This is a genomic window from Microbacterium sp. NPDC077184 (genome assembly GCF_040687055.1).
GTDB lineage: Bacteria > Actinomycetota > Actinomycetes > Actinomycetales > Microbacteriaceae > Microbacterium.
Genome location: NZ_JBFBMM010000001.1, coordinates 458,294 through 513,575, shown reverse-complemented (window position 1 = coordinate 513,575; position 55,282 = coordinate 458,294). Strand labels below are relative to the sequence as shown.

The 55,282-nt window shown below is 71.8% G+C and carries 59 protein-coding genes (2 of these 59 cut by a window edge); 23 read left to right on the top strand and 36 right to left on the bottom strand.

The features are described from left to right. The 13 genes from AB0O93_RS02400 to AB0O93_RS02340 all read right to left on the bottom strand — a co-directional run. Positions 1–97, bottom strand: partial view of a glycosyl hydrolase family 8 gene (locus tag AB0O93_RS02400; protein ID WP_363340146.1) — the 5' portion only. It extends 1,076 nt beyond the left edge of the window; 97 of the gene's 1,173 nt are visible here — the first part of the coding sequence; the start codon lies at positions 95–97; its stop codon lies beyond the left edge, outside the window. Next, the gene (locus AB0O93_RS02395; RefSeq protein ID WP_363340144.1) at positions 97–930 is read right to left on the bottom strand and encodes a DUF4397 domain-containing protein; all 834 of its coding nucleotides are present in this window, start codon (positions 928–930) and stop codon (positions 97–99) included. Before AB0O93_RS02395 ends, AB0O93_RS02400 begins: the two co-directional genes overlap by 1 nt. Positions 931–993: 63 nt before the next feature. After that, positions 994–2,997 (bottom strand): glycosyltransferase family 39 protein, encoded by a 2,004-nt coding sequence (locus AB0O93_RS02390; protein WP_363340142.1) that lies wholly within the window; start codon positions 2,995–2,997, stop codon positions 994–996. Beyond that, on the bottom strand, positions 2,994–4,466 hold the full coding sequence (locus AB0O93_RS02385) for a glycosyltransferase (protein WP_363340140.1): 1,473 nt from the start codon (positions 4,464–4,466) through the stop codon (positions 2,994–2,996). The genes AB0O93_RS02390 and AB0O93_RS02385 overlap by 4 nt, the downstream gene beginning before the upstream one ends. Before the next feature lie 4 nt (positions 4,467–4,470). Further along, entirely contained in the window at positions 4,471–4,962 is a 492-nt protein-coding gene (locus AB0O93_RS02380) for a GtrA family protein (RefSeq protein WP_363340138.1), read from the bottom strand. A 112-nt stretch (positions 4,963–5,074) separates the two neighbouring features. Then, positions 5,075–5,827: an ATP-binding cassette domain-containing protein gene (locus AB0O93_RS02375; RefSeq protein WP_363340136.1), complete on the bottom strand. Its 753-nt coding sequence runs from the start codon at positions 5,825–5,827 to the stop codon at positions 5,075–5,077. A gap of 1 nt (position 5,828) precedes the next feature. Then, a complete protein-coding gene (locus tag AB0O93_RS02370) occupies positions 5,829–6,815 on the bottom strand; it encodes an iron chelate uptake ABC transporter family permease subunit (protein ID WP_363340134.1) in 987 nt (328 codons plus the stop codon). Then, positions 6,812–7,762 (bottom strand): iron chelate uptake ABC transporter family permease subunit, encoded by a 951-nt coding sequence (locus AB0O93_RS02365; RefSeq protein ID WP_363340132.1) that lies wholly within the window; start codon positions 7,760–7,762, stop codon positions 6,812–6,814. The genes AB0O93_RS02370 and AB0O93_RS02365 overlap by 4 nt, the downstream gene beginning before the upstream one ends. Positions 7,763–7,820: 58 nt before the next feature. Next, positions 7,821–8,867, bottom strand: a complete 1,047-nt coding sequence (locus tag AB0O93_RS02360; protein ID WP_363340130.1) for an ABC transporter substrate-binding protein — start codon at positions 8,865–8,867, stop codon at positions 7,821–7,823. Between the two features lie 96 nt (positions 8,868–8,963). After that, complete coding sequence (locus AB0O93_RS02355; protein WP_363340128.1) at positions 8,964–9,317, bottom strand: hypothetical protein; 354 nt, start codon at positions 9,315–9,317, stop codon at positions 8,964–8,966. Between the two features lie 143 nt (positions 9,318–9,460). Next, the gene (locus AB0O93_RS02350; RefSeq protein ID WP_363340126.1) at positions 9,461–10,063 is read right to left on the bottom strand and encodes a hypothetical protein; all 603 of its coding nucleotides are present in this window, start codon (positions 10,061–10,063) and stop codon (positions 9,461–9,463) included. Between the two features lie 173 nt (positions 10,064–10,236). Then, entirely contained in the window at positions 10,237–10,632 is a 396-nt protein-coding gene (locus AB0O93_RS02345) for a bleomycin resistance protein (protein WP_363340124.1), read from the bottom strand. Between the two features lie 74 nt (positions 10,633–10,706). Continuing rightward, positions 10,707–11,009, bottom strand: coding sequence for a hypothetical protein (locus AB0O93_RS02340; RefSeq protein ID WP_363340122.1), 303 nt, complete (start codon positions 11,007–11,009; stop codon positions 10,707–10,709). 79 nt (positions 11,010–11,088) lie between these two features. Between AB0O93_RS02340 and AB0O93_RS02335 the strand changes: the two genes are divergently transcribed. Beyond that, positions 11,089–11,784, top strand: coding sequence for a hypothetical protein (locus AB0O93_RS02335; protein WP_363340120.1), 696 nt, complete (start codon positions 11,089–11,091; stop codon positions 11,782–11,784). 111 nt (positions 11,785–11,895) lie between these two features. Beyond that, positions 11,896–13,128, top strand: coding sequence for an NAD(P)/FAD-dependent oxidoreductase (locus AB0O93_RS02330; protein ID WP_363340118.1), 1,233 nt, complete (start codon positions 11,896–11,898; stop codon positions 13,126–13,128). A gap of 23 nt (positions 13,129–13,151) precedes the next feature. Here AB0O93_RS02330 and AB0O93_RS02325 read toward each other — a convergent pair whose 3' ends face one another. Beyond that, the gene (locus tag AB0O93_RS02325) at positions 13,152–14,042 is read right to left on the bottom strand and encodes a transglutaminase family protein (RefSeq protein ID WP_363340116.1); all 891 of its coding nucleotides are present in this window, start codon (positions 14,040–14,042) and stop codon (positions 13,152–13,154) included. Then, positions 14,039–16,579, bottom strand: a complete 2,541-nt coding sequence (locus tag AB0O93_RS02320; RefSeq protein WP_363340114.1) for a circularly permuted type 2 ATP-grasp protein — start codon at positions 16,577–16,579, stop codon at positions 14,039–14,041. The genes AB0O93_RS02325 and AB0O93_RS02320 overlap by 4 nt, the downstream gene beginning before the upstream one ends. A 268-nt stretch (positions 16,580–16,847) precedes the next feature. On the opposite strand from AB0O93_RS02320, the gene AB0O93_RS02315 reads away from it, so the two are divergent. The 5 genes from AB0O93_RS02315 to AB0O93_RS02295 all read left to right on the top strand — a co-directional run bounded on the left by AB0O93_RS02315 (position 16,848) and on the right by AB0O93_RS02295 (position 20,980). Next, positions 16,848–17,306 (top strand): hypothetical protein, encoded by a 459-nt coding sequence (locus AB0O93_RS02315; protein WP_363340112.1) that lies wholly within the window; start codon positions 16,848–16,850, stop codon positions 17,304–17,306. A gap of 71 nt (positions 17,307–17,377) precedes the next feature. Beyond that, entirely contained in the window at positions 17,378–19,174 is a 1,797-nt protein-coding gene (locus AB0O93_RS02310; RefSeq protein WP_363340110.1) for a TIGR03767 family metallophosphoesterase, read from the top strand. Between the two features lie 14 nt (positions 19,175–19,188). Beyond that, a complete protein-coding gene (locus tag AB0O93_RS02305; RefSeq protein WP_363340108.1) occupies positions 19,189–19,533 on the top strand; it encodes a hypothetical protein in 345 nt (114 codons plus the stop codon). After that, the gene (locus tag AB0O93_RS02300) at positions 19,530–20,123 is read left to right on the top strand and encodes a hypothetical protein (protein WP_363340106.1); all 594 of its coding nucleotides are present in this window, start codon (positions 19,530–19,532) and stop codon (positions 20,121–20,123) included. The genes AB0O93_RS02305 and AB0O93_RS02300 overlap by 4 nt, the downstream gene beginning before the upstream one ends. After that, a complete protein-coding gene (locus AB0O93_RS02295) occupies positions 20,120–20,980 on the top strand; it encodes a PhzF family phenazine biosynthesis protein (protein WP_363340104.1) in 861 nt (286 codons plus the stop codon). Before AB0O93_RS02300 ends, AB0O93_RS02295 begins: the two co-directional genes overlap by 4 nt. 17 nt (positions 20,981–20,997) lie before the next feature. Here AB0O93_RS02295 and AB0O93_RS02290 read toward each other — a convergent pair whose 3' ends face one another. From AB0O93_RS02290 to AB0O93_RS02270, 5 genes are all read right to left on the bottom strand, one after another. Further along, positions 20,998–21,696 (bottom strand): hypothetical protein, encoded by a 699-nt coding sequence (locus AB0O93_RS02290; RefSeq protein ID WP_363340102.1) that lies wholly within the window; start codon positions 21,694–21,696, stop codon positions 20,998–21,000. 85 nt (positions 21,697–21,781) lie between these two features. Beyond that, positions 21,782–22,504 carry a CoA pyrophosphatase gene (locus AB0O93_RS02285; protein ID WP_363340100.1) on the bottom strand — a complete coding sequence of 241 codons (723 nt, stop codon included), beginning with the start codon at positions 22,502–22,504 and terminating at the stop codon, positions 21,782–21,784. Positions 22,505–22,557: 53 nt separating this feature from the next. Next, complete coding sequence (locus tag AB0O93_RS02280) at positions 22,558–24,240, bottom strand: AarF/UbiB family protein (protein ID WP_363340098.1); 1,683 nt, start codon at positions 24,238–24,240, stop codon at positions 22,558–22,560. Between the two features lie 50 nt (positions 24,241–24,290). Further along, positions 24,291–24,860 carry a PadR family transcriptional regulator gene (locus AB0O93_RS02275; RefSeq protein WP_053548050.1) on the bottom strand — a complete coding sequence of 190 codons (570 nt, stop codon included), beginning with the start codon at positions 24,858–24,860 and terminating at the stop codon, positions 24,291–24,293. 106 nt (positions 24,861–24,966) lie between these two features. Beyond that, entirely contained in the window at positions 24,967–25,710 is a 744-nt protein-coding gene (locus tag AB0O93_RS02270; protein ID WP_363340096.1) for a DsbA family protein, read from the bottom strand. Positions 25,711–25,922: 212 nt separating this feature from the next. Here AB0O93_RS02270 and msrA point away from each other — a divergent pair, with 212 nt between their 5' ends. Beyond that, positions 25,923–26,477 carry a peptide-methionine (S)-S-oxide reductase MsrA gene (gene msrA / locus AB0O93_RS02265; protein ID WP_363340094.1) on the top strand — a complete coding sequence of 185 codons (555 nt, stop codon included), beginning with the start codon at positions 25,923–25,925 and terminating at the stop codon, positions 26,475–26,477. 53 nt (positions 26,478–26,530) lie between these two features. Here msrA and AB0O93_RS02260 read toward each other — a convergent pair whose 3' ends face one another. Genes AB0O93_RS02260 through AB0O93_RS02250 form a run of 3 tightly spaced genes read right to left on the bottom strand, consistent with a single transcriptional unit; the run spans position 26,531 to position 29,234 of the window. Next, positions 26,531–27,034 (bottom strand): DUF427 domain-containing protein, encoded by a 504-nt coding sequence (locus tag AB0O93_RS02260; protein WP_363340092.1) that lies wholly within the window; start codon positions 27,032–27,034, stop codon positions 26,531–26,533. A 28-nt stretch (positions 27,035–27,062) separates the two neighbouring features. Next, positions 27,063–28,493: an NAD(P)/FAD-dependent oxidoreductase gene (locus tag AB0O93_RS02255; RefSeq protein WP_363340090.1), complete on the bottom strand. Its 1,431-nt coding sequence runs from the start codon at positions 28,491–28,493 to the stop codon at positions 27,063–27,065. Positions 28,494–28,502: 9 nt separating this feature from the next. Continuing rightward, positions 28,503–29,234, bottom strand: a complete 732-nt coding sequence (locus tag AB0O93_RS02250) for a Pr6Pr family membrane protein (RefSeq protein ID WP_363340088.1) — start codon at positions 29,232–29,234, stop codon at positions 28,503–28,505. Between the two features lie 85 nt (positions 29,235–29,319). Between AB0O93_RS02250 and AB0O93_RS02245 the strand changes: the two genes are divergently transcribed. After that, positions 29,320–30,363 (top strand): LLM class flavin-dependent oxidoreductase, encoded by a 1,044-nt coding sequence (locus AB0O93_RS02245; RefSeq protein ID WP_363340086.1) that lies wholly within the window; start codon positions 29,320–29,322, stop codon positions 30,361–30,363. A 35-nt stretch (positions 30,364–30,398) separates the two neighbouring features. Here the strand turns inward: AB0O93_RS02245 and AB0O93_RS02240 are convergent, their stop codons facing one another. From AB0O93_RS02240 to AB0O93_RS02230, 3 genes are read right to left on the bottom strand one after another with little or no spacing between them, the layout of a single operon-like run. Next, on the bottom strand, positions 30,399–31,817 hold the full coding sequence (locus tag AB0O93_RS02240; RefSeq protein WP_363340084.1) for an MBL fold metallo-hydrolase: 1,419 nt from the start codon (positions 31,815–31,817) through the stop codon (positions 30,399–30,401). Positions 31,818–31,829: 12 nt separating this feature from the next. Beyond that, positions 31,830–32,198, bottom strand: coding sequence for a thioredoxin domain-containing protein (locus AB0O93_RS02235; protein ID WP_363340082.1), 369 nt, complete (start codon positions 32,196–32,198; stop codon positions 31,830–31,832). Between the two features lie 6 nt (positions 32,199–32,204). Beyond that, entirely contained in the window at positions 32,205–32,390 is a 186-nt protein-coding gene (locus AB0O93_RS02230) for a hypothetical protein (RefSeq protein ID WP_363340080.1), read from the bottom strand. 219 nt (positions 32,391–32,609) lie between these two features. Between AB0O93_RS02230 and AB0O93_RS02225 the strand changes: the two genes are divergently transcribed. Continuing rightward, positions 32,610–33,998: a DUF222 domain-containing protein gene (locus AB0O93_RS02225; RefSeq protein WP_363340077.1), complete on the top strand. Its 1,389-nt coding sequence runs from the start codon at positions 32,610–32,612 to the stop codon at positions 33,996–33,998. A gap of 104 nt (positions 33,999–34,102) precedes the next feature. On the opposite strand, the gene AB0O93_RS02220 is transcribed toward AB0O93_RS02225, so the two are convergent. Beyond that, positions 34,103–34,585 (bottom strand): hypothetical protein, encoded by a 483-nt coding sequence (locus tag AB0O93_RS02220; protein WP_363340075.1) that lies wholly within the window; start codon positions 34,583–34,585, stop codon positions 34,103–34,105. Between the two features lie 126 nt (positions 34,586–34,711). On the opposite strand from AB0O93_RS02220, the gene AB0O93_RS02215 reads away from it, so the two are divergent. Then, positions 34,712–35,377, top strand: a complete 666-nt coding sequence (locus tag AB0O93_RS02215; RefSeq protein ID WP_363340073.1) for a peptidase M23 — start codon at positions 34,712–34,714, stop codon at positions 35,375–35,377. An 11-nt stretch (positions 35,378–35,388) separates the two neighbouring features. Here AB0O93_RS02215 and AB0O93_RS02210 read toward each other — a convergent pair whose 3' ends face one another. After that, on the bottom strand, positions 35,389–35,964 hold the full coding sequence (locus AB0O93_RS02210) for a ribonuclease H (protein ID WP_363340071.1): 576 nt from the start codon (positions 35,962–35,964) through the stop codon (positions 35,389–35,391). A 52-nt stretch (positions 35,965–36,016) separates the two neighbouring features. Between AB0O93_RS02210 and AB0O93_RS02205 the strand changes: the two genes are divergently transcribed. The 3 genes from AB0O93_RS02205 (at position 36,017) to AB0O93_RS02195 (ending at position 38,056) form a co-directional block, all read left to right on the top strand. Continuing rightward, positions 36,017–36,406 carry a DUF3054 domain-containing protein gene (locus AB0O93_RS02205; protein ID WP_363340069.1) on the top strand — a complete coding sequence of 130 codons (390 nt, stop codon included), beginning with the start codon at positions 36,017–36,019 and terminating at the stop codon, positions 36,404–36,406. Between the two features lie 29 nt (positions 36,407–36,435). Beyond that, positions 36,436–37,383 carry an aldo/keto reductase gene (locus AB0O93_RS02200; RefSeq protein WP_363340067.1) on the top strand — a complete coding sequence of 316 codons (948 nt, stop codon included), beginning with the start codon at positions 36,436–36,438 and terminating at the stop codon, positions 37,381–37,383. Between the two features lie 61 nt (positions 37,384–37,444). After that, entirely contained in the window at positions 37,445–38,056 is a 612-nt protein-coding gene (locus tag AB0O93_RS02195) for an LON peptidase substrate-binding domain-containing protein (RefSeq protein ID WP_363340064.1), read from the top strand. Between the two features lie 40 nt (positions 38,057–38,096). On the opposite strand, the gene AB0O93_RS02190 is transcribed toward AB0O93_RS02195, so the two are convergent. Then, complete coding sequence (locus tag AB0O93_RS02190; RefSeq protein WP_363340062.1) at positions 38,097–38,858, bottom strand: hypothetical protein; 762 nt, start codon at positions 38,856–38,858, stop codon at positions 38,097–38,099. Between the two features lie 128 nt (positions 38,859–38,986). Here AB0O93_RS02190 and AB0O93_RS02185 point away from each other — a divergent pair, with 128 nt between their 5' ends. Beyond that, positions 38,987–39,163, top strand: coding sequence for a CsbD family protein (locus AB0O93_RS02185; protein WP_363340060.1), 177 nt, complete (start codon positions 38,987–38,989; stop codon positions 39,161–39,163). Positions 39,164–39,275: 112 nt separating this feature from the next. Then, the gene (locus tag AB0O93_RS02180) at positions 39,276–39,986 is read left to right on the top strand and encodes a helix-turn-helix domain-containing protein (RefSeq protein WP_363340058.1); all 711 of its coding nucleotides are present in this window, start codon (positions 39,276–39,278) and stop codon (positions 39,984–39,986) included. Here AB0O93_RS02180 and fdhD read toward each other — a convergent pair. Together fdhD and moaA are read right to left on the bottom strand one after the other, a co-directional pair. Beyond that, complete coding sequence (gene fdhD, locus AB0O93_RS02175) at positions 39,944–40,810, bottom strand: formate dehydrogenase accessory sulfurtransferase FdhD (protein ID WP_363340056.1); 867 nt, start codon at positions 40,808–40,810, stop codon at positions 39,944–39,946. The genes AB0O93_RS02180 and fdhD overlap by 43 nt on opposite strands. 14 nt (positions 40,811–40,824) lie before the next feature. After that, on the bottom strand, positions 40,825–41,877 hold the full coding sequence (moaA, locus tag AB0O93_RS02170) for a GTP 3',8-cyclase MoaA (RefSeq protein WP_363340980.1): 1,053 nt from the start codon (positions 41,875–41,877) through the stop codon (positions 40,825–40,827). Between the two features lie 221 nt (positions 41,878–42,098). Here moaA and AB0O93_RS02165 point away from each other — a divergent pair, with 221 nt between their 5' ends. Genes AB0O93_RS02165 through cydC form a run of 4 tightly spaced genes read left to right on the top strand, consistent with a single transcriptional unit; the run spans position 42,099 to position 48,015 of the window. Then, complete coding sequence (locus AB0O93_RS02165) at positions 42,099–43,526, top strand: cytochrome ubiquinol oxidase subunit I (protein WP_363340978.1); 1,428 nt, start codon at positions 42,099–42,101, stop codon at positions 43,524–43,526. A 16-nt stretch (positions 43,527–43,542) separates the two neighbouring features. After that, positions 43,543–44,574, top strand: a complete 1,032-nt coding sequence (gene cydB / locus AB0O93_RS02160) for a cytochrome d ubiquinol oxidase subunit II (protein ID WP_363340054.1) — start codon at positions 43,543–43,545, stop codon at positions 44,572–44,574. A gap of 28 nt (positions 44,575–44,602) precedes the next feature. After that, positions 44,603–46,321, top strand: a complete 1,719-nt coding sequence (gene cydD, locus AB0O93_RS02155; protein ID WP_363340052.1) for a thiol reductant ABC exporter subunit CydD — start codon at positions 44,603–44,605, stop codon at positions 46,319–46,321. Beyond that, positions 46,318–48,015 carry a thiol reductant ABC exporter subunit CydC gene (gene cydC, locus AB0O93_RS02150; protein ID WP_363340050.1) on the top strand — a complete coding sequence of 566 codons (1,698 nt, stop codon included), beginning with the start codon at positions 46,318–46,320 and terminating at the stop codon, positions 48,013–48,015. Before cydD ends, cydC begins: the two co-directional genes overlap by 4 nt. Here cydC and AB0O93_RS02145 read toward each other — a convergent pair. Genes AB0O93_RS02145 through AB0O93_RS02125 form a run of 5 tightly spaced genes read right to left on the bottom strand, consistent with a single transcriptional unit; the run spans position 48,005 to position 52,467 of the window. Continuing rightward, a complete protein-coding gene (locus AB0O93_RS02145; protein WP_363340048.1) occupies positions 48,005–49,567 on the bottom strand; it encodes an SDR family oxidoreductase in 1,563 nt (520 codons plus the stop codon). The two genes, cydC and AB0O93_RS02145, sit on opposite strands and share 11 nt — an antisense overlap. A 9-nt stretch (positions 49,568–49,576) precedes the next feature. Next, positions 49,577–50,476 carry an ATP-binding cassette domain-containing protein gene (locus AB0O93_RS02140; RefSeq protein ID WP_363340046.1) on the bottom strand — a complete coding sequence of 300 codons (900 nt, stop codon included), beginning with the start codon at positions 50,474–50,476 and terminating at the stop codon, positions 49,577–49,579. Beyond that, on the bottom strand, positions 50,443–51,279 hold the full coding sequence (locus tag AB0O93_RS02135; RefSeq protein WP_363340976.1) for an ABC transporter permease: 837 nt from the start codon (positions 51,277–51,279) through the stop codon (positions 50,443–50,445). The genes AB0O93_RS02140 and AB0O93_RS02135 overlap by 34 nt, the downstream gene beginning before the upstream one ends. Next, on the bottom strand, positions 51,270–52,073 hold the full coding sequence (gene modA, locus AB0O93_RS02130; protein ID WP_363340044.1) for a molybdate ABC transporter substrate-binding protein: 804 nt from the start codon (positions 52,071–52,073) through the stop codon (positions 51,270–51,272). The genes AB0O93_RS02135 and modA overlap by 10 nt, the downstream gene beginning before the upstream one ends. Before the next feature lies 1 nt (position 52,074). Next, entirely contained in the window at positions 52,075–52,467 is a 393-nt protein-coding gene (locus tag AB0O93_RS02125) for a TOBE domain-containing protein (RefSeq protein WP_236967503.1), read from the bottom strand. Between the two features lie 99 nt (positions 52,468–52,566). On the opposite strand from AB0O93_RS02125, the gene AB0O93_RS02120 reads away from it, so the two are divergent. The 3 genes in view from AB0O93_RS02120 to moaC are tightly spaced (each overlapping or abutting the next) and all read left to right on the top strand, a layout consistent with a single transcriptional unit that may run on beyond the window. Next, entirely contained in the window at positions 52,567–53,724 is a 1,158-nt protein-coding gene (locus tag AB0O93_RS02120; protein WP_363340043.1) for a HesA/MoeB/ThiF family protein, read from the top strand. Next, positions 53,721–54,953: a gephyrin-like molybdotransferase Glp gene (gene glp / locus AB0O93_RS02115; RefSeq protein WP_363340041.1), complete on the top strand. Its 1,233-nt coding sequence runs from the start codon at positions 53,721–53,723 to the stop codon at positions 54,951–54,953. Before AB0O93_RS02120 ends, glp begins: the two co-directional genes overlap by 4 nt. Further along, positions 54,950–55,282 carry the 5' portion of a cyclic pyranopterin monophosphate synthase MoaC gene (gene moaC, locus AB0O93_RS02110; protein WP_363340039.1) on the top strand. It continues 144 nt past the right edge of the window, so the window shows 333 of its 477 coding nt (coding positions 1–333); the start codon lies at positions 54,950–54,952; its stop codon lies beyond the right edge, outside the window. Before glp ends, moaC begins: the two co-directional genes overlap by 4 nt.

Genomic DNA, 55,282 nt, shown 5'->3' with positions numbered 1-55,282 from the left:
CGCGGAGGCCACCGCCGCTGCCGACGGCGAGCACGGCGATCGTGGCGACGACCGCCACCGCCGACACGGCGACGACGGCGAGGGTGGCCCGGCGCATCAGACGGCCTTCGCCACGGGGAAGCCTGCGCCGAGCGCGAACGCCGGGGCGGGTGCCGAGAACAGCGCGGCGAGTCCACCACCACCGGTCTGCACCCCGCCGACGGGGATGTCACCGACCGCGGACGAGTCGAGGACCGGCATGAGGGTCAGGCCTCCGTCGGCGGTGTCGAGGACGAACAGCGTCGTGACGCTCCCCGCTCCGACCTCCACGTCGGCCATGCCCGAGGCCTCGGCGCCGTCGAGGGTCAGCTCCCACGCACCCGCGGGGATCTCGGCGTAGCCGGTGGCCGTCCCCGTCCGCGCGTCGCGCGCGATCGGCTCACCCGTGGTGGTCTCCACGTCGACGGTCGGCGTCAGGGTCGACGCCTGGATCAGCCGGATCCGGGCGTTGCCCGCGGCGGGGGTGGAGAGGTCGTCGGCGAAGGCCTTGATCTGCAGATCGTCGGACGGACCGTAGGCCGCGACCGTGGCGGCCTCGCCGTCCGAGACGGTCACGGTCGACGACAGGACCGGAACCGTGGTCTCGTCGGCGCCGGCGGGGACCATGCTCACCGCGTACGAGCCGGCCGGAAGCTCGGTGTAGTCGGAGACGTCGCCGTACCCGACGGATTCGAGCTCGAACTCCGTCGACCCGCCGGCGAGCGCCGACACGCGCACGTCGACCGACTTCGTGTCGGGCGACAGGTGACCGAGCCGCAGCCATCCGGCGCCGTCCGCCTCGGCGGTCACCGCCTGGGCGGGTGCGGCGAGGGCGAGTGAGGCGACGACGGCGGCTGCGGCGGACAGGGCGATCACGCGCGCGGAGCGGCGGGGGGAACGGGACTTCGTCATGGGATTCTCCTTCTTCGGGTGGAGGGACATCGGTGTACGGGTGGGGGATTCGATTCGACGGGGTCAGGCGATCAGCGGTACAAGGGCGAACGGGAACCGGAGCACCAGCGCGTCACCGGCGACCTCGACCTCGGTCGGGGCGAAACGCCCCTCGAGACCGTCGAGGAGCAGCTGCGCCTCCGCGCTCGGGCGCCCGTCGACGACGGCGGCGGAGCCTGCGACCGCGGACAGGGCGACCTGACGGATGCCGGTGCCCACGGCGTCTTCCCCCTCGCCGTCGACGGCGGGAAGACCCGCGACAGCCACCTCTCCCCCGCCCGCGAGCGAGCCGAGGAGCGCCGAGATGCGGGCGTCGACCGCACCGGAGCGGAGGAGATCGCGATCGGCGTCGGAGAGCGCGACCCGGGGGTTCTCGGCGACCTGCGCACCCAGCGCGGTGTTGGTCTGCGCGGCGGCGTCGACGGAGGCGGTCGCCGCCTCCGGTCCATCCAGGACGACGCGCCGCACCTCGACCGCCTGCGGGCCGGAGCCGAACGCCGCGACGACGACGGAGTTGTCGATCGCCTGCTTCACCTGCGGGAAGCTCGAGGGGAACGTCCGCATCGAGTCGGTGGTGATGATGTAGTCGGCGTCGCGCCACCCGTTGGGCGACTGCGCCGCCACGGCCGGGTCGGTGTCGAGCTTGTAGTACCAGACGACGTTCTCGCGCTCCCACCCGGCCTGTACGAGATCGACCCACATGGCGTCGTCGACGATCAGACGGTCCTCCCGCGCGACGTTCTCGCCGAGCCACGTCTGCGCGTCCCGCATCGGCTCGTCGAGGTCGGACAGGACGAAACCGCGCAGCTGGGCGAACCACAGCGGTCCCGCGGCGATCGCGGCGGCGGCGGACGCGGCGACGACCGCTCCGGCCAAGATCCGGCGACCCCGCGGCATCCGGTCGCGGGTCTTCCTCGACAGGGTGCGCACGGCCCGCTCGACGACGCCGGCGATCAGCAGCGCGCCGAAGGGGATCAGCATGATCACGTAGGGAACCGGGAGGTAGCCGCCCGGGCGGAGCATGAAAGCGGTGAGGGCGAGCACGAGGACCGCATAGGGCCGCAGGCGCCGCTGAGTGAGCGCGAGGGCCGCGGCCACCAGCGCGGTGACGATGAACACCGGGTCCAGCTGCCACCACATCCCGAGGGTCCGCGCCGACAGCGACCCGGCGTCGAAGAGGGATCCGCTGGCGTCGCGGTTCACGAGCTGGAAGAGCACGCCGTCCATGAGGCTCACGCGCTCCGGTGACGAGAAGAGCTCGCCCTTGATCGCTGCGAGCAGCAGGTAGCTCCCGCCGATGAGGACCAGGATGCTGGCGGCCACCGAGACGGTGTAGCGGCGGGTGCTGCGGTGCGACGTGCGCAGCATCACCCAGGCGAGGAACGGCAGCGCGAGGAGGAAGGTCTCCTTCGTCAGCACGGCGACGCCGAAGGCGACCGCGGCACCGGCGAAGGCCGCGAGCTGCGCGCGACGCTCGCTGGCGAGCAGGAACGCCAGCAGCAGCCACGGCACCGCGATGTTGTCGAGGTACACCGTGCGGTGGAACTGGAGAGCCAGCGGTGACAGCGAGAACACGACGGCGGCCATCGACGCGGCGGCACGGGAGAGTCCCACCCGGCGCGCGAGGAGCCAGAGGAGCAGCGCGGCGATCAGCGAAGCGACGATGACGGCCTCGCGACCGGCGAGCACCGCGATGTCCCACCGCGCGAACGCGCCGGTGAGCTGGGCGTACCCGGCGATCTGCAACCAGCCGAGCGGCGGGTGGTCGTACCAGTAGGTGTAGTGGGCGAGCTCGCCGAAGTTCAGCACGGCCCATGCCTGCGCGGTGTAGGTGCCCTCATCGTCGATGCGCTGGGGAGCGCCGCCGATGTTGATGAAGGACACCGCCGCGGCGATGAGGAGGACGGGGGTCAGCCAGGCGATGTCGGCACGGTGCCGGACGAGCCACAGCGAGACGGCATCCGCGGACGAGCGCACGCCGTCGGCGATTGCCGGAACACCGAAGCGACGGGGGGCGATGACGGTCATCGGTCGACCCCCGCTCCGACGAGCTCGCTTTCGGCGGGTGCGGCGACGGTGGACGTCGCAGTCGAGTCGCCGCTGTCGTCTCGGTGCGCGCCGGTGTGGGCGGTCTTCTCCCAGCTGTTGTCGCCGCGCAGCTCGCGCACGACCGCGCGCATCGCGGCGAGCGCCAGGAAGACCTGGAACGGGATGGTGCCGAGGATCAGACGCGTGTAGTCGCGGACGCGGACCTTCTGCCCATAGGCCCGACCGAACTCGTTGAGGCCGGCGATCTCGACCGCCACCGTCACGAGGGTCGGCGCGAGCGGGATGAAGGTGAGGAGCGCCACGACGGTCGGGACCTTGGCGAAGAGGATGAGGAGCACCGAGAGCGGGATGAGGAGTCCGGTGGCCGCCTGCAGGAACGGCATCGCCAGCAGGTACCGTGCGAACATCCGCTGACGGGCGGTGGGGAGCTTCCGCCACTCGCCCTTCTTCAGCACCTGGAGGAAGCCCTGGTTCCAGCGGGTCCGCTGCTTGTAGAGCGACCCGAGCGACCCCGGGGTCTCCTCGCGGGTGACGTACTCGGGGCTGTAGGCCACGACGACCTTGGCGCCCTGGCTGGAAAGGCGCACCCCCAGCTCGCAGTCCTCGGCGAGGCACTCGGCATCCCAGCCGTCGTTGCGCAGCAGCGCGTCTCGACGCACGAAGACGGTGTTGCCGCCGAGCGGGATGAAGCGGGATTCGGCGTGGAAGTGCAGGCGCGACCGGAACCAGAAGTAGTACTCCAGGACGTTGCGCAGCGACCACCAGGAGGTCTGGAAGTTCATCAGCTGCACGCCGCCCTGCACGACCTCGGCGCCGGTCTCGCTGAAGCGCGAATCGATGTGACGGAGGAGCTCGGGGTGCACCTCGTCCTCGGCGTCGAAGACGCCGACGATGTCGCCCGTCGCGAACGGCAGTGCGCGGTTGAGGGCCTTCGGCTTGTTCTTCGGCACACTGTCGTCGACGACGACCTCGATGCGGTGCGGATGCCGATCGGCGGCGGCGCGGACGACCGCCTCCGTGCCGGGGTCGTCGTGCCCGACGATCGCGATAATCTGCACATGCGGATGGGTCTGCTCGGCGAGGCGGTCGAGGGTCTGCCCCATCACCTCCTCCTCGTGACGTCCGGGGACGAGGAGGGTGAAGGTGTGCGCCGGCGGAAGCGGATCGTCCGAGAAGCCGGTGCCCCGGAGGGTGCCGGTCGTACGCCAGGCGTAGAGCATCCACCACAGCGTCGTCACGGCGACGACCGTGAGCCCGACGGCGAGGGCCAGGAGCGTCGACCATCCCACCACGGCGAGCCAGTCGACGGCGGCCGCGGTGTCGGCGGGGGCGATATCCACGGGCGTGCCGCGGTTCGGCGACGGGAGCGCGGGGGCCTCGTCGGGTGCGGGCGGGAGGAGGGGATCGGCGGGCAGCGGCCCGGAGAGGGCGAGCGGGAAGGAAGACACGGGTTTACTCCTTCGAGGCGGACACGGACGGACGGAAGACGATGAGGCGGTACGCGGCGTAGCGGAACGCCGTGCCGAGGGCGAGGCCGACGACGTTGCCGGCGATGTTGTCGGCGAGCGTGGAGGTGAACCCCAGCACCTCGTGGGAGACGAACAGGCACACGGCCGCGATCGCCAGGCCGCCGGCGTTGGCGACGACGAAGAGGATGAGCTCGCTCAGCGGCGCGCGGCCGCCGCGGGCACGGAAGGTGAGGGTGCGGTGACCTATCCAGGCGACCATCGTGGCGACCGAGACCGACACGACCTTCGCGGCGATCACGCCGTCGGGGAGGACGGTGGCCCGCAGCAGGTTGTAGCCGCCGACGTCCACGACGAAGGCGAGGAGGCCGACGAGGCCGAAGACGCTCACCTCGGGAAGGAGTGCACGCACCCGCGCGCCCGCCCCGCGGAGGGCGTGGCCGAGGTGCTGCAGACGGGGGGATGCGGCGATGGTCACGGGCAAGGTTCGGGGCGACCCCCGGAACCGGTTTGGCGATGCCCGTCTCTCCCAGGCCTCTTTCAGGTACCGGTCACATGCCGTTCATGAGGGCGCACTGACCGCGCGTGAGTCACTCCCAGAGGACCACGCGGCGTCCCTCGACGTCGATCACGCGCGCGGGCGTCTCGTAGAGCGCGGAGAGCTTCTCCCCCGTCACCACCTCCGCGACGGGGCCGTGGTGCACGACCCGCCCGTCGCGCATCGCGATGATGTCATCGGCGAACTGAGCCGCGACATTGATGTCGTGGAGCACGACCACGACGGTGAGCCCCCGCTCCGCGGCGAGCTCCCGCACGAGGCGGAGGAGGCCGACGGCGTGCCGGGGATCGAGGTTGTTCAGCGGTTCGTCCAGGAGCAGGTGGGGGGTGTCCTGCGCGATCGCCATCGCCACGAACGCGCGCTGACGCTGTCCGCCGGACAGCTCGTCGAGGAATCGCGTGCGCACCGCCTCCAGGTCGAGGAGCGCGATCGCCCGCTCGACGTGCGCGCGGTCCTCGGCGGTGCGTCCCGAGCCACCGTGAGGGAAGCGACCGTAGGCGACGAGGTCCTCGACGCTGAGGCGGATCGCCAGGTGGTTGTCCTGGCGGAGGATCGCCAGGAGCCGGGCGATCTCGCGGGTCCGGGTGCGGGCGATATCGCGCCCGTCGACGGTGATCGCCCCGGCATCCGTTCCCACTAGGCGTCCGATGGCGGCGAGGAGGGTCGATTTCCCGGCACCGTTCGGGCCGATGATGGCCGTCACCCCCGGACGGATGTCGAGGGTGACGTCGTCGACGGCGACGAGCGCGCCGTGGGTCTTGGTGACGGCATCGATCGTGATCATGTCAGCGGGCCCTTCCGGTGAGGACGAGGAGGAGGAAGAAGAGTCCGCCGGCGAACTCGATCACCACGGGGAGCTCGGTGGCGAAGCCGAGGACGTGCTGGAGCAGCAGCTGCCCTCCGACGAGGGTGAGCACTCCGATCAGGACGGCGGCGGGGATGCTGAGGACGTGCCGGTGCCCGACGAGGCTGTAGGCGAGGTTCGCCACGAGAAGTCCGAGAAAGGCGACGGGGCCGACGAGTGCCGTGGAGGCGGCGACCAGCGCGGAGACCACGAGGATCACGTGCACCGAAGTCGCCCGGTGATCGACGCCGAGGGAGATCGCCCGGGATTCTCCGAGCGACATCACGTCGAGGGCTCGGCGGATCGGCCAGAGCGACGCGATCGCGACGGCGATGACGATGCCGGCGGGAAGCAGGAGCTCGCGGTCGATCGAGGTGAAACTCGCGAAGAGCAGGTTCTGGACGATGGCGAACGTGTCGGGGTCGAGTAGCCGCTGGAGGAAGGCCGTGACCGACCGGAAGAGGACGCCGAGGACGAGGCCCGCGAGCACGATCACGTGCAGGTCGAGCCGGAGGCGGACGAACAGCCACAGGTAGAGGGCGGTCACCGCCCCCGCCATGAGCACGAGCTGGACGCTCCAGGACGCCAGCGGCGGGGCCGCGACGAGCAGCGCCGGCCCGATCGCGAACGCGGTCACGACCTGGATGGCCATGTAGACCGCGTCGAAGCCCATGATCCCCGGGGTGAGGATGCGGTTGGCGGTGATCGTCTGGAACAGCACGGTCGAGACCCCGACGGCCGCCGCGGCGAGGATCATGCCGATCACCGTGCGGGAGCGGAGACCCACGACGTACTCCCACGCCGCCGGCAGATCGACGAGGAGGTACAGGGCCACCGCGGTCAGCGCGAGGAGCGCGAGGAGGGTCAGACGGAGCCGCGGCGAGCGCAGCGGCGCGAGGACGCGCGCGCGTGGGACGAGAGCGGTCATGCGTCCACCCGCGCTCTGCGCTGCCGCGCGGTCGGCCGGCGGACGGCGTCGGTGGGACGGGCGGTGCGCAGGAGGATCCAGAGGAAGACCACCCCGCCGATCACGCCCATCACGACCGAGATCGGAAGCTCGAAGGGGAAGCGCACGAGGCGACCGATGATGTCGCTGAGGAGCACGAGCGCGGCGCCGAGGAGCGCGACGAGCGGCACGGCGCGACGCATGTTGTCGCCGATGAGGCGGCTGACGACGTTCGGGGCGATGAGGCCGAGGAAGGGGATCGCGCCGGTGACGACCATCATCACGCCCGTGACGACCGCGATGATGCCCACCCCGAGCGTGCGGACACCCCGGGTGTCGAGCCCGAGTCCACGCGCGGCGTCATCGCCGAGGCCGGCGACGGTGAACCGATCGGCGGCGATCCACGCCACCAGCGCCGCCGCCGCGGCGAGGTAGAGCATCTCGTAGCGCCCGCGGAGGATGCCGGAGAAGTCGCCGATCCCCCAGCTCAGCAGCTCCTGCAGGGCATCCGTGCGATAGGCGAAGAACGTCGTGACCGCCCCGATCACCCCGCCGTAGAGGATGCCGACGATCGGCACGAGGACACTCGAGCGCGACGGGATGCGGCGGACGAGCGCGAGGAAGCCGAAGACGCCCGCGAGGGCGCCGAGGGTCGCCGCGATCGCCTTGAGCCACAGCGGCAGGCCGGGGGTCGTCAGGAGGACGATCAGGAGGGCGAGGCTCGCGGCATCCGTCGCTCCCGTCGTTCCGGGCTCGACGAAGCGGTTCCGGGTCAGCAGCTGCATGATCAGCCCGGTGATCGCGAACGCGGCACCGGCGAGGATCAGCGCGACGGTGCGCGGGAGGCGACTGGCGAAGAGGACGAAGCCGTCGAGGCGGGCCACCCCGATGAACAGCGACATCGTCGCGAGGGCGGTGACGATCACCACCCCCGCGACGATGAGCGCGGTGGGAGAGACGCGTTTCAGGGCTCGGCGCTCCCGCGGATCACGCGGCGAGCGCGTCGTCGATCGTCGTCAGGACGTTCTCGATGGCGGTGAGGCCGTTGATGACGATGTAGAGCTCGCTCGCCGGCAGGAGGATGAGGTGGTCCTCGGCGCCCGCGGTGGTGCGCTGGACGAGCTCGTTGTCGAGCGTCTCGGCCGCGCTGGAGCCTTCACCGGTGGCCGCGCCGCGATCGAACGCGATGATCCAGTCGGGGTTCGCCTCGAGGAGGAATTCGTTGGTGACGGTGTCGCCGTGCGGCGAGGCTTCGGCGCCCGGGAGCTCGAGGGCGGGGACGGCGGGGGTGAAGCCGAGGGTGTCGAAGAAGTAGCCGAAGCGCGAGCCCTCGCCGAAGGCGCCGTACTCGCCGCCCGAGACCGACAGGACGAGCGCGGTCGCATCGACCCGGCCCTCGATCGCCGCTTCGAGCTCTTCGATCCGCGCGGTCGCCGCCTCGACGGCCTCCTCGGCGCCGAAGATCTCGCCGAGCTGCGCGGCACGGCGCAGGCCCGCGGCGGGGTCGAAGGTGCCCCCGTAGGTGCCGGTGAGGTCGATCGTGGTGGCGATCTCGGCGAGCGCGTCGTACTGACCCGTGCTGCGGGCCGCGGTGACGATGAGGTCCGGCTCCAGCCCCGCAACGGCTTCGAAGTCCGGCTCGAAGAGCGTCCCCACCTTCGGCAGGTCGGCGTACTCCGAGAGGTAGTCCGGCAGGGCGATGTCGGGGATGCCGACGACGGCGTCGCCCGCGCCGATGGCGTCGAGGGTGTCCAGCGTCGCGATGTCGAAGGTCACGACCGCGTCGGGGGACGCGGCGACCTCCACCGCTTCGCGGGGGATCTCGGTGTCCTCTTCGAAGTACGTCTCGCCGCCTTCCTCGAGCTGCATGAGCGTGGGGCGGGCGTCCTCCACGACGATCGTGGCGACGTCGGCGGATGCCTCGGGGGCGGCGTCGGCGGACGGCGAGGCGCATCCGGTGACGACGAGCGCGAGGGCGGCGAGCGACGCGGCGGGGAGGAGCAGACGAGGGCGGGAAGAAAGGCGGACGTTCATGAAGGTAAGGCTAACCTAAACCACTCTCGCGGCTGGCAAACCGGTAACGCATCCCGGGCGCGTCGCGGGGTCGTCGCGGGGCTCGGGCGCCGCGGGTCAGGCGTCGGGGAACATCCCGTGCACCGACCAGCCCGCGCCGTCGCGGAGCAGGGCGATGACGGCTCGCGCCTGCGCGCGGGCGACGGACTCGTCGGCGGCGTGAACGTCGATCGCGAGCGGCGGGGCCTCGCCGAACTTGGGGATCTCGATCTCCGCCCACGCCCCGTCGGCGAGCGGCACGCGGGGGGAGGCGGTCCGCTCCCCCACGATCCGGGCGTCGGTGAGCACCGACAGGGTCTGGAGGGCGTCGACCTTGGTCACGGCATCCGACACGACGACGGTCGCGACCGCTGTGACGGGGGCGACGAGCTCCGGGTCGGGCGAGGGCGAGGCGGGTGCGGTCGGGTCCACGGCGTTCTCCGCTCGTTCGGGTTCGGTGGGGTCGGGCGACCCGTGCCGTCAGCGTACCGACGCTCCGCGCGGCGAGGGCCGAATAGGCGATGCACGCAGGCAGAGCCGGTTCGTACGCGCCGAACAACCCCGCCTCGCGGGTTCTATTGGCCCAGGTTGTCCCGCATGTCCTGGTAGGACCCCGTATCGAGCACCTCGCCGCTCACGTTGTCGACGAACTCGACGATGACGTCGATGTCGTCCGGAGCAACACTGCTGAACTGTTGGTACAGGGCGCCCTGGATGTAGAAGCCGAGGGCGAGCAAGCTCTCCAGCGCGCCATACCGGGCGGCGTCGACGGAGACCCGGAAGGAGGTCATCGAGTCGTTGAACTCGACCCCGGTGACTGAGTTCGATTCGTCGGCAATGACCTCATCGGCGGCATCCTGAGCGGATGAGCGCATACTCGCGAGCATCTCGTCTCGTTGCGGCTTCGTCATCGTGTAGACCACGGAGTCACCATCGACGACCGCGGCGATCCCGTTCTCGCTCGCGCCGGCCACGATCTGCTCGTCAGTGAGCGCGCCGCTCTGATCCAAAAGCGACCTGGCGATCCGCACGTCGACAGTCACCAGCTGTTCTTCGACCTCGATCGCGGCAGGCGACGCAGAGGTACTGCCCGCCGGGTCCTCGCCGCCGCCCGAGCAGCCGCTCAGGACAAGTGCTGTGCCCACAATGCACGCACCCAGCGCGCCACGAATCTTCACGATGCGTTCCCCCCCCAGAATCCCGTCGGTCGTCCGACCCCGTCGATCCTAGAGAGCGCCGGGGACATCCGGTCCACGTTAGAGCTGTGCGCCACCGTGGCGTGTGGCGTGGAGGCACCGCGGCATTCGATGACCATCCGTGTACGGGCAGCGCCCGCGAGCAGCGCGATGGCTCAACGTTCGTTGAGGTCGATCTTGCGTTCCTCGATCAGCGTGAGGAGGTTGCCGTCGGGGTCGACGAGGTGCCCCGCCCGAAGTCCCCATGGTTGGCGGCTCACCTCGTGGAAGCGGGGGAATCCCCGGTCTGTGATCGTGATCCCCCCTGCGACGATCGCCGCCGCGAGTTCATCCACGTCCCCGACCCGGATCGTGCAGCGCGCTGCGGTCCGCGTGGGGTCCAGATCGGCCCACAAGAAGAACTCGAGCTGCACCGAGCCGCGGTGAAGAATCATCCAACCGTCGTCACGAAACACCGTGATGAACCCGAGGCGTGCGTAGAACGCCTCGGTGCTCTCGAGATTCCTCGACGGCAGATTCGGGACGGCGCGGTCGGTGGGAGTGGCGGACACAGTCGTAGCCTGCCGCGGAGGGCCGCTATCCGCTACTGGTCGGGGCGACTCGTGGACGGAGTCCGTATACGGGCCTACGGCCTGTCCGGGTCATAGGCCGCGAAATCACTCTTGACCGTGATGCTCGGCCCGAGCTCACGCTGAAGATCGCGAACGAGAGCATGGCCCTCAGCAATCCATGCGCGGCCGACCTCAGCGTCTGGCCACTTGAACTCGAGAACGGGATCGAGAACAACTTGCCAAAGCTGGTTCCACACGCGAAACCGCTCACGCAGCTGTGGAGAGATGTCATTCGACCGAGGGACAACCTCGCGCCCACCCCACTCGGGAAAGACGAGCAGCGCACGCATTCTTACGTCGGGTTCGGCGTCATCCACTTGATGAGGCTAGGGAATGCGATCTGTCGCCGCCGTTTGCGTGCTCATCCTCGCGGGTGGGTTCCTCGCCGGCTGCGCGGTGCTCGGCGGGAAGCCGTCCCCGGTGACGTCGGCGACAAGTCCGTCGGGCGATGTCGTCACGACCGACTGGTCAGATTTCCCTGCTCATGCCGGCGTTGCCGGCGAACCCCTGCTCGAGTATCCCGACCAATCGGAACTGCCCGATCGCGCGCGCGAGATCGTGGCGAGGATCAGCGAGGCTATCGAACGCGAGTCCGGGCTGACACTGACCCCTCTCGAGCCGGAGGCCGAGTGGTTCGACGACACGAACTGGCATCCGCGAGAGAGCAACGGATACGGCGGACAGTCCATGCTGACGACCGTCAACTGCTGCGAGCTGCAGTCGGTGTCAACACCCGATCCGCGCGAATGGCGGGCCGTGCTGGATGCGGCGAGTGACGCCGCCATCGCGGTCGGGCTGGACGGTTTCGTCCTTGATGAGCACACCATCGACTGCAACGGCGACGACGATTGCTGGCTCTGGACAGCCACCGCCACCGACGGCGTGCAGTGGGTGAACCTCGCCGTCCAGGACGGCTCCCGCGACCTCAGCGGCGAAGCATCACGTGATGCCGCGGAGTTCGGTTGGCCGCTAGCCAGCATCGCCATCGGCTACGGCGCCACGGTTGTTGAGTCGGGCCGGCACGACGACTACGTCGAAGCGATGCGGCCGTTCGTCGGTCAGAACCGTCCTCCCGCGACAACGTCCGACTGACTACGGCGCCAGCGCGCCCCGGCGTCCTTCTCACCCTCGGCGGCAGTGTCACCTAGGAGGAGACCCCCGGGTTTCGATCAGCCAAGGGGCGAGGGCTCCTATGCTCGCATCATGCGTGCACACGACGTGGTCGTCATCGGGGCGGGGCTCGCCGGACTGCGTTGCGCGCTCGAGCTCGCCCGCGCCGGCCGCGAGGTCGTCGTGCTCGAGGCCGGCGACACCGTCGGCGGGCGGCAGCGCACCGACGAGGTCGACGGGTTCCTCCTCGACCGCGGGTTCCAGGTGCTCAATCCTGCGTACCCGGCCCTCCGCGGTGTGGTCGACCTCGACGACCTGGATATGCGCTCGTTCCCGGTCGGCGCCCGCGTCCGCCGCACGGACGGTGTCGCGACGCTCGCGCATCCGCTGCGGCATCCGCAGCATCTCGCGGCGACCCTCTCGAGCGGACTTCTCTCGGTGGCGGAGATCACCGCGCTGGTGCGCTGGCTCGCCCCGGCGCGGACGGCGCGCGCCTTCGCGGACGCCGCCGACGACGAGCTCTTCGCGGGATGGGATGCCGCGGGGGTGCGCGGCCCGCTCCGCCGGGAGGTGCTCGAGCCGTTCCTCGCCGGGGTCATCGCCGACGACGACGGACGCACGAGTCAGAACTACGTCCGGCTCCTCCTCCGCCTGTTCGCCCTCGGCCGGCCGGGGCTCCCCGCGGGTGGCATCGCGGCCCTTCCGGCGCAGATCGCCGACACCGCCCGGCGCGCCGGCGCCGACATCCGGCTCTCGCACGCGGTGCGGCGGCTCCGCCGACACCGCGGCGTGTGGGAGCTGCAGGTCGCGGGCGCCGACGTCGTGCGCGCACAGGAGGTCGTCGTCGCCGTCGACCCCGTTGCCATCGAGGCGTTCACCGGGCTCCCCTCCCCGGCCGTGCGCGGGCTGCAGACGTGGTGGTTCGCCGCCGCCGAGGCCCCGGCATCCGCTCTCCTGTCGGTCGACGGCACGCGGTCGGGCCCGCTCGTCAACACGGTCGTGATGTCGCGGACCGCCACCTCGTACTCTCCCCCGGGCCGGCACCTGATCGCCGCGACGAGTCTGTACGGCGCGCGTCCCGCGGCCACCGAGGGTGAGGTGCGCGCCCACCTGCGACACATCTGGGGGCCTGTTGCTGAGGGCTGGGACCTCCTCCGCCGCGACGACATCGCCGCCGCGTTGCCGGCCCTGCCTCCGCCGATGCGACGCACGGCCCCCTCGCGCATCGGCGCCGGGCTGCACGTCGCCGGCGATCACCGCGAGACCCCCTCGATCCAGGGGGCGCTGATGTCCGGGGTCCGGGCCGCGCGCGGCATCCTCGGCTGAGGACGCGCACACGGAACCTCGACTCAGACGACGGCGCTCTCGAGCGGTGCGACGTCGACGGCGACGCGGAGGGTCGAGCGCTTCGCCTCGGTGAAGATGACACCCTTGACCGGCGCGACGTCGCCGTAGTCCCGGCCCCACGCGGTCGTGACATGGCGGTCGCCGACGACCTGGTCGTTCGTGGGGTCGACCGCGAGCCACTCCCCCGACAGCGGCAGCCAGACCGCGAGCCATGCGTGCGAGGCGTCCGCGCCGAAGACGCGCTCCTTGCCGGGCGGGGGCTGCGTGGCGAGGTAGCCGCTGACGTAGCGGGCGGCGAGGCCGTGGCTGCGCAGGCACGCCAGGGCGAGGTGCGCGAAGTCCTGGCACACGCCCGCGCGGGCGGCGAGCACGTCACCGACGGTACTCGTGACGGTCGTGGCCTTCCCGTCGTAGCGGAAGTCGCGGAAGATCCGGTGGGTGAGGTCGACCACGGCGTCGCCGATCGCGCGTCCGGGGAGGAAGGATGCCGCGGCGTACTTCCGCGCCGCCGCCGCGTGCTGCGCCTTCGGCGACTCGACGACGAACTCCGCCGCCGCCCATGCGTCGGGGAGGTCGCGGTGCACCAGCGGGCGCGCCGCCTCCCAGGACTGCGCGAGGGCGGCGGGGTCGTAGGCCGGCGCGAGGACCGTGACCACGCTCTCGGCGTTCACTCCCAGCCGACGGTGCGCCTCGGTCACGTGGTAGTAGGTCGAGAGGTTGCCGTAGCCGTCGACGTCGTCGGTGGTGTCGGCGGGCACGGGCTCGATCTCGACCCCGCGGGAGTGCACCTGCTGCCAAGGTAGCTCGCGCGGGACGACGTGGGCGATGCCGAAGCTGTCGCTGACGTCGGCGTCGTATTCGTACGACGTCCGGTGGATCACGCGGTACCTCACGGTCCCACCCCCACGAGCTCGGTCGTCGACAGGGCCGACAGGGCCTGCGGCTGCGGCCCGGCGGAGAAGTGGAGGAGCGCGATCGCCTCGCTGATCTGATGCAGCTGCGCGCGGGTCTCCGAGAGGAAGCGGTCCAGCTCCTCGCGGCGGTCGCCCTCCACCCGCGCGAGCGCGACGACGTCGGTGGTGGCCAGGGTCTGCTCGAGCTCCTCGATCATCCGCTCCGGGCGCGTCGAGCCGGTGGAGGCCGAGAGGCTGCCGATGTGCTCGCGCACCCGCGCGAAGGCGAAGGCGAGCGAGCGCGGGTTCTCCCCGTCCGCGATGAGGAGCTCGAGCACCCCCGCCTCGGCGAGATCGCCGCGGTAGCGACGGCGGTGGGTGACCGCGCTCTCGGCGGCGAGGAGGACGCCGCCCATGACGGCGCGGTCCACACCCCGGCGGGCCGCGGTCGTGGTGACGGTGGCGTCGAGCAGAACGCACAGCTGCACCGCCCGCTCGAGATAGCGGCCGGCCTCGATCGCGTGCCAACCGTCATCGCGGATCATGCTCGCCGTCACTCCCTGGAGCGACAGGATGCCGGTGAGCATGCGTCCCGCCGACTCCGCGATCTGCCGTGCCCGCGGCGTCGCGCGCAGGCTCGCCGCGGCGCGGTCGGTCACGGCGAACGCGCGCCACGTGTCGCCGGAGAGCTGGTCGCGGACCCCCTCGAGGGCCTCGCGGAGGTGACCGAGCGAGTGGGCGGCACTCCCCGGGCGATCGGCATCCGTCAGCAGCGAGCGGAGCTCGGCGGTCGGGTCGTCGTGGCGGTGTCCGCACAGACGCTGCAGGGCCGCGATGAGGGCCGAGAGCGCCGCCGCCCCATCCCGCGACGATCCGAAGTCGAGCTGCTCGGCGTAGCTCCGGGCGGTGAGGACCAGGCGCACCAGGTCCTCGGCGCGCTCGGAATAGCGGCCGGCCCAGTACATGTCCTCGACCGCGCGAGGCGAGAGCATCGGCGCTGAGCGTCCGACGGGGAGGAAAGAGGGGGCGGCCACGCCCTGGTCGGGATCGTCCTCGGCGGCCTTCAGCACCCAGACGTCCTTCGTCACCGGCGCCTGGGTCGGGTCGCCGCCCACGTGCGTGGCGAGCCCGCCGACGAGCGCGCGGTAGGCGCCGCCGTCGCGCACGGTGAACGCGCGGAGGGTCACGGGGAGCGCCCCGATCGCGGTCTCGATCGCCCCGCTCTCGTCTGGCGCCCATCCCGGCGCGTGCGACAGGGGCAGGCGCTGCTGGCCGACGTAGCGGTACGGGGTCTCGAGGATGCGGCGGCGGAGGTCGGCGGGATCGACGCCGTCGAACTCGCTCGCGCGCCCGTCGATGGTGCGGACGATGACGGAGTCGGGATCCTCGGCGAGGGCGGTGAGGACGGCGTCCCGCCCGTCCTGGTGGCCGCACCACCACGTCGGCACCGACGGCAGGCGCAGCTGCTCGCCGAGGAGCCGCTCGCACAGGACGGGGAGGAAGGGCATGAGGCCCGGGTTCTCGAGCACGCCGGCACCGAGGCCGTTGACCAGGCGCACGGTGCCGCGGCGAACCGCCTCGGTCAGGCCGGCGACTCCGAGGCGGCTCCCGGCGCGCAGCTCCAGCGGATCGCACCAGTCGGCGTCGACGCGGCGGAGGATGACGTCCACCCGCTCGTGCGGCGCGTTGGTCGGGAACCCCGCGGGCTTCATCCACACCGCGCCGCCGCGCACGACGAGGTCTTCCCCCTGCACGAGCGGGAACCCGAGGAGGTTGGCGAGGAAGGCCTGGTCGAAGGCGGTTTCGGAATAGGTTCCGGGGGTCAGGACCACGATGCGGGGGTCGGTGACGCCGGCGGGGGCCGCCTGGAGGAGAGCCGCGCGGACGCTGCCGAAGTAGGGCTCGAGCCGGTGCAGCCCGGCGCCCTGATAGAGCTCGGGGAGGACGCTGGAGAGGACGCGCCGGTTCTCCAGCGCGTAGCCGAGACCCGCGGGGGCCTGCACCCGGTCGGCGAGGACGTGCCACTCCCCCGTCGCGTCGCGTCCGAGATCGGTACCGGTGAGGATCAGGGGGTGGGCATCGGCCGCGGAAGCGCGGGCGAGGGGGCGGGTGAATCCCGCGTGCGCGAAGACCGTCTCGGCCGGGATGAGCCCCTCGCTGAGGGTCCGCTGCGCGCCGTAGAGGTCGCCGAGGAGGGCGCCCAGGAGCTCGGCCCGCTGCGCGAGGCCGACGTCGAGCCGGGCCCAGGTGGCGGCATCCATCACCAGGGGCAGGGGATCCAGTCGCCACGGGACCGAGCCGCGGACGGAGTGCTCGTACCCGACCCCGTCGTCGGCGAGAAGGGTCGCGATCTCGGCGTCGACGCGCGCGAGGTCGAGGGCGGTGAGGTCGGCGGCGGCGGCCATGCCCTTCCACGCCGCGCGGAGGGTGCCGTCGGGGGCGACGACCTCGTCGAACCGCACGCTCGGGCCGGTGTCGGCGCCGAAGGCGAGGGTCGGCTGCGCCTGCGCCGCGGCGTACTCGCGCAGGAGGCTCACGCGCGGCATCCGTTCGAGGGGGCGCGCCGTGCGGTCGTGCGACGCGCGGGGGCGGAACGCGCGAGGGAACCACGCGCGGCAGTGCGCCGGCCGGTCGGGAACTGCGGCATGGGACCACTTTGGCACGCCCTGGGGGTGTCCTCCGACCGACGAACCCGGTTCACTTGTCTCGTGGTGCGGGTGTGCGGATGCCGCACCCGCAAGAGAAGACCGGTGAACCGGGACGCGCGGCGACGGGGTCGGCGCGATCACGACGAGGAGGACCACGATGGGCGAGAAGGACGACGAGAAGAACGCGGACGGAACGTGGAGCGACGCCGAGCGCGCCGCGATGGCGCAGCGCGCGGCGGAGCTGCGCGAGGCGCGGGCGGGCGGCACCGGTTCGGCGAAGAAGAAGCGCGAGGCGCAGGCGTGCGTCGACGCCATCGCCGGGCTGACCGGCCGCGACCGCGCGATCGCCGAGCGGCTTCACGAGATCGTCCGCGACGAGGCCCCGCACCTCGACCCGAAGACCTGGTACGGCTTCCCCTCGTACGCCCGCGACGGCAAGGTCGTCGTCTTCTACCAGCCGGCCTCGAAGTTCGACACGCGATACGGATCGATCGGCTTCAACGAGGAGGCCCTCCTCGACGACGGCGTCTTCTGGCCGACCTCCTTCGCCGTGCTGGAGGTCACCGGCGAGGTGGAGCAGACCCTCCGCGACCTGGTCCGCCGCGCCGCCGGCTGATCCTCTCCCCGCTGGGCGACCGGGTCTGCCATGATGTGTGACATCCTGCTCCGCCTGCCCGAAAGGCGCCGATGGGTTCACTCTCGCGACGTCAGTTCCTCACCCGTGCCGCCGTCCTCGCCGCCGCGCTCGGCGTCGATGTCGACGACCTCGCCCGGGTACTCGCGACCGCCCCAGCCGGCGTCGCCGACATCCCCTCGACGCTGCAGCAGACGATCCTCTACGGCGGCGTGCAGAAAGGCAGCTACCGGCGCCTCGTCGCCGGCCCCGGCGAACCGTACATCCCGCGCCTCGACGTCCTGAAGCGGACCCCGGATGCTGGCCGCACGGCGCGTCGGCGCTCGCTCCTCTATCTCGGCCACCTCTCGGACCTCCACGTCATCGACGCGCAGTCGCCCGGGCGGATCGAGCCGATGATCGTGCAGGACCACTCGGCGTGGGGGTCGGCGTTCCACCCGCACGACCCGCTCAGCCCGCACACCACGGCCGCGATGGTGCAGGCCTTCGCCGACGCCCGGTACAGCCCGCTGACCAGCGCACCGATGGGGGCCGCGGTCGTCACCGGCGACAGCGCCGACATGCACTCGCACCTCGAGCTGCGCTGGTACATCGACCTCATGGACGGCGTCGCGGTCGACCCGGCATCCTCGGGGCGCGAGTATCAGGGCGTGCAGGCGTGGGCGGATGCCGAGTGGGCGTACCGCCCGGGCGACCCCACCGGCGGCGCGTTCGGCGATTACGGCTTCCCGACGCTTCCGACGCTCCTCGCCGACGCGATCGCCGCGCCCGTCCGCTCCCCTGGGCTACCGGCGCCGTGGTACGCCGTGTACGGCAACCACGACACGCTCCTCCTCGGCACGTTCGAGCTCAGCCCGTCGCTCCACGCCCTCGCCGTGGGCGGCCAGAAGGCGTACACGCTGGCCGCGACGGCATCCTCTTTCCTCGGCGGGTGGGGTGCGAGCACGAGCGCGATCCAGCAGGCGGTGGATGCCGCGGGTCTCGCCTTCGGTCGTCCCGGGTTCCGGGCGGTCACGGCGAACCCCGAGCGCCGCATCTTCGAGACCCGGGAGTTCATGGCGGAGCACTTCGTCACCGAGCCCGAACCCGGCCCGGTCGGCCACGGCTTCACGCGCGACAACCTCCGCACCGGCGAGACGTGGTGGAAGGCCGACCTCAGCCCGCATGTGCGCGCGCTCGGACTCGACACGTGCAACGCCGTGGCGGGTCCGGACGGGGCGCTCCCCGACGTGCAGTTCCAGTGGCTCCGCGACGAGCTCGCGCGCGCCGAGGCCGAGCAGAAGCTCGTCGTGGTCCTCAGCCATCACAACAGCCTCACGATGGAGAACACCGCGCAGCGACCCGGTCAGGACGAGATCCTCCGCCATGGCCAGGAGGTCATCGACCTGCTGCTGGAGTTCCCGGTCGCCGTCGCATGGCTCAACGGGCATACGCACCTGAACCAGATCCTCGCCCACCCCCGCCCCCCGGGTGCCGGCGACCGCGGCGGGTTCTGGGAGATCACGACCGCCTCCTGCATCGACTTCCCGCACCAGCAGCAGGTGATCGAGATCGTCGACAACCGCGACGGCACCCTGTCGCTGTTCACCACGGTGCTCGACCACGCCTCCCCGGCGACGCCGGGCTCGTCCGGCAGCACGGCCGATCTCGCCTCCCAGGCGCGGGAGCTCGCCGCCAACGCCTGGGCGGAGACGCCGATCATGCGCCGCGGGTCCCCGCTCGACCGGAACACCGAACTGCTCCTCCCCGCCCCCTTCGACCTGGAGACGATCACGGATGCCGCCCTCGAGGCCCAGCGCATGACCGAGCGTTCCCGCATCCTCGCCCACGAGCGGAGGGCGGCCTCGTGACCTGGGGTGTGCGGATGCGCCGCGTCACCGTCGCTCTGGGTGCGGCATCCGTCGCGCTCGCGCTCGGCGGATGCTCGCAGGTCGCCGCGATCGCGCCGGTCGGCGGCGACCGATTGGCCGAGGTGCGATACGCCGCGAACGACGTGCTGCTCGAAGAGGGGATCGAGATCCTCACGGCGCCCGTCTGCACGAGCCCGGACGAGATCGCGGTGACGTGCGAGGGCGAGACGATGGACGGCGATCCCATCCGGGTGGAGTCGACCGCCGACGCGCAGGACGACGTCGTCGTCACCGTCGGCGATCGCACTCTTTACGACGGGTCGCTCCTCGCCGTGCTCGATCGGGGGTCCAGCGGATGAGCACGCGGTCCCTCGGCGGGGTGGTCCTCGGTGTGGCCGTCGTCCTCGGCGCGCTCGCGCAGGGCTTCAGCGCCGCACCCGGTCTCGGCCGGATGCCGTTCCCGGCCTTTATCGCCGTCGCCGCGGCATCCGCTCTGGTCCTCGCGCTGCAGCTCGCCGCGACCGCGTGGGCGGCGCGGCGGATCGTCGCCCTGGACGCCCGCGCGCACGCCGGACTCGCCCTCGCCTGGGCCGCGGTGCTCGTGCTCATCGGGGCGGTTCTTTCGGCACTGTTCGCCCCGGCGGGGCTGCTCGCCGCGATCGCCGCGACCTTCGTCCTGCCGGCGGCCGCCGCCGGGCGCGCGGGGGCGCTCACGGGCTTCGGCGTCGTGCGGCGGCGTCCGTGGCGCGCGCTGCTGCTGATGCTCGGCGTGGTCGTCCTGGGCGGGGTGAGCCTCGTCGTCTCGATCGCCACCGGGCTGTTCCTCACGGGGGTCGTCGGCGGCATCGTGGCGTGGCTGTGGTTCGGTATCGTCATCGCTTGGCTGCTCCTCTGGGGCACGCGCCTCGCTGTGCGCGCGTCCGCGACCCTGCCTACGCTGGCGGGATGAGCGAGCCCCGAGTCCTCCGCTACGCCGCGTTCGCGTCGTCCCCCGACGGCGGCAACCCCGCAGGGGTCGTCCTCGACGCGCGCGGGCTCTCCCCCGAGACGATGCAGCGCATCGCGGCCGAGGTCGACGATGCCGAGACCGCGGTCGTCACCGGGACGACGGATGCGGGAGCCCGCGCGATCCGGTACTTCTCGCCGATCGCGGAGGTGCCCTTCTGCGGCCACGCGACCATCGCGACCGCCGTGGCGCTCGCCGAGCACGGCGATGCGCTCGGTCCGCTTCCGACGACGATTCGCTTTTCCACGCCGGTCGGCGAGATCCCGATCACGGTGACGCACGAGCCCGACGGTCTGCGCGCAGCCTTCACGAGCAGGGCGCCGGTGGTCACGCCGCTCCCCCAGGCGGACCTCGACGCGATCCTCGACCTGATCGGCCTCGCGGCCGACGATCTGGATGCCGACCTCCCGCCGCGGATCGCCGACGCCGGCAACCCGCATCCGCTCCTCGTGATCGCCGATCGCGAGGTCTTCGACCGGTTCACGTTCGACCCGGTCGCAGCGCGCACCCTGATGGATGCGCGCGGGTGGCCGGCGACGATCACCGTCGTGCACCGGGTCGGCGACGCCGCGTTCTCCGCGCGGAACATCTTCCCGGTCGGCCGCATCACCGAGGACCCCGCCACGGGCTCCGCCGCCGCAGCCCTGGGCGGCTACCTGCGGGAGCTCGGCGCCGTGCCCGTCCCGTCCCGGGTCGAGGTTCACCAGGGCGCACACGTCGGCCGCCCCGGGCTCCTCAGCGTCGACATCCCCGCATCCGGGGGAATCATCGTCTCCGGCACCGCCGTCCCGATCCCCTGAACCTCTCGCCGCACTCCCTACCTCCGGGAGATGTAGACGCCGGTCGCGTCGCTCAACCACTCGAGCGCGAACGAGCCGCGCGGAAGCGAGTACTTCACGGTCGTGGTCGTCGCGCGCTCGACGCCGACCTTCACCGTCGCTGAGACACCGGCCTCCTTCGCCTCGAACCCGAGGGTGAAGGTGGAGCCGCGCGCAGTCTCGACGGCGTCGGTGTCGGTGAGCACGCCGTCGGCGTCGTTGTCGATCGTCTGCGAGGTCGATCCCGCCGTGGAAAGTCGCGACGTGTCCACGCGCACGTCGTAGCGGCCGTCCGGCGGAATGCCGGGTGTCACGACCGTGATCGTCCCACCGGGTCGATCCGGATCCGCGAAAATCTGCCACGCGACGGGCACCTCGATGAACCGGGTCTTCGTCTCCCCCGGCTTCAACTCCAGCTGCGTCGACCGCTTCACCGTGATCTTGGCGGTCCGCCCCGCTCCGGCACTGAAGATCTTCAGCTCGAACCCCGACGACGACGTGGCGCTGCTCTCGCGAGTCAGAGTCACCGCAGCCCCCTTCACCGCCGGGAGGCTGCCACTCAGCAGCGGCACGCGGACCACGCTCTCACCGCTCGCGATCGCCTCCGCGGCGTACGAATCGACCTCGTCCGCCGGTCCGGATTCCGACCCGGTGTCTTCGAACTCCACCTCGACGTAGTCGACCGCGTCGTCGCCCATGACCGCTCCCCTCGACACCCGCAGGTTAGCGGCGGCACCCGTCCGCACGGAACCCCTCCGCACGGACGCGCTCGGCCGGACGCGCTCAGCCGGACGCGTCGGGCCGAAGCACCAGCGGCAGCTCGCGCTGGTCGTCCCAGGGCTCGGTCCAGCCCAGCCGGTCGAAGAGGGCGTCGAGCAGCATGCCGGTGAATCCCCACACGAGGCGCTCGCGTCCGGCACCGGGCAGCAGGAATGCAGGTCCCCGCCACTCCTGGCCGTCGCGCCGGATCACGGTGACCCCGCGATGCGCCGGGTCCAGCAGGTCGGCGACCGGTGCGCGGAAGACCTCCGCCGACTCCGCCTCGTCCATCACGCCCACGGGCGACGGATGCCGCCACCACGCCAGCACCGGCGTCACGACGTGCCGCGAGTAGGCCAACGGCACCGGCGGCAGAGCGCCGAGCACCTCCACCCCGGCGACGTCGAGGCCGGTCTCCTCGCGCGCCTCGCGGAGAGCGGCGGCGACCGGGCCGTCGTCTCCGGCATCCTGTCGTCCGCCGGGGAAGGCGATCTGCCCGGGGTGCGAGCGCAGCGTCTCGGCCCGCGACAGCAGCAGCACATCGAGGTCGCGCGAGACGGCGGCGTCGGCTGCCGCGTGATCGCTCATCACGGCGTCGAGCACTCCGAACAGCATCAGCACGGATGCCGGTCGCGGATCCGGCACCGACGGGAGGTCGACCAGCGCCGCGTCGAGCGACCCGCCTCTCGCACCGGCGGCCAGCGCCGCCAGCTCGGCCCGCGCGGGCGAAAGCGATTCGGACGGCATCCGCTCAGCGTACGCCGCACCACTCATGCCGACCGCCCCGCGCCGCACACCGCTCACTCGAGGCCGCGGCTGCGCGCCGCAAGCCCCGCGAACGTCGCGTGCAGGAGCGGCGGCACGGAAGCGAGCACGATGATCGTGCCCCACACCACGTCGTCCGCGCGGAGGACGAGGCCCCCGATGAACAGGCCCACGAAGACGACCGCCGACACCACGCGACGGACGGCCCGCTCGACGGCGCCGACGCGACGGTCGAGCCGCGGCGTCTCGAACGACAACCGACCCTCCTGCGCCCGGTCGACGAGGTCGTCGATACGGCGAGGCAGTCGCGCGGCGATCCGCACCGAAGTCACCGCATCCTGCGCGAAGCCCTGCACGACGTTGCCGCGCTCTTCGCGCAGCAGCTGCGCGGCGTACGGCTCGACGGAATCCCAGATGTTGAAGTCGGGGTCCAGCGCACTGCACATCCCCGATACGAGCGAGAGCGCGCGGATGATGAGGAGGAAGTTCTCCGGCAGCTGGAACGGCAGCGACCGCACCACCTCGCCGAACTCGATCGCGAAGCGTCGGAGCTCCCGTTCGTCGACCTCGGCGAGCTCGGACACGCCCATCCCGCCGAAGCGCGCGAACAGGGTGCTCATGGCCCGTTCGAGCTCGGCGGTCTCCGCCGACGGCAACAACACGCCCACGTCGCGGATGCTGTCGACCAGACCGCGCCCGTCGCGCGAGGCCACCGCGATCAGGAGGCGTCGGAGCCCGCGCCGCAGCGTCGGGGGCACCTGGCCCATCATCCCGAAGTCGATGAAGGTGAGTTCCCATTCGCCGTCGGCGAGGGGGGTGACGAAGATGTTGCCGGGGTGTGGATCGGCGTGGAAGAACCCGTTGCCGAAGAGCTGGTCGAACATGACCGCGGCGAAGCGCTCGGCGACCTCGGTCGGGTCGATTCCGGCGGCGCGGAGCCCGTCGAGGTCGTTGATCTTGATCGCCGTGACGTCCTGCAGGGTCAGCACGCGGCGCGTCGAGCGCTCCCACGCCACCTCGGGAAGTCCGACGCGGGCGTCGCCGGCGAACATCTCGCCGAAGCGCTCCCCGTTCTGCGCCTCGTGGAGGTAGTCGATCTCCTCCTCGCTCGTGACGGCGAACTCCTCGACGATCGTCGGCAGGTCGACGTGATCCGACACGAACCGGACGCGGTCGAGCCATCCGGCGACCTTCCGGAGCGCCGCGAGATCGACCGCGACGATCTGCTCGATCCCGGGACGCTGAACCTTCACCACGACCGCGTCGAGCCCGGTCTGCGCCGCATCCTCCGGCGCGAGTCGCGCCCGATACGCCTGACCGAGGGATGCCGCGGCCACGGGGTTCGGGTCGAACGCGGCGTACGCGCGCTCGAGGCTGACGCCGAGCTCGGCTTCGGCGAGTGCGCGGATCTGCGCGAACGGCACCGGGGGCACCTCGTCCTGCAGCCCTTCGAGCTCCTTGGTGATCTCCGGCGGGAGCACGTCCAGGCGGGAGGACATGAACTGCCCGACCTTGATCATGAGCCCGCCGAGATCGACGGCGAGACCGTGGAAGCGACGCGCGATCCGCTGCATGCGACGCGCACGGGTGCGCGTGGCGATCGCGGAGAGACCGAAGCGCGGCAGGAACAGCTCGTACCACCACGACTGCACCATGTAGCGCAGCGCGAACCGCAGGATGCGGCGGTAGCGGGCGCGCATGTCGGCGGCGTCGGGCATCAGGCCTCCCTGATCCCGACGCGGGCGCCCGGGCGCCGGCGGCACCCGGCTCAGTCCTGAGCGAGGATCGAATAGAGCTTACGGCGCGCGTCCTCCAGGACGGCGACGGCCTCCGCCTGCTGGGCGGCGGTACCCGATCGGCCGACCTGCGCGGCGGCCTGGGCGAGCTCGAGGCCGGCCTTGGGGAGGGCGGTGAGGTCCTTGCGCTCGCGCGAACCCGACTCCCACGGCGCGGAGCGGTCGGCCGACTCGGCCTCGAGCCGACCGGCATCCGTCAGCGCATAGGTCTTGCGTCCGCCGGACTCCTCGGCGACGACGAGTCCCTCATCGGTGAGGAGCTGCAGGGTCGGGTAGACCGAACCGGCGCTCGGCTTCCACGACCCGTGGCTGCGCTCCTCGATCTCGCGGATGATCTGGTAGCCGTGCATCGGGGCTTCGGCGAGCAGGGCGAGCACGGCCGCGCGGACATCGCCGCGACCCATGCGCGACGAACCGCCGCCGACACGCTGCTCGAAGGCCGAGCGGAGCTGGTCCATCGCCTCCCAGAGCTGACCTCCGGGCTGCATCGGACCGAATCCGCGCGAACCACCGAATCCTGCACCCATGAACGAATCACTCATGACGACCTCCTGGCGTGAGACGGATGCCGAACGACACCCCGACGACACATAACGATATATCGCTGAGTTGTCGTGGGGGCGGTTCCCCCGGACTCGGAGGGAACGCTCAGCCGGCGTTCTGGGCGACGAGGTCCCGCAGCTGCGTCGCGTCCACCCGACCGATGTCCTCGCCGTTGATCCGCACCGTGGGGGTGGAGGTGATGCCGGCGTCGCGGGCCGCGCCGGCGTTCTGCGCGACCCAGTCGCCGTATCGGGCCTGCCCGATGCACTCGAGGGCCCCCTCGTCGGTGACCCCGGCGGTCTCCAGGTATGACTCCAGCTGCTCGGCCGAGTACTCGTCCTCGGCGTTCTCGCGGATGGCGAAGAGGGTCGCGTGGACGGTGAAGAACACGTCCGGCTGCTCGGTAGCCACACACGCCGCGGCGCTTCCGGCGACCGCGCTGTAGTCCGAGATGAAGTCCAGCAGGTGGTACTCCACTGCGAGCGAGCCGGCGCCCACCAGCTCCTGCACCGTGGGTCCGATCTGGGTCTCGTACTCGCGACAGTGCCCGCAGGCGAAGTCCTCCCAGATCGCCATCGTGGTGGCCGCCTCGGGCGCACCGACGCGGATGCGGTCACCGCTGACCTCCACGACCACCGATGCATCGCCGATCTCGGCGGAGGCCGTGGCCTCGGGGGTGGCGGCGATGACGTCTCCGGCCTCACCGAAGGCGAAGAAGACGCCGACGAGGAACCCGGCGACGAGCACCGTCGACCCCGTCGCCACCGCGACGTTCCGCAGCGCCTGCCGCCTCTTGCGTTTCGCCACGGCGGCCGGATCCGCCGCGGTACGGGTGTTCTGCGCCGTCATCGTCGAAGTGCCCCCAGGTCTCGCTCCGCACGCGCTCCCCCAGCCCGTGTCCTCGCACGCTACCCGACCGACGCGCGAGTCTCCACCACGCGAACTCACACCGCACGTCCAGCTTCGCGGGACCAAATGGCCGGCATCCGTCGTTGACCCTGACAGCGCCCACCGACCGTGGCACGCGAGAGAATCGACCGAGAGAGAAGAAGGAGAATCCGATGACCAGCGGACCCACCGACACCGGAGAGATCACCCGCACCCCCGGCACCGAGACGGCGGTCCTCGCCGGAGGCTGCTTCTGGGGCATGGAAGACCTCATCCGCCGCCAGCCCGGCGTCCTCGACACCCGCGTCGGTTACACCGGCGGCGAGAACGACCACGCCACCTACCGACGCCACCCCGGCCACGCCGAGGCCGTGGAGATCGTGTTCGACCCCACGAAGACGACGTATCGCGACATCCTTGCGTTCTTCTTCCAGATCCACGACCCGTCGACCCTGAACCGCCAGGGCAACGACATCGGATCGAGCTACCGCTCTGCGATCTTCCCGCTGGACGCCGAGCAGGAGCGCGTCGCGCGCGAGACGATCGCCGACGTGGACGCGTCGGGCCTGTGGCCCGGAAAGGCCGTCACCACGATCGAGGAGGCCGGCCCCTTCTGGGAGGCCGAGCCCGAGCACCAGGATTACCTGATCACCTACCCGAACGGGTACACGTGCCACTTCCCGCGCGCCGGGTGGGTGCTTCCGAAGCGCTCGGAGGCCACGGCCTGACGCCCGCCGCCTGACGCTCGCGCGTCACCAGCAGAACCGCCGACCCGGCATCCTCACCACCCGAGGCTGCCGGGTCCGCCTTTGAACGGGCCGCGGATGCCGGGGGTGACCCACCCGCCGTAGAAGCCGCCGGGCTGGGGCTCGACCTCGTCGCCGTTCAGGGTGCACCGGTCCATCGGGGCGGCGTAGACCGCGACGCGACCGAGGAGCTTGCGGAACCCGGGGGTCGGGTCGGGGTAGCACCACGCGACGCGCTCGCGCGTGACACCCCCGCCGCCGTGCACGTCGAAGTAGCGGGCCGCGCCCTTGAACTCGCAGAAGGACGATCCCGCGGCCGGGGTCAGCGCTCCCGGCACGAAGTCGGCCTCGGGCAGATAGTAGGTCGGCGGGTGGCTCGTCTCCAGCACGCGCACCACGTCGTCGGTCGCGAGAATCACCTCGCCGCCGAGCTCGATCGTGACGCGCCCGTCGACGCGCTCCAAGCGCGGAGGACGGGGGTAGTCCCACACGGACTCCTCACCGGGGCCGACGGGATCGGGAACCGGATGCCTGCTCATGCATCGAGGCTAGAGCGCCCCGACCGGGTCAGGCCTCGGGGCGGCCGAATTGCTCGAGGAGGCGCAGCCACACCTCGCTGACCGTCGGGTACGCCGGGACCGCATGCCACAGGCGGTCGATCGGCACCTCGCCGACCACCGCGATGGTCGCGGCCTGCAACAGCTCGGCGACATCGGGACCCACGAAGGTCGCCCCCACGAGGACGTTCCGTTGCGTGTCCACGATCGCGCGTGCGGCCCCCGAGTACGCGTCGGAGTGCGCGGAGGCGCCCGCGACCCACGACAGGTCGTAATCGAGGACGCGGATGCCGAGGCCGGCGTCACGGGCGGCCTGCTCGGTCAGACCGACGGAGGCGACCTCGGGTTCGGTGAAGGTCACCTGCGGGACCGCGTCATGGTCGGCGGTGGCGACGTGCGCACCCCACGGCGCGTCGTCGACCGGGGTGCCGTTCGCGCGCGCGGCGATGACGTCGCCGGCGGCCCGCGCCTGGTACTTGCCCTGGTGGGTGAGGAGCGCGCGGTGGTTGACGTCGCCGACGGCGTAGAGCCACTCCGAACCGGGAACGCGCATCGTGTCGTCGACCTCGATCCATTCCCCCGAGGCGAGCCCGACGGTCTCGAGTCCGAGGTCTCCGGTGTTCGGCGTGCGACCGGTCGCCACGAGGACCTCCGCTGCCCGCACCTCGTCGCCGCCCTCGAGCGTCACCGTGACCTCGCCGCCGTCGGCGCGCGAGACCTTCACCGGAGTCGCGCCCAGGCGGGCATCGACGCCGGCGTCGCGGAGCCCGTCGGCGACGGCATCCGAGGCGAAGGGTTCGACCTTCCCGAGAAGGCGCGAGCGGGAGAGCACGGTGACGGCGCTCCCGAGCGCGGCGAACACCGTCGCCATCTCGCACGCGACGACGCCGCCACCGATGACGACGAGAGAGGCGGGGACCTCCTGCGCGGCGGTGGCCTCGCGTGAGGTCCACGGGGCGGCCTCCGCGAGGCCGGGAATGTCGGGGATCGCCGCGGAGGTGCCGGTGCAGACGGCCACGGCGTGCCGGGCGTGGAGGGTCGCGACGACCTCGCCCGCGGCATCCGTCACCTCGACCTGCTTGTCGCCGGTGAGCCGCCCGTGTCCGCGCACGAGGTCGATCCCGGCACCCTGCAGCCACTCGACCTGCCCGCTGTCGTCGAACTCGTGGACCGCGTGGTCGCGCCGACGGAGGACCGCCGCGACGTCGAGGTCGCCGGTGACCGCCTGCTTCGCACCGTCGACGTCGCGCGCTCCGCGGAGGGCGGCGATCGGACGCAGAAGGGCCTTCGACGGGGTGCACGCCCAGTACGAGCACTCGCCACCGACGAGTTCGGACTCGACGATGACGGCCGAGAGACCCCCGGCGACGGCGCGGTCGGCGACGTTCTCCCCGACGGGTCCGGCGCCGATGACGATCAGGTCGTATGCGGAGGTGTCCATGCGCACACGCTAGACCTGCGCGTGCACCGGAGCGACCTCTTGCGTTCGTCGCGCGGCGAGGGTACCGAGCCCGCGATCGATCGCCACCAGGACGAACCCGAAGGCCTCGAGCACCACGACGAGGGCGAGGATCCACAGAGCGACGCCGCCGACGCCGAGCGCTCCGACATCCATGAAGGGATAGGGGTGATTCACTCCGGGCTCGAACTCGCCCCCGAGCGCACCGTAGGTGAAGGCGAACGCGAGATAGGCCAACGGGAACACCGCCCAGAAGAGCGGGTCGAGCCACCGCATCCGCCCCTTGGTGCGCAGCAGCAGCCACTCGCCGACGATCAGCAGCGGCGAGATGACGTGCACGAGCGAGTCGGTGAGCGTGTAGGCCTCGTACGCGGGGTCCTGGGTCAGGCTCGGCACGAGCACGACGGTGTAGACGAGCATCGTCACCACGAGCGCCATCATCACCGCGCCCTGGATGCGCGGGAGCGGCTCGGTCGTGCCGCGCACGCCGTGGCGGATCAGGTCACGGATCGTCGCGATGACGAGGACCAGCATCCAGACCATCGCGGCGACGTTGCTCAGCGCCGTGAAGTACAGCAGGGTCTTCCAGCTCGGGTCGGCAGTGAAGAGATCGAGCAGGCGGATGACGCCGGTGGCGATCAGGCCGAGCGCGACCAGTCGATACGCGAGGGCCACCGGGCGCAGGGTGATCGCGGTGGAGCGGGGGTGCGTCGGTGAGGCCACTCGCCGATGGTACGCAGTGCAGCGGCGTCTACGGCTACTTCTCATTCACGGGAATGGATGCCGGTGGCGTCGCGTTCGAACCACCATGCAGCGATTCGGCACCCTCTCGTTCGGCCACTACGGCCCGCTCGGCGGCGGACGCATCCTCACCGCCGGCGACTCCATGCTCCAGGCCATCGATCTCGCCCAGGGGATGGATGACCTCGGGGTCGACGGCGCGTACTTCCGCGTCCACCACTTCGCGCGGCAGCAGGCGGCGCCCATGCCGCTCCTGTCGGCCATCGCCGCCCGCACCGAGCGCATCGAGGTCGGCACGGGCGTCATCGACATGCGGTACGAGAACCCGCTGTACCTCGCGGAGGAGGCGGCAGCCGTCGACCTGATCTCCGGCGGGCGACTCGCGCTCGGTGTGAGCCGCGGGTCACCCGAGACGGTCGTCCGCGGCTACGAGACCTTCGGCTACACCGGATCGACGGACCCCCGCGGCGCCGACCTCGCCCGCGAGCACATGGACCTGTTCCTCCGCGCGATCGACGGCGAGGGTCTCGCCGAGCGCGACCCCGCGAGCCCGTTCAGCCGCGGCGCGACCGGGATGCAGCGCATCGAGCCGCACTCCCCCGGTCTCCGCTCGCGCGTGTGGTGGGGTGCCGGCAACCGCGACTCCGCCGAATGGGCGGGCCGCACCGGTGTGAACCTCATGTCGTCGACGCTGCTGACCTCCGCCGACGGCCGACCGTTCGACATCCTGCAGGCCGAGCAGATCGACGCGTTCCGCGCCGCGTGGCGCGAGGCGGGCCACGCGGGCGACCCCCGCGTGTCGGTGAGCCGATCCATCATCCCGATCACGACCGCCGAGGAGCACATGTACTTCGGCGGCCGCCAGGACGGCGACCAGATCGGCATGATCGACGGGATGACCTCGACGTTCGGCAAGTCCTATGCCGCCGAGCCCGACGTCCTCGTCGAGCAGCTGCTGCAGGATGCCGCGATCGCCTCCGCCGACACCCTGATGATCACCATCCCGAGCCAGCTGGGCGTGGAGTTCAACCTGCGGATCGTCGAGTCGTTCGCGAAGTACGTCGCGCCGGCGCTCGGCTGGGTCGGGACACGGGCGGGCGCCCAGGCCTAACCTCCTCGGGCAGCACGACGAGGGCTCGTGGAGGTTCAGGCGGCGTTCACTGCTGGTTGCGTGGTCGTTGCGGCGAGCCAGGCGCGGTAGCTGCCTTCGATCTCGATGACATCGTGACCGGCGCGGCGCAGGGCGCTGGCGACGACGCTGTTGCGGACACCGCTCTGGCAGTAGGTGAGGATGGCGCCCGAGGCCGGGAGCTCTTCGGTGTGCCAGAGAGCGCGACCGCCGGCGAGCTGCGTGGCACCGGGGATGTGTCCCGCGTTGTACTCGGTGCGGTTGCGCACATCGAGGAGGAGGGCGTGCTCCGTCTGATCGATATCCGTGGGGGCGATGGTCTTCGGCTGCACGAGTCGCAGTCCGTCGAGGGTTGCGGTGAAGCCGTGGACGGCGTCGATCCCCACCCGCAGCAGGTGATCGCGGAACCGCCCGGCCGCCTCGGTCGAGTCAGCCAGAACGACGATCGGGCGCGTCTCCGTTTCAGGGTCGTAGACCCAGGCGGCGTAACTGGCGGCTTTCCCTTCGCCGGGGACGTTGAGCGCGCCGGGCACGGTGCCCTGGTGCACCTGCGAGTGGTGGCGGGTGTCGAGGAGGATGACGCTGTTCTCGTCCAGCGCGGCGGACAATTCCGAGGCGTCGATCTGCGGCAGGGGTGCGAGCTCGCCCAGCAGAGCGGGTCCGGTGCGGTTCTGCCGCTTCATCCGGGCGAAGTATGCGTGCGCGTCAGGCTGGTCGCCCAGGAGCGCGTCGATGAAACCCTGCTCGTCGCCGGCGGCCACGTACGGTGCCCACCAGGCGAAGCGACGCTCGTATCCGACCGTCGAGGTGGGGACAGCGCCGAGGGCCTTGCCGCATGCCGAGCCGGACCCGTGCGCGGGGAGGACCTGCACATAGTCCGGGAGGGTGAGGAAGCGGTCGCGGAGGCTGGCGAACAGATCGCGCGCACCCTGGAAGCGGGTGTCGACGCCGCCGGCGGCTTCATCGAGGAGGTCGGGACGACCGATGTCGCCGACGAAGACGAAGTCGCCGCTGAGGAAGTAGCCCGGATCGGAGGCGGCGGCTCCATCGGTGACGAGGAATGAGAGGTGCTCCGGAGTGTGGCCGGGGGTGTGCACCGCCTCGAGAGCGATGTTGCCGAGGGTGATGCGCTCACCGTGCAGCATCCGGATGGCGTCATCGAATCCGGGACCGTACTGCCAATCGGGCCCGCCCTCGGCGGAGACGTACATCGTCGCGCCCGTCCGGGCGGCGAGTTCGCGGGTGCCGGAGAGGTAGTCGGCGTGGATGTGAGTCTCGGTCACGGCGGTGATGGTCATACCGTGCCTCGCGGCGAGGTCGAGGTAGACCTGCACGTCGCGGCGGGGATCGACCACGATCGCTTCACCGGTGCGCTGGCAGCCGATCAGGTAGCTGGCGTGCGCGAGATCGTCGTCGTACAAGCGTTCGAGGAGCATGCGGGTCTGCTTTCAGGCTTTCGTCTCGGCGGCGGCGATCTGACGGCGGACATCATCCATGTCCAGCTCGCGCGCCTTGGTGATCAGCAGTTCGAGCTGCGGGGCGGGCAGAGCGCCGGGCTGCTTGTAGACCAGCACGCCATCGCGGATCACCATCAGCGTCGGGATCGAGGCGATGCGGTGGGCCGAGGACAACTCCGCTTCGGCTTCGGTGTCCACCTTCGCGAACACGATGTCGGAATGCGTGTCCGACGCAGCCTCGAAAACCGGGGCGAACGATCGACACGGGCCGCACCAGGCCGCCCAGAAGTCGACGAGGACGATCCCGTCTCCCTGGACTGTCGCGCCGAAGGTTTCGCTCGAGAGATCAATGGTCGCCATCGTCGATCACCGCCCGAACAGACGCGAGAAGAACCCGCTCTGCGTCGCCTGCGCCGCCTGAACGTCACCGCGTGTGTGGTTGCCGTTGCACCACTGCGACGCGGGCACCGACGCGCGTACGGAGGACACGTGCTGGCCGCAGCCCGCCCAGGTCGTCTTCCCGCAGGTTCGGCACTTGGTGGCTCGACACATCTTCTCTCCCTTTCCGGCGATACCCAAGGGGGTATTTCTGAACTCCGGCACCCACTATACCCCCAGGGGTATCTTGATCGTCAACTCGACGGAGGATCCGCACTTCGGCAGTGACGATCAGGGCGCCGACCGACTGTCGGGCACGCAGTCTCGACGGGAGGAGGCAGTCTCGATGAAAACTGCTAGGTGAATGTCGGAGGCTGTCGCTAGTCTTCGAACATGGATACGAGCCGGTTGATCGAGTTCAGCGAAGAAGACCTCGTCGAACTCGACGAGGTCGCGCAGTACGCGGAGACCATGACCCCGGCCCTCGGCGCCATGGAAGTCGGCAACGTCCGGAACCAGGCCCGTGCCGGGGCGATCGCGGAGCGGGTGTCGCGGAGGCAGCCCGCATCGGTGCGGTCGCAGGAAATGGTCTACCGCTCCGTCGCGGCGGAACTGGCCGGGGTGACGTTCACGACGGACCGGTCGATGCAGGCGCAGATCACCCAAGCGATGGAGTGGGTGGAGTGCTACCCGGCGACGTTGGCGGCGTGGGAAGCCGGACGCATTACGCGTGGCCATGCGACCGCGGTGCTGCGGTGCGGAACGGTGCTGCCGCGAAATGCGCGGGCGGAGTTCGACGCGGCCGCGGCGGAACTGTGTGTCGGGCAATCGGTCGGTCGGGTGAAGGATCGTCTCGATCACTTGGCGCAGGAACTGCACCCACGGACCCTCGCCGAGCGCCACGCGAAAGCCCGCGAGGAGCGTCGGGTGAGCGTCACCCCGTTGCGGGATGGGATGTCGGAGCTCGTCGCGACGCTCCCGACACTTCTGGCAGAGGGGATCAGCGACCGACTCAACGAACAAGCGTCCTCGGTCATCGACGCCCGCAACACACCCGGCGACGCCGGAGCGGATGCCGACACAGACGCCAATGAGCCGGATTGCCGGACGCGGGAGCAGATCCGCGCCGATGTCTTCTGCGACATGCTGTTGAGCGCCTCACCTCTGGTCGATCCCACCATCGACGACGATGGCAACGGAACCTTGGGGATGATTCGCGCGAAGGTGCAGGTCGTCGTCCCCGCCCTCACGCTCCTCGGGAAAGACGACGACCCGGCGAACGACACCACCACCGCCGACCTCGTCGGATCCGCCCCCATCGACCCCGCCACCGCTCGCGCCCTCGCCGGCGCCGTCGCAACCTGGGAGCGCCTCGTGGTGCACCCCGTGTCAGGACAGGTTCTCTGCACCGACTCCTACCGGCGGACGGCGTCGATGGCGCGATTCTTGAAGGCCCGCGATCGGCACTGCCGGTTTCCCGGATGCCGACGGCCCGCGATCCGCTGCGAACTCGACCACACCTTCGACTGGGCCCAAGGCGGCCCCACCGACATCCGGAACCTCTGCCACTTGTGTCAGAGACACCACTCGATGAAGCAATTCACCTCCTGGGGCGTCCGGCAACTCGGGGGCGGGACCTTGGAATGGACCTCACCGACCGGCAGGATCTACATCGACCACCCACCGTCACCACTCGTGAGATTCATGCCGTCGGGAGGTGGGGCACCACCACCCCCGGATGCGGGTGGCGGCGCACCGCCGCCCGACCCCGCACCGTTCTGACACCCCTCGCCGCGATCCCGCACACGCGTGACGACGACTCCGCGCTGCGGAGATCCGGTGCTCCGCGCCCGGCATTTCCGGGCGCCTCAGCGAACCTCGGCGAGCTACTCTCCGCCCGGCTCCTCGCCGTCGATGAGCACGACAAGCACGCCACCGCCGCCGGCGGTCCGCTGGCCGGTCACACTGACGGCATCCACACCCTCGGACGGCGTGGCCGGCGCGACACGCGTCTCCTCGCCGTCGCAGTTCACCTCCGCCGCCTCGCCGCCCACCCACGACGACCCCTGGCGCACGGTGTACCCGAAGAAGACCACCGACGCCGGATCGCCGAAACAGGCGACCGTGAAGCCGTCGACGCGACTCGGCTCGGCGAGCTCCAACCTCACGACCGGTTCCTCCTCAGGCCCGGACCCACCCGACGAGATGCGCATCGAGGTCACGCCGAGCGGCGCATCCGCGGCACGCTCCTCCTGGAACGCCGCCGCCCGCGCCTCCGCCTCCACCCAGTCGACCTCGGGAGGCGCGCACGCGGCCAGAACACCCGCGCAGAGGGCAGCCAAGACCACAGGACCGATCACACGACGCATGACCCGAAGCCTACGGGCCGTGAATCCGCCGCAGGCCCTCCACAGATCCGCCGTATCCCCAGCCGAGGCGCACACCCTCCGCCTACGCTGGGCGGGGCGCCGATGCGCGGAGAGGAGGACGACACCGTGGGCCGCACCCCGACCAGCCGCTCGAAGCGTCGTTCACCGAAACGCCGCAACCGCAACCGCAACCGCAACCGCAACCGCAACCGCAGGATCGCCGGCATCCTGGCGCTCATCCTCGTCCCGGTGGCCCTCCTCAGCGGATGCCTCTTCCTCGCCGCCGCGGCGATCGACGCCTTCGCCCCGCGCGACGACGACCGCCGCGTCGCCGGCTACGGCGCCGAACAGCTCACGAACGCCTGCACCATCATCGGCGCGGGACGCGACCTCGGCTTCGGCGAGCGCGACCAGACCATCGCCGTGATGACCGCGATGGGCGAATCGTCCCTGCGGAACCTGCCTTACGGCGACTGGGAGACGAACGGCGTGCGCAACCCCGACGGCACACCGACCACCTCGATCGGCCTCTTCCAGCAGCAGGACGGCTGGGGCACCCGCGACCAGCGCCTCGACCCCTACACGGCCGCCACCCTCTTCTACGCCGCCCTCGCCGAGCACGCGCCCGACCGCGAGCAGCTCACTCCGACCGCCGTCGCCCATCGCGTCCAGGTCAACGACGACCCGAACCACTATGCGCGCTACTGGGACCGTGCGGTCCAGGTCGTCGCCGCCGTCACCGCACCCGTGCCCGAGGGCGAAGACCCCGACATCCCGAGCTGCCCCGCCTGAACCGCGCGCCGTCAGCGACGGACTTTGTCGCCCGCCGACCGCGGCGGCGCCGCACCCACCTCGAGGCGCTCGAGGCCCCGGAGCGAAGTCCAGATGAGCTCTTCACCCTTCGCCGCGTGCGTCGACGCGCGAACCGCGCGCTCATCCGCCCACGAGTTGAGCACGTGCCCGCTGTGGCCGCGCACGTGCTCGAGGGTCACGTCGGGAAGCCCAGCAGCCCGCCGCGCGTCCCGCGCCTCGATGAGACGCTCGAGGATGTCGCGATTGGCGACCGGCTTCTTCGCACTCGTCACCCACCCGCGTCGGCGATGCCCGTCCATCCACGACGCGTACGTGTCGATGGCGTACTTCGAATCGGCCTGCACCACGAGTTCCCGCACGTCCGCGTGATCGGTGATCGCGTAGAGAAGACCCAGCAGCTCCCCGATGTTGTTCGTCCCCTTCGGGATCGAACCGGCCGCCCAGTGCCCGTCCTCCCCGACCCATGCCCAACCCGCCGGGCCCGGGTTGCCCTTGCAGGCACCGTCCGTGGCGACGACGTAGCGATCGGAGGAAGCGGACGACGACGAGGGGGAAGAACTGCTCACCCGACCATTCTCCCCGGCGCGGGCGACGCCGCCGTCCTGCGAGAATGCCACGGTGCCTCCTCGCGTGAACCCCCGCACCCTCGCCGTCGCCGCGCTCGTCGACGTCGTCGCCGTCATCGCCTTCGCCGCCACCGGCCGCGCCAGCCACGGCGAAGCGGTTCTCGCGGGCCTCGCGATCACCGGGTGGCCGTTCCTCGTCGCCCTCGCCGTCGGCTGGCTGGCCGCCTTCGCGTGGCGTCGCCCCCTCGCACCGATCCGCACCGGCATCCCGATCTGGGTCATCACCGTCGCGCTCGGGATGCTGCTCCGCGCCCTGTCCGGGCAGGGCACGGCCCTGGCGTTCGTCATCGTGGCCACCCTCACCCTCGGCCTGCTGCTCGTCGGCTGGCGCACCATCGCCACCCTCGTCCTCCGCCGAGCGCGGACGCGGCATCCGGAATAGACATCCCCCACCGGGCCTTGGACCGAGGCATGACCACACTCGGTACCAGCGACCTGTCCGTGTTCCCCCTCGCCCTCGGCGGCAACGTCTTCGGGTGGACGGCCGACCGCGACGCCTCGTTCGCGATCCTCGACGCCTTCGTCGACGGCGGCGGAGACGTCATCGACACCGCCGACTCGTACAGCGCATGGGTGCCCGGCCACACCGGCGGCGAGAGCGAGCGCCTCATCGGCAAATGGCTCGCGGCGCGCGGGCACCGCAACGTCGTCGTGGCCACCAAGGTGAGTCAGCACCCCGACTTCCGCGGCCTCTCGGCGACCACCGTGCGCGCGGCGGCCGAGGCGTCCCTCCAGCGCCTGGGCACCGAGACGATCGACCTCTATTACGCCCACTTCGACGACGCCGACACGCCGCTCGAGGAGACCGTCCAGGCCTTCGGCGCGCTCGTCACCGACGGCCTCGTCCGCCACGTGGCCGTGTCGAACTACACCCCCGCCCGCATCGCGGAGTGGCTCCGTATCGCCGACGAGCTGGGCGTCGCGCGTCCCGTCGCGATCCAGCCGCACTACAACCTGATGCACCGGAGCGAGGTCGAAGCCGACCTCGTCCCCCTCGCCGAGCGCGAGAACCTCAGCCTCGTGCCGTATTTCGCCCTCGCCAAGGGATTCCTCACCGGCAAGTACCGGACGACGGATGCCGCCGCCCACGACACCCCGCGTGCCGCCGCCGCGGCGGAGTACGCCACCGACGCGGGCCTCGCCGTCATCGACACCCTCGCGCGCATCGGCGACGCCCACGGCGCCTCCATCGCCTCGACGGCCCTCGCCTGGCTGCGGATGCAGCCGACCGTCGCCGCCCCGATCGCGAGCGCATCGCGCCTCGACCAGGTCGCGCCACTCCTCGAAGGCGGACGCCTCGAGCTCTCCGCGGAGGAGCTCGCCGAGCTGGATCGCGTCTCCGCCGCCGCCGGAGCCTGACCCCGCCGGGGATTCTCGAGCACCGACCCCGAGACCTGCGAACGCTGGTTGACTGAGGAACATGGCCGATGTGGCGATGTTTCCTCTGGGGTCGGTGCTCTTCCCGCACACGCCCCTCGTGCTGCGCGTCTTCGAGCCGCGCTACCTGACGATGGTCGGACGGCTCCTCGACGAGGAGGACCCCCAGTTCGGGGTCGTCCTGATCGAGCGCGGACACGAAGCCGGAGGCGGCGACCAGCGCAGCGGTGTCGGCACGATGGCGCGCCTGATGCAGGTGCAGGCCGGCGCCGAGGACATCCAGATCGTCGCCGTCGGCGGCGACCGCGTGCTGGTCGAGGAGTGGCTCGAGGACGACCCGCACCCGGCCGCGCGGGTCAGCGTCCTCCCCCGCCTCACCTGGGACGACGCGTTGACGCCCCTGCTGACCGAAGCCGACCGGATCGTGCGCCGTGTCCTCGGTCGGGCCGCGCAGGTCGGTCCGACGGCGTGGGATGCCGACACCGAGATCTCCGACGATCCGGTCGAGGCCGCGTGGCAGCTGGCCGCGATCGCACCGCTCGGCGAGTTCGACCGCTTCACCCTCCTTCAGTCGGCCTCGATGGGGGCTCTCCTGCGCGAGCTCATCGACCTGTCGCTCGACATGGAGCCGCTGCTTCAGCCGTTCGCCGACTGATCCCGCGGAGGCGCCGTCGGATCACCCGGGCGCGCTGCCGTCAGAGGAACATCCACTCGTCGCCGGATGACCCGCGAGGCGGCTCGGCGAGGATCGGGGCGGGGTTCCAGCGGGCGCGGAGACGCCGGATCGGCCACGCCGTCACCACAGCGAGCGCACCCCGGCGGCCCGCGCGCAGGCGGACGAGGCTCGCCACCGACGGCCCGGTGGGGACGACCTTGGGGAGGTGCGCCGCTCCCACCACCCACTCCGGCAGTCCGAGCACGCGGAGCACGTCCCGCAGCCGCTCGGACTCGAAGGTGCTGTCCGGATCGAGCTCGTCATCGAGGATCTCCTCGAGGCGCTCCGCAGCGTCCTCACGACCGAACAGCTCCGCGATCGCGGGCGCCTGGTCGGCACCCACCGGCTCGGAGATCACCTCGCGGTCGGCATCCGGTTCGCGGGAGGGGTCGCTGTCGTAACGGGCGACCTCGTCCGCGCCGGAGAAGGCGACGAGGCCGAGCTGACGATCGCGCCGGACCCGCGCGGCCAGCGCCCGCGCGCCGGTCGCGGCGGCGAGATCGCGGCCCGCCTCGACGATCCCGCGGTGCCCCGCCGCGACGACGCCGTCGCCGGGGTCCCCCACGATGACGGTCACCCCGTCCTCCGCCGGAGCGATCCAGCCGCTGAAACGCATCGCCGCGAGCGCCTCCTCGACCTGCGCCGCGGGCGCGGCATCCGTCAGCAGCAGGACGGCGCCGTACGAGAAGCCGTCCGGGCCGCCGATCTCGGATTCGGCGCCCGCGGGAGGGGGCATGTACATGCGTCGATCCTCCCGCACCGGCGCCCGCGTAGACACCCCCGGTACGACTGTCAAGCCCCGATGCCCGCGACGACCCCGTCCGTAACCTGGTCAGCACCACCATCGGCGAACGACGGAAGGAGACCCTCATGGGACTCGGAGACGACATCAAGCACAACGCTGAGAGCGCCATGGGCTCGGCCAAGGAAGGCATCGGCAAGGCCACCGACAACGACGAGATGGTTGCCGAGGGCAAAGCCGACAAGGCCAAGGCCGACGCCAAGAAGGTCGGTCAGGACGTCAAGGACGCCGTGACCGGCGAGTAATTCTTCGTCGGGAGGCCCGGGGTGCGCATCGCGTCCCGGGCCTCTCGCGTGTCCGGACGCGACGGGACCTTCGACCTCCGCCCGCGCATCCCCCCTCGCGTTCACTGAGAGCATGACGTTCGCCCCCGGCGCCCTCTCCACGTTCTCCGCGGTCTCCAGCGACAGTCGCGTGGAGATCCTCCGGCTCCTGCAGGAGCATCCCGATCGGCCGATCGCCGACCTCGTCGCCGCCACCGGGAAGCACCCCAACACCGTGCGCGAGCACCTGCAGCGGCTGGTCGCCGCCGGCTACGTCGTCGAGCGCACCGAGCACCGGACCCGGCGGGGGCGTCCGCGCGTGCTGTACTCCGCCGCCGCGGATGTCCCCGCGGTGCACCCCGTCACCCGGCGCCGTGCCGACGAGGCCGCCCGGCGCGGTGACCTCCTCCGTCGGCTGTACGCCGTTCCCGCGCCGTCGGGTCTCGGCATCGACGCCGTGCACCAGCTCGACGCGATCGTCGAGGATCTCGCGGATGCCGGCTTCGACCCCGTCGTCGACGAGCGCGACCTGACGCTCGATCTCGGCCCCTGCCCGCGTCGGCTTCCCATCGACTCCGCGGAGGACCGCGCCGAGAACGCCGCCGCCTGCCGCGTGCATCTGGGACTCCTGCGGAACCTCCTCGCCCAGGCGGGCGGTCCCCTCACCGTCGCCGACGACGGGATCACCCAGGAGCACGGCTGCGGTGACCGGTGCGTCATCCGGCTCCGCACCGACGACGCAGCGTCCGCGATATCGGCGCCTCAGGCCTCGCCGGGAACCCGCACCCTCTGCGCACCGGTGTAGACGTTCAACGAGGATCCGCGGACGAAGCCCGCGAGCGTGAGTCCGCGCGCCTCGGCGAGCTCGACGGCGAGCGAGGAGGGAGCCGACACCGCCGAGAGGACGGGGATTCCCGCCATCGCCGCCTTCTGGACGAGCTCGAAGCTCGCGCGACCCGAGACCTGCAGCACGGTTCCGGACAGCGGCAGGCGATCGGCCAGCACCGCCCAGCCGACGACCTTGTCGACGGCGTTGTGGCGACCGACGTCCTCCCGCGCGACGAGCAGCTCGCCGCTCCCGCCGTCGAAGAGGGCTGCGGCATGGAGCCCCCCGGTCTTGGTGAAGACCGCCTGCTCCTCGCGCAGCCGGTCGGGGAGGGAGAGGAGGAACGCGGCGTCCACCTCGAGCGGATCGCCCGCGACGTCGTGGGCCGACACGGTCTCGACCGCGTCGATGGAGGCCTTGCCGCACACGCCGCACGAGCTCGTCGTGTAGAACCGGCGCGCGGCGTCGGCGGGGAGCGCCACGCCCTCCGCGAGTGCCACGTCGAGCACGTTGTACGTGTTCTCGGACACACCGGCCGCACCCGCGCCCGTGCCCGGGCCGCCGCAGTGGATCGCCGAGCGGAACTGCCCGCCGTGGGCGATGACCGCCTCCGAGACGAGGAATCCCGCCGCCAGCTCCACGTCGTGTCCGGGCGTGCGCATCGTCACCGCGAGCGGCTCGCCACCCACGCGGATCTCCAGCGGCTCCTCCACCGCGAGGGTGTCGGGGCGGCGGCGCGTCCGGGCGGCATCCGCCTCCAGAGTCACCGTCAGCACGGGTCGCCGCGCCGTGAGCCGTCCCATGTCCTCGGTCCCTCTCAGCCGCCGATGGCGTTCATGCCGCGCGCCGGCTGCAGGAACGACGGGTCGTCGATGGCGTGCCCGGGGAGCTTCCCGGCGACGCAGGCGCGGAGCACTCCGCCGACGGTGGCGGCGTCGTCCTCACTCCCGGCGCGCAGCACCGGGAGCAGGTCGTACTCGGAAGTGGAGAACAGGCAGTTGCGCAGCTGACCGTCCGCGGTCAGGCGAAGGCGGTCGCAGTCGCCGCAGAAGGGTGCGGTCACCGACGCGATGATCCCCACGGTGTCGGCGGTGCCGTCGATCGACCACCGTTCGGCGGGCGCCCCGCCGCGCCCGGGAATCGGGTCGAGCCTCCACTGCGCCGACAGCGCGGCGAGGATCTCCTCGCGCGTCACCATCTGCGCGCGATCCCACGTGTGCCCGGCATCCAGCGGCATCTGTTCGATGAAGCGCATCTGCGCGCCCTGCTCACGGGCGAAGGCGACCAGCTCGACCAGCTCGTCGTCGTTGACGCCGCGCATCGCGACGGCGTTGAGCTTGAGAGGGCGAAGGGGGGATGCCGCGGCAGCCGCGATGCCGCGGAGGACGTCGGGCAGCCGGTCGCGGCGCGTCAGGGCGTGGAAGCGATCGCGGCGGATCGTGTCGATGGAGATGTTCAGGCGCGACAGACCCGCGGCGATGAGATCCGGAAGGACCTCGTCGAGGCGGATGCCGTTCGTCGTCATCGCGAGCTCCACGCCGCTCCCGTCCGGGCGGCGGATCGCGGCCAGGCGCCGCACGACCTCCACGATGTCGGGGCGGAGGAGCGGTTCGCCGCCGGTGAGACGGAAGGTCGACACCCCCGCGTCAGCGGCCACGCGGGCGACGCGCTCGATCTCGTCGAGGGTCAGGATGCTCGTCTTGGCCAGCCACTCGTTGCCCTGCTCGGGCATGCAGTACGTGCAGCGCAGCGAGCAGCGATCGGTGAGGGAGATCCGGAGGTCGCGGTGCACGCGGCCGAACCGGTCCACGAGCGGCGCGCGCGGATCGCTCTCGTGATCCGCCGCGCCGGATGCCGCGAGCCGCGGCATCCCGATCATCACCGGCGTGGCCATTGTCCGAGCCTAGACGCCGCGTGGGCGAGAGGGCGGGCGGCGACGGATATTCACGGCTCCCACGCCGGCGCCGCGCGGTCGGAGCGGAGCATCCTGATCTTGACGGAGGGGGAAGATCTCCCTCCCCGTATGGTCAGACCACATGGTACTCTGTGGTCAGACCACTCAAGCCGACCCAGACGATCGGAGAGCGCATCGTGGAATTCCTGGACCCCCTGCTGCTGGCACGCTGGCAGTTCGGTCTCACGACGCTGTACCACTACCTCTTCGTCCCGCTGACGCTCGGTATGGCCCTGGTCGTGGCGATCTTCCAGACCGTCTGGCACCGCACCGGTCAGGTGAAGTACCTGCACCTGACGCGGCTGTTCGGGAAGATCTTCCTCATCAACTTCGCCATGGGCGTCGTGACCGGCATCGTGCAGGAGTTCCAGTTCGGGATGAACTGGTCGGCGTACTCCCGCTTCGTCGGCGACGTCTTCGGCGCGCCCCTTGCCTTCGAGGGCCTCATGGCCTTCTTCTTCGAGGCCACCTTCATCGGGCTGTGGATCTTCGGCTGGAACCGGCTCCCCCGCGCCCTCCACCTCTTCTCGGCGTGGATGGTCGTGTTCGGCTCGACCCTGTCGGCGTACTTCATCCTCGCCGCGAACGCGTTCATGCAGAACCCGGTCGGCTACCAGATGGCCGCCGACGGCAGCCGGGCCGAGCTGATCGACTTCTTCGCCGTCCTCACCAACCCGGTCGTCCTCGCCGCCTTCCCGCACACGATCTTCGCCGCGTGGATGTTCGCCGCGACGGTCGTCGTCGCCGTCTCGGCGTGGCACCTCTCGCGCAACCAGCACATCGACACGATGCGCACCTCGCTCCGCTTCGGCCTCTGGGCCGTCGTCATCTCCTTCGTCGGCGTCGCGATCTCCGGCGACCAGCTCAGCTTGGTCATGGTGGCGACCCAGCCGATGAAGATGGCGGCCGCGGAAGCCATGTGGGACACCGCGTGCGGAGCGGATGCCTCGTTCTCGCTGTTGTCGCTCGGCACGCCCGACGGCTCCGAGGAGATCTGGTCGCTGCGCGTGCCGTACCTGCTGTCACTGCTGTCCACGCACAGCCTCGACGGCTGCGTCGAAGGCCTCAACGACCTCCAGGCCCAGTACACCGAGCAGTTCGGCGCCGGCGTGGACTACATGCCCATCGTCTGGGTCACCTACTGGTCGTTCCGCTGGATGATCGCCCTCGGCGGCGCCGCGGCGCTCATCGCGATCGCGGGCCTGTGGGTCACGCGCAAGAAGGCCACCCGCCCGGTCGCGGGCTGGATGTGGAAGATCGCGATCTGGTCGGCTCCCCTCCCGCTCCTCGGCAGCCTCGTCGGCTGGGTCTTCACCGAGATGGGCCGGCAGCCCTGGATCGTCTTCGGCCTCATGCTCACCGAGGACGGCGTCTCGCCCAGCGTCCCGGGATGGACGGTGCTGATCTCGCTGCTGTCGTTCACCGCGATCTACGCGATCCTCGCCGTGGTGGAGTTCGGCCTCATCGTCAAGGCCGCCCAGAAGGGTCCGGATCCGCTGCCGGGCCCCGACGACCCCGACCCGCGCGACCGCGCGGTCGAAGACACCCCGACCACGGTCTACTGAGCACCCGGAGCACATCATGGATCTCGCCTACCTCTGGTTCTGGATCGTCGGCATCTTCTTCATCGGCTACTTCGTCCTGGACGGCTTCGACTTCGGTGTCGGGATGTCGCTCCCCTTCCTCGGGAAGAACGACGTCTCGCGCCGCCAGATCATCAACACCATCGGCCCGGTGTGGGACCTCAACGAGACGTGGGTGATCGTCGCGGGCGCCGTCCTGTTCGCGGCCTTCCCGAACTGGTACGCCACGCTGTTCAGCGGCTTCTATCTGCCGCTCCTGCTGATCCTCCTGGCCCTCATCGTCCGCGGCGTCTCGTTCGAGTACCGCCACCAGCGCGACTCGCTGCAGTGGAAGCGCCGCTTCGACACGATGATCGTGGTGGGTTCGGCCGTGCCGTCGCTGCTGTGGGGCGTCGCCTTCGCGAACATCGTCCAGGGCGTCCCGATCGACGCCGACATGGAGTTCACCGGGACCCTCCTCACCCTCCTGAACCCCTACGGACTGCTCGGGGGACTCACCACGCTCCTGCTGTTCTTCACGCACGGGCTGTACTTCATCGCGCTGAAGACCGACGACCCGGTCCGGAGTGACGCGCGCCGCCTCGCCGGGCGCGCCGGGATGCTGACGATCGTCGTCGCGGCCGCGTTCCTCGTCTGGACGATCTTCATCGCCGCCGGACGCGAGGCGCCGCTTCTGGTCTTCGTCATCGCCGCGGCCGCGGTCGCCGCGGTGACCCTGATCATGTCGGTGTTCTTCAACGCCCGCGACCGCGAGGGCTGGGCGTTCGGTTTCGGTGCCGCGACCATCGTCACCGCGGTGCTGAGCCTCTTCTTCGCCCTGTTCCCCTACGTCATGCCCTCCTCGACCGACCCGGCATACAGCCTGACCATCGACAACGCCTCGAGCACCGACTACACCCTGACGATCATGTCGTGGGCGGCGCTGATCTTCCTGCCGATGATCGTGCTCTACCAGGGCTGGACCTACTGGGTGTTCCGCAAGCGCGTCACGCGCGCGACGATCGAGCGCGCCGCCGCGGAGGTGCACTGAGCGTCGGGCGGCTAGTGTCGACAGCGGTATGAACGAATCGGATGCCGACGGCCCCACCCGCGCGGGAGGGCCGCCCGTGGATCCGCGGCTCCTGCGCTACGCGACCGCCTCGCGGGGCTTCTTCATCGCCCTCGGCGTGCTGTCGCTCGGCCAGACCGCGGTCATCGTGGCGTTCGCCTGGCTCCTCTCACGCGCGGTCGTCGGCGTCATCGACGGCGTGCCCGTCGCCGACCTCACGCAGACCCTCGCGCTCCTCGCCGCGGTGATCGCCGTCCGCGCGACACTGCTCGCCGTCCGCGAGCGGGTCGCCGCCCACGCCGCCGCACGCGTGCAGTCCCAGCTGCGCGAGGGCCTCCTCGCCGCGGTGGGCCGGCTCGGTCCGGGGTGGCTCGCGAGCCGCAACTCGGCGGCGCTCGCGGTGACCGCCGGGCGCGGCCTGGACGCGCTCGAGGCGTACTTCGGGCGCTACCTGCCCCAGCTCGTGCAGACCGCCGTCGCGACGCCCCTCATCATCGCGGTGATGTGGTGGCAGGACTGGATCTCGGGCCTCACCGTCATCCTCACCCTGCCCCTGATCCCGCTGTTCATGGTGCTGATCGGACTCGCGACGCGCAGCGTCCAGCGGAAGCAGTGGGCGACCCTCGGCCGTCTCGCCGCCCGCTTCTCCGACACGGTGCAGGGGCTGTCGACGCTGAAGGTGTTCGGCCGTCAGCACCGCGCGGCATCCTCCATTGAGCGGGTCACCGAGGACTACCGGCGCGAGACGATGCGGGTGCTGCGCGTGTCGTTCCTCTCGGGCTTCGCCCTCGAGTTCCTCGCGTCCCTCTCGGTCGCCGTCATCGCCGTCACGATCGGCTTCCGCCTCATCGACGGATCACTCCTGCTGTCGGTCGGACTCTTCGTTCTCCTCCTCGCCCCCGAGGCCTACCTCCCGGTGCGCCAGGTCGGCGTGCAGTTCCACGCCGCCGCCGAGGGCGTCGCCGCGACCGACGACGTCTTCGCCGTGCTCGACGCCGCCCGCGCACTCCCGGTCGACGGGACGGAGAGCCCCACGACGGGCGACCCGACGGAGACCGCGTCCGTGGGCGACCTGGTGCTCGACGGCGTCGCCGTCCACTACGGCGAGCGCGCGCTCCGCCCCGTGAGCCTCCGCGCCGCTCCCGGCACCGTGACGGTGCTGGCGGGACCCAGCGGCGTCGGCAAGTCCAGCGTCTTCGCGGCCCTGCGCGGCGCGGTCGCCTTCGACGGAGCCGCCCGCCTCGGCGACACCGACCTCCGCGCGCTTCCCCCCGCCCGGTGGCTCGCGTGGGCCGGTCAGCAGCCCGGACTGATCGGCGGCACCGTCGCCGAGAACGTCGCCCTCGGCGACGACGACCCCGACACCGCCGCCGTCGCGCGGGCCCTCGCGCTCGCGTGCGCCGACGACATCACCCCGGAACGGATGCTGGGCGTCCAGGGCGCGGGTCTCTCCGGCGGCCAGGCGCAGCGGGTCGCCGTCGCCCGTGCGGTCTACCGGCTCCTCCGCGGGCGCGCGCGCGTCCTCGCGCTCGACGAGCCGAGCGCGGCCCTCGACGCCGAGACGGAGGCGCGCCTCTGGGCCGCTGTCCGCGCGCTCGCCGACGCGGGCGCCTGCGTCCTCCTCATCTCCCACCGCACCACCGCGCACGCGATCGCCGACCAGGTCGTCCGGCTGCAGGCCCGAGCGGCCGAGGCTGCCCCCGCCACCGCGGGAGGGGTGACCGCATGACCGCGCGCTCCCGCGTCGCCGCGTCGACGGCCACCCCCGCCGGCGTCCTCCGCGGTGCCGTCCCGCCCTCGCCACGCCTGGTGCCCGCGCTCGCCTCCGGGTTCGCCTCCGAGGCCTCCGCGGTGGCGCTCCTCGCCGTCAGCGCGTGGCTGATCGTCCGGGCCAGCGAACAGCCTCCCGTGCTCTTCCTCACCGCCGCCGTCGTCGGCGTGCGCTTCTTCGCGATCTCGCGGGCGGTCTTCCGCTACCTCGAGCGCCTCACCGGCCACGACGCCGCGCTCCGGCAGCTCGCGGCGACCCGTTCCGCGCTCATCCGGCGCCTCGTGCCGCTCGCCCCCGACGGGCTCACCCGCTCGCGCCGCGGGTCGATGCTCGGCGCGCTCGTCGACGACGTCGACGAGCTCCAGAACCTTCCCCTGCGCGTCATCCAGCCGCTCGCAGCCTCCGCCACCGTGGCCCTCGGCGCGGTGATCCTCGTGAGCATCGTGTGGTGGCCGGCGGGCCTCACCCTGCTGGCGTGTCTCCTCGCCGCGGGGGTCGCCGCCACCGCGTGGGGGTGGGCCTCCGGCGCCCGCGCCGAGCGCGCGATAGCCCCGCTGCGCGCGGAACTGTCGGATGCCGTCCTCGACCAGCTCGGCAGCCTCGACGTCCTGTCGGCCTACGGCGCGGAAGAGGCCGGGCGCGCCCGCATCGCCCGCGCCGATCGGGCGCTCCGGCGCGCGGTCCTCCGCCGCGCGAGCGCGCAGGCCGGAACCGCGGCGGTGGTGTCGCTCCTCGCCGGCGCGGCGAGTCTCGCCGCGGTGCTCGTGACGGCGGGCCCCGTCGCCGTCGGCACCGTCTCGGCGCCCGCCCTGGCCGTGGTGATCCTCGTCCCGATGGCCGTGTTCGAGGTGTTCGCCGCCGTCCCGCTCGCCGCCGCCGCGTGGCGTCAGGTGCGCGCGAGCGCCACGCGTGTGGCCGACGCGGTCCCCACCGACGTGCCCGCGGGTCTCGTCGCCCATGACCCCGAGCCCACCGGCCTCGGCCCCGCGCTCGGCGACGGCATCCGCCTCCGCGGAGTCTCCGCCCGCTGGCCCGGAACCGACGCTCCCGCCCTCCGCGACGTCGACCTCGACATCGCCCCGGGAGAGCGGCTGCTCGTCGTCGGCTCGAGCGGCGCGGGGAAGTCGACGCTCGCCCACGTGCTCGTCCGCTTCCTCGACGTCACCGGCGACTACACGATCGGGGACGTCGCGGTCGGGGAGCTCTCCACGGACGACGTCCGGCGCACCATCGGTCTCTGCGAACAGAGCCCGATGCTGTTCGACGAGGACATCCGCCAGAACCTGCTCTTCGCGCGCGACACCGCCACGGATGCCGATCTCGTCGCGGTCCTCGATCGCGTGGGCCTCGGCGACTGGCTGCGCGAGCGCGGAGGCCTGGACGCGCGCGTCGGCGAGCGCGGTGCCCTCGTCTCGGGCGGGCAGGCGCAGCGGCTCGCGCTCGCGCGGGCGCTGCTACGCGGGTTCCCCGTCCTGGTCCTGGACGAACCGACCGCCGGGGTGGATCCCGCCGCGTCCGACGCCCTGCTGCGCGACTTGCTCGAAGCCGCCGGTGACGATCAGGCGGTCGTCCTCATCTCGCACGTGACCGTGCCGGAGGGTCTCATCGACCGCACCGTGCACGTGCGGGCGGGCACGATCGTCAGCGCGTGACGGTCACCGGCTGCGCGAACGCCTCGACATCCATCTCGGCGGTCGCGGCGATGCGACTGGCCATCCCCGAGAAGATGAAGCCGTGGAAGGGCAACACCGCCAGCCAGTAGAGGCGACCGGCAAGCCCCAGCGGGAAGAACACCGCACGCTGCTCGTAGCGCGAGCCGTTCTCCTCCGCCACGGCGCGGAGCTCGAGCCACGCGAGCCCCGGCACCTTCATCTCGGCCCGGAGTCGCAGGAACGAGCCGGGCTCGAGGGCCTCCACCCGCCAGAAATCCAGCGCGTCGCCGACCTGGAGACGCTCGCGGCTGCGGCGGCCGCGGGCGAGACCGATGCCGCCGACGAGACGGTCCATCCAGCCGCGGATCGCCCACAGGATGGGTGAGGAGTACCACCCGTTGGCGCCGCCGATCCCCTCGATGACGCGCCAGAGGGCCTCCTGCGGCGCCGAGGTGTGCGCCGATCGGGCGTCGACGAAGACGGTGCGCCCGGCCCAGTCGGGGTCGCTCGGCAGCGGATCGCTCGGGACGCCGAGCACCTCGGCATCCAGCCAGCTCGTCTCCACGCGGTCCTCCTGCTCGCGGCCGAGCGCGAGCTGCACCGCGTGCCGGTAGCTGGTGAGCCCGTCCTCGGGCGGCGGGATCAGGTCGTCGATGTCGTGGTCTTTCATCACGCACTCGTTCTGCAGCGACTCCACGAGCGGACGCGCGATCGAGCGGGGAATGGGCGTGACGAGATTCACCCAGTGCGAGGCGAGCCGCGGCGTGAGGACGGGGAGCGCCGCGATCGCCCGCTGCGGCAGACCCGCCACGACGGCGTAGCCGTTCATCATCTGCCCGTAGCGGAGGACGTCGGGTCCGCCGATGTCGACGGCGCGGTTCACGTCCGGGGCGATCTTCGCCGCTCCCAGCAGATAGTGCAGGACGTCGCGGACCGCGATGGGCTGGATGTGGTTGCGCACCCAGCGCGGGGCCGGCATGTAGGGCAGCACCTCGGTGAGATGGCGGACCATCTCGAAGGACGCCGACCCCGAGCCGATGACGACGCCCGCCTGCAGGACGAGGGTCGGCACGCCCGAGGCGAGGAAGACCTCCCCGACCTCCACGCGCGAGCGCAGGTGCGCCGACAGGGGCGCGTCCTCGGGGTGGAGGCCGCCGAGGTAGACGATGCGCGACACCCCGGCGGCCGCGGCCGCATCGGCGACGGTGCGCGCGGCACGGCGGTCGGCGTCTTCGAACGCCGCACCGGCGGACATCGAGTGCACGAGGTAGTAGAGGACGTCGACGTCCTCGGTCGCCTCGGCCACCGCCGCGGGATCCGTGGCGTCGCCCTGCACGGACTCGACGTCGGCTCCCCACGTGAACGCGCCGAGGCGCGACGTGTCGCGCGCGAGGACCCGCACGCGGTAGCCCGCGGCGAGAAGGCGCGGGACGAGTCGGCCGCCGATGTAGCCGGTGGCACCGAGCACGAGGACCCGCGGGGGCGTGCCGTCCTCGGCGGGGACGGCCCGCAGGGCCGTTTCTCGTCCGGTCGGCGTGGAGAGATCGTCCATGACGGAAGGCTACGCGCGCGGTCGGTCCTGCGGACCCGTTTGACCCGAATCCGCGTCACGCTCGCGCCCCTGCGCCTCGCGGTCGAACCCCTGCGCCTCGCGGTCGAACCCCGGCGCCTCGCGGTCGAAGCCCTGCGCCTCGCCGTCGAATCGGCGGGCGGCGGCGACCGCGGCAGGGAAGCGGGAGCGCGGGGCGGCGAGCACCTCGGCGACGGTGCCCTCCTGCACGAGGGCGCCGTCCTCGACGATCACGAGGCGCTCGGCGATCCCGACGGCATCCGCCGCGTCGTGCGAGACAACGACGGCGGTCACCCCGGTCGTGGCGAGCTGTGCCCGCAGAAGCGCACGGATCTCGGCGGCGGTCGCGACGTCGAGGGAGGTGAGCGGCTCGTCGAGGAGCAGCAGGCGCGGTTCGACGGCGAGCGCCCGCGCGAGCGCAACCCGCTGCTGCTGTCCACCCGACAGGGCGTCGGGCGCGAGATCGCCCGTGCCGGCGAGCCCCACGCGCTCGAGCCAGGTGTCGGCGTCTGCGCGGGCCGCGCGCGCGGCCACACCGCGTGCCCGCGGACCGAAGGCGATGTTCTCCCGCACGCTCAGGTGCGGGAAGAGGCGGGGATCCTGCCCGAGAAGGGAGATCCCGCGCTCCGCGGGGTCGCGGTGCACCCCCGACGGCCCGCCCGCGAGGAGGTCGCCGCCGAGCCGGATCGCTCCGGCGTCGAGTCGGACGAGCCCCGCGAGGGCCTGGAGGAGCGTCGACTTGCCGGCCCCGCTCGGACCCATGACGGCCAGGGTGCCACCCGCGCGCACGGCGAGTTCCACGTCCACGGTGAATCGGCTCCGCGCGACGACGACGCGCGCGTCCAGCGCCGCCGCCGTCATCGCGGAGCCCCCGGTCCGGTCGGACGCCACGCGCGCACGAGGAGGAGCACCCCGACCGCGGTGAACAGCAGCAGGAGCGAGAGGGCGATCGCCGTGCCCTGTGTGACTCCGGCGCCGTTGAACGCGGTGTAGATCGCCAGCGGCATGGTCTGGGTGACGCCCGGCGCGTTCCCGGCGAACAGGGCCGTGGCCCCGAACTCGCCGATCGCGCGCGCGAAACAGAGGACGACGCCCGCCACGATCCCGGGCGCGGCGAGCGGGATCGTGATGCGCCGGAGGATCGTCCACCGTCCGGCGCCGAGTCCGGCCGCTGCCTGCTCGTAGCCGACACCGGTCGCGCGGAGGGACCCCTCGACGGCGAGGACGAGGAAGGGCAACGCGACGAAGGTCTGCGCGATCACGACCGCGGGGGTGGAGAACGGCAGACGGATGCCGAGGTCGGCGAGAACGCCGCCGAGCCACCCCGTTCGGCCGAACAGATACAGGAGCGCGACGCCGCCCACCATCGGGGGCAGGACGAGCGGCACCGTGACGAGCGCGCGGAGGAGTCCCGCGGTACGTGCGGAGCTCCGCGCGATCACGATCGCGAGCGGGATGCCGAGGATCGCGCACACGCCGGTGGCGATGATGCCGGTCGACAGCGACAGCCCCAGGGCCGACAGCGCCTGCGGGGAGGTGACGTCGGCGACGAGCGACGACCACGGCACCCGGGCGACGAGCGCGACGAGCGGGACGAGGAGGAGCGCGAGCGCCGCAACAGCCGGGAGGACGAGGATGCGCGGGACGAAGCCCGCGGGCTGTCGGGATCCGGGCCGACGCGCGCTCACGGTGATCCGAAGCCGAGGTCCGCCAGAACGGCCTGGCCGCGATCGCCGAGGACGAAGGCCACGAACGCCGCGGCGACCTCGGGATCGACGGCGTCCTCGAGCGCGGCGATCGGGTAGCGGTTGACGACGTCCGCGGCGCCTTCCGGGATGATCACCTCGACGTCGTCGCGTCCGGCGACGTCGGTGGCGTAGACGAGTCCGGCGTCGGCCTCACCCGCCGCGACTTTGGTCAGCACCGCGGTGACGTTCTGCTCGGAGCTGGCCGGGGTGACGCGAACGCCCTGATCGGCGAGCAGGGTCTGCGACGCCGCACCGCACGGCACCTCCGGCGCGCACAGCACGACGCGCGCTGAGGGATCGGAGAGCTCGGCGAGACCCGCGATCTGTGCGGGGTTCCCCGCCGGCACCGCGACGACGAGGGTGTTGGTGGCGAACAGCGCCGGTTCCGCGGCGAGGCCCGCCTCGACGACGGTCGCCATGGTGTTCTCGTCGGCCGAGGCGAAGACGTCGGCGGGTGCGCCCTCGACGATCTGGGTGGCGAGCGTGCTCGAGCCGTCGTAGGAGATCGGGCGGACGTCCACACCCGGGTAGGCCTGCTCGAACTGCGCGGCGATCTCGTCGAAGGCGACCGAGAGGGACGCCGCGGCGAAGATCGTGACCTCTCCGGTCAGCGCGTCGGCGTCGCCGATCGAGGTCTCCCCCGCCTGCGGATCCTCCGTCGGTGACGAGGCGCACCCGCCGAGCAGGAGCACGCACGCGGCGAGCGCGGAGAGGAGGGGAAGCGAGCGGGAACGAGGCACGTCAGTCCTTCGGGGTCTCGACGATGACGGTGGTGGCCTTGACGACGGCGACGGCGAGCGACCCGACCTCGAGGCCGAGGGCGTCCACCGCCTCGGCGGACATCAGCGACACCACGCGGTGCGGGCCGGATTGGATGTCGACCTGCGCCATCACCGTGTCCCGCACGATACGGGTGACGAGTCCCGTGAAGCGATTGCGCGCGCTGGAGAGGACGTCGGTGGGGTCGTCCGGCCGCGCCGCGAGGGCGACCGCGCGTTCGGCGAGGGCCGCCCCGGGGATCTCCGCGGGGCTCGCACCGGTGGTCGGGAGCGTGCCGGCATCCACCCAGCGGCGCACGGTGTCATCGCTCACGCCCAGGAGACGCGCGGCGTCCGCGATCTTGTAGGCGGTCATCGCGTCACGATATCACCGCACACGCGGGTCGAGGGAGCCTTCTTCTCCGCACGTGCGGAACCCGGCATCCGATCCGGACTCCCGTCGTAGCCTGAGGGGGTGCCCCTTCCCCCGCTGGTCGCGCCCGTGGACGCCCTCGACCCCGCCGAGGCCTCCCGCACCGCCCGTCACGCGGTCCTCGCGGGATTCGGCGAGATCGGTCAGCGCCGCCTCGCCGCCGCCCACGTCGCGGTGATCGGCGCGGGCGGTCTCGGGTCGCCCGTGATCCTCGCCCTCGCCGCGGCCGGGATCGGCCGGCTCACCGTCATCGACGACGACGTCGTGGAGATCTCCAACCTCCAGCGCCAGGTGCTGCACCGCCACCGCGACGCCGGCCGCCCGAAGACCGCCTCGGCGATCCGGGCGGCGGCCGACCTCTCCCCCGGCACCCGCGTCGACGCCGTGACCGAGCGGATCGCCCCCGCCAACGCCGCCGCGCTCCTCGCGGACGCCGACGTCGTGATCGACGGCAGCGATACCTTCGCGACGCGTCGCGCGGTCGCCGACGCCTGCGAGAGCCTCGGCATCCCCCTCGTCTGGGGCGTGGTGCAGGAGTTCCACGCCCAGGTGACGATCTTCTGGACCCCGCCGGATGCCGCGCTCCCCGCCGTCCGTCTCGCCGACCTCTACCCGGAGGGCACCGAGGGCGAGGTCCCCACGTGCGCCGCGGTGGGGGTGCTCGGATCGCTCTGCATCCAGGTCGGCGGCGTCCTCGCCACCGAGACCGTCAAGCTGCTCACCGGGATCGGGGAGCCCCTCCTCGGCCGCGTCCTGGTGGTGGACGCGCTCCGCGGGCGCACGTCCGAGGTACCGCTGCGACCGAGCCGGATGCCTGCTCCGGTCGTCTCGCCGGCGCCCCCGCCGACGGCCGCACCCGCACCGACGCCGGTGCCGGACGTCGACCTGGAGGCGGCACTGTCGGCCTCCCGCGCGGGCGCGCTGCTCCTCGACGTCCGCGAGCCGGCCGAGACCGCCACCGGGACGATCCCGGGGTCCGTGACCATCTCGCTCGCTGATCTGCTCGCCGAACCGGCCCGGGTGACGGCATCCTCCGTCGTGGTGATCTGCCACGCCGGTGGTCGCGCCCACCGCGCCGCCGAGGTGCTCCGCTCGCGCGGCGTCGATGCCGCGGTGCTTGCGGGCGGGCTCTCGACGTGGCCGAACGCGACGGACCTTTCGCCGGAGCCGAGCACGATCGCCGAGGAGCCTTCCGCGTGACCGATGACCTGATCGACCTCGACGCCCACCGCGCGACCGTCCTCGCCGCGGCGTCCCTCCGCTCCTCCGAGGTCCTGCCGCTCGCGGCCGCCCTCGGACGCACACTCCGGGAGCCGGTGCACGCGGCCGTCGACCTCCCCGTCTTCGACAATTCCGCGATGGACGGCTTCGCCGTCCGCGGCGAGGACGTCGCCGGGGCGAGCGACCACCGTCCCGCCCGACTGCGCGTCGTCGCCGACATCCCTGCCGGATCGGGCGAGGACCCGCCGCTCGGTCCGGGCGAGGCGGCCCGCATCATGACCGGGGCGCCGATGCCGAGCGGGGCCGACACGATCGTCCCGTTCGAGAGCACCGCCGGCGGGCTCGCCGATTCGCTGGACGAGGTGCTCGTGATCGCCGCGCCCGCACCGGGGGTCCACGTGCGTCGCCGGGGTGAGGACTGCATCGCCGGCGCCGAGATCCTCACCGTGGGAACCGCGCTCGGTCCGCTGCAGCTCTCCTCCGCAGCGGCGGCCGGGGTGGCCGCGGTGACGGTCGCCCGCCGACCGCGCGTGGCGGTGGTGTCCACGGGTACCGAGCTGGTCGCACCGGGGACGCCGCTCCGCCGCGGCGAGATCCCCGAGTCCAACGGCATCCTGCTGGAGATGCTCGCGCGCGAGGCCGGCGCGGACGTCGTGGCCCGCGAGGTGGTCGACGACACGGTCGGCGGCCCCCTCGGGGCGATCGCGCGTGCCGAGGAGGTGGACGCGGATCTCGTGATCTTCTCGGGCGGCGTCAGCGCGGGCGCCTACGAAGTGGTCAAGTCGACCCTCGGCGCGTGGATGACCTTCTCGAAGGTGCGGATGCAGCCCGGCAAGCCGCAGGGGTTCGGGGTCTCCCCCGCCGGGACGCTGCTGTTCGGTCTTCCGGGGAACCCCGTCAGCGCCGCGGTGTCCTTCGAGGTCTTCGTCCGCCCGGCGCTCCTCGCGATGCAGGGGCGGAGCGACCTCGCCCGACCCGTCGTGACCCTCCCCGCCGCGCGCGGGTGGCGGACACCCCCGGGACGCGCGCAGTTCCTCCCGGTCCGGATCGATCGTGCCGATCCGGCGCAGTGGCGCGCGGTCCCGGCCACGAGCGGCGGATCGCACCTGGCGGGGGGCCTCGCCCGCGCGGAGGCGTACGCGATGGTGCCCGCCGAGGTGGCGGCGGTCGAGGCGGGCGATCTCGTCGATGTCATGCTGATCCCATGAGTTTCACCCACCTGGATGGCGCCGGCCACGCGCGCATGGTCGATGTCACCGAGAAGGCCCCCACCGTCCGCTCCGCCACCGCACGGGGTCTTGTGCGGTGCGCCCCCGAGGTCGTCGACGCGCTCCGGGACGGCACCGTCCCCAAGGGCGACGTCCTCGCGGTCGCCCGCATCTCGGGCATCCAGGCCGCCAAACGCACGCCGGAGCTGCTCCCGCTCGCGCACGTCATCGGCGTCCACGGCGCGACGGTGGACCTGATCGTCACGGACGTCGGTGTCGAGATCGAGGCCACGGTCCGCACCGCCGATCGGACGGGTGTCGAGATGGAG

Bases quoted from the DNA above. Each gene is read 5' to 3' on its own strand.
- AB0O93_RS02395 (WP_363340144.1), bottom strand. From the start codon at position 930: ATGACGAAGTCCCGTTCCCCCCGCCGCTCCGCGCGCGTGATCGCCCTG.
- AB0O93_RS02390 (WP_363340142.1), bottom strand. From the start codon at position 2,997: ATGACCGTCATCGCCCCCCGTCGCTTCGGTGTTCCGGCAATCGCCGAC.
- AB0O93_RS02375 (WP_363340136.1), bottom strand. From the start codon at position 5,827: ATGATCACGATCGATGCCGTCACCAAGACCCACGGCGCGCTCGTCGCC.
- AB0O93_RS02370 (WP_363340134.1), bottom strand. From the start codon at position 6,815: ATGACCGCTCTCGTCCCACGCGCGCGCGTCCTCGCGCCGCTGCGCTCG.
- AB0O93_RS02360 (WP_363340130.1), bottom strand. From the start codon at position 8,867: ATGAACGTCCGCCTTTCTTCCCGCCCTCGTCTGCTCCTCCCCGCCGCG.
- AB0O93_RS02330 (WP_363340118.1), top strand. From the start codon at position 11,896: ATGCGTGCACACGACGTGGTCGTCATCGGGGCGGGGCTCGCCGGACTG.
- AB0O93_RS02315 (WP_363340112.1), top strand. From the start codon at position 16,848: ATGGGCGAGAAGGACGACGAGAAGAACGCGGACGGAACGTGGAGCGAC.
- AB0O93_RS02310 (WP_363340110.1), top strand. From the start codon at position 17,378: ATGGGTTCACTCTCGCGACGTCAGTTCCTCACCCGTGCCGCCGTCCTC.
- AB0O93_RS02305 (WP_363340108.1), top strand. From the start codon at position 19,189: ATGCGCCGCGTCACCGTCGCTCTGGGTGCGGCATCCGTCGCGCTCGCG.
- AB0O93_RS02300 (WP_363340106.1), top strand. From the start codon at position 19,530: ATGAGCACGCGGTCCCTCGGCGGGGTGGTCCTCGGTGTGGCCGTCGTC.
- AB0O93_RS02295 (WP_363340104.1), top strand. From the start codon at position 20,120: ATGAGCGAGCCCCGAGTCCTCCGCTACGCCGCGTTCGCGTCGTCCCCC.
- AB0O93_RS02290 (WP_363340102.1), bottom strand. From the start codon at position 21,696: ATGGGCGACGACGCGGTCGACTACGTCGAGGTGGAGTTCGAAGACACC.
- AB0O93_RS02285 (WP_363340100.1), bottom strand. From the start codon at position 22,504: ATGCCGTCCGAATCGCTTTCGCCCGCGCGGGCCGAGCTGGCGGCGCTG.
- AB0O93_RS02280 (WP_363340098.1), bottom strand. From the start codon at position 24,240: ATGCCCGACGCCGCCGACATGCGCGCCCGCTACCGCCGCATCCTGCGG.
- AB0O93_RS02275 (WP_053548050.1), bottom strand. From the start codon at position 24,860: ATGAGTGATTCGTTCATGGGTGCAGGATTCGGTGGTTCGCGCGGATTC.
- AB0O93_RS02270 (WP_363340096.1), bottom strand. From the start codon at position 25,710: ATGACGGCGCAGAACACCCGTACCGCGGCGGATCCGGCCGCCGTGGCG.
- msrA (WP_363340094.1), top strand. From the start codon at position 25,923: ATGACCAGCGGACCCACCGACACCGGAGAGATCACCCGCACCCCCGGC.
- AB0O93_RS02260 (WP_363340092.1), bottom strand. From the start codon at position 27,034: ATGAGCAGGCATCCGGTTCCCGATCCCGTCGGCCCCGGTGAGGAGTCC.
- AB0O93_RS02255 (WP_363340090.1), bottom strand. From the start codon at position 28,493: ATGGACACCTCCGCATACGACCTGATCGTCATCGGCGCCGGACCCGTC.
- AB0O93_RS02245 (WP_363340086.1), top strand. From the start codon at position 29,320: ATGCAGCGATTCGGCACCCTCTCGTTCGGCCACTACGGCCCGCTCGGC.
- AB0O93_RS02240 (WP_363340084.1), bottom strand. From the start codon at position 31,817: ATGCTCCTCGAACGCTTGTACGACGACGATCTCGCGCACGCCAGCTAC.
- AB0O93_RS02235 (WP_363340082.1), bottom strand. From the start codon at position 32,198: ATGGCGACCATTGATCTCTCGAGCGAAACCTTCGGCGCGACAGTCCAG.
- AB0O93_RS02230 (WP_363340080.1), bottom strand. From the start codon at position 32,390: ATGTGTCGAGCCACCAAGTGCCGAACCTGCGGGAAGACGACCTGGGCG.
- AB0O93_RS02225 (WP_363340077.1), top strand. From the start codon at position 32,610: ATGGATACGAGCCGGTTGATCGAGTTCAGCGAAGAAGACCTCGTCGAA.
- AB0O93_RS02220 (WP_363340075.1), bottom strand. From the start codon at position 34,585: ATGCGTCGTGTGATCGGTCCTGTGGTCTTGGCTGCCCTCTGCGCGGGT.
- AB0O93_RS02200 (WP_363340067.1), top strand. From the start codon at position 36,436: ATGACCACACTCGGTACCAGCGACCTGTCCGTGTTCCCCCTCGCCCTC.
- AB0O93_RS02195 (WP_363340064.1), top strand. From the start codon at position 37,445: ATGGCCGATGTGGCGATGTTTCCTCTGGGGTCGGTGCTCTTCCCGCAC.
- AB0O93_RS02190 (WP_363340062.1), bottom strand. From the start codon at position 38,858: ATGTACATGCCCCCTCCCGCGGGCGCCGAATCCGAGATCGGCGGCCCG.
- AB0O93_RS02185 (WP_363340060.1), top strand. From the start codon at position 38,987: ATGGGACTCGGAGACGACATCAAGCACAACGCTGAGAGCGCCATGGGC.
- AB0O93_RS02180 (WP_363340058.1), top strand. From the start codon at position 39,276: ATGACGTTCGCCCCCGGCGCCCTCTCCACGTTCTCCGCGGTCTCCAGC.
- fdhD (WP_363340056.1), bottom strand. From the start codon at position 40,810: ATGGGACGGCTCACGGCGCGGCGACCCGTGCTGACGGTGACTCTGGAG.
- moaA (WP_363340980.1), bottom strand. From the start codon at position 41,877: ATGCCGCGGCTCGCGGCATCCGGCGCGGCGGATCACGAGAGCGATCCG.
- cydB (WP_363340054.1), top strand. From the start codon at position 43,543: ATGGATCTCGCCTACCTCTGGTTCTGGATCGTCGGCATCTTCTTCATC.
- cydD (WP_363340052.1), top strand. From the start codon at position 44,603: ATGAACGAATCGGATGCCGACGGCCCCACCCGCGCGGGAGGGCCGCCC.
- cydC (WP_363340050.1), top strand. From the start codon at position 46,318: ATGACCGCGCGCTCCCGCGTCGCCGCGTCGACGGCCACCCCCGCCGGC.
- AB0O93_RS02145 (WP_363340048.1), bottom strand. From the start codon at position 49,567: ATGGACGATCTCTCCACGCCGACCGGACGAGAAACGGCCCTGCGGGCC.
- AB0O93_RS02125 (WP_236967503.1), bottom strand. From the start codon at position 52,467: ATGACCGCCTACAAGATCGCGGACGCCGCGCGTCTCCTGGGCGTGAGC.